The organism is Methylobacterium sp. J-048, assembly GCF_022829515.1.
GTDB lineage: Bacteria > Pseudomonadota > Alphaproteobacteria > Rhizobiales > Beijerinckiaceae > Methylobacterium.
Genome location: NZ_JAKSYL010000113.1, coordinates 1 through 51,182, shown reverse-complemented (window position 1 = coordinate 51,182; position 51,182 = coordinate 1). Strand labels below are relative to the sequence as shown.

General features: G+C 71.0%; 49 protein-coding genes. 16 read left to right on the top strand and 33 right to left on the bottom strand.

Annotation, left to right across the window (positions count from 1 at the left end; all coding sequences use genetic code 11):
• Nucleotides 1–196: 196 nt before the first annotated feature.
• Complete coding sequence (locus MKL09_RS09270) at nucleotides 197–1,099, bottom strand: LysR family transcriptional regulator (protein ID WP_244019695.1); 903 nt, start codon at nucleotides 1,097–1,099, stop codon at nucleotides 197–199.
• A 92-nt stretch (nucleotides 1,100–1,191) separates the two neighbouring features.
• Here MKL09_RS09270 and MKL09_RS09265 point away from each other — a divergent pair, with 92 nt between their 5' ends.
• Complete coding sequence (locus MKL09_RS09265) at nucleotides 1,192–2,061, top strand: aldo/keto reductase family oxidoreductase (protein ID WP_244019694.1); 870 nt, start codon at nucleotides 1,192–1,194, stop codon at nucleotides 2,059–2,061.
• A gap of 6 nt (nucleotides 2,062–2,067) precedes the next feature.
• Here MKL09_RS09265 and MKL09_RS09260 read toward each other — a convergent pair whose 3' ends face one another.
• The 6 genes from MKL09_RS09260 to MKL09_RS09235 form a co-directional block, all read right to left on the bottom strand.
• Nucleotides 2,068–3,297, bottom strand: coding sequence for an ABC transporter substrate-binding protein (locus MKL09_RS09260; protein ID WP_244019693.1), 1,230 nt, complete (start codon nucleotides 3,295–3,297; stop codon nucleotides 2,068–2,070).
• Nucleotides 3,298–3,531: 234 nt separating this feature from the next.
• On the bottom strand, nucleotides 3,532–4,176 hold the full coding sequence (locus MKL09_RS09255) for a TrmH family RNA methyltransferase (protein WP_244019691.1): 645 nt from the start codon (nucleotides 4,174–4,176) through the stop codon (nucleotides 3,532–3,534).
• Between the two features lie 229 nt (nucleotides 4,177–4,405).
• Complete coding sequence (locus tag MKL09_RS09250; RefSeq protein ID WP_244019689.1) at nucleotides 4,406–5,290, bottom strand: 3-keto-5-aminohexanoate cleavage protein; 885 nt, start codon at nucleotides 5,288–5,290, stop codon at nucleotides 4,406–4,408.
• A gap of 242 nt (nucleotides 5,291–5,532) precedes the next feature.
• The gene (locus MKL09_RS09245) at nucleotides 5,533–6,291 is read right to left on the bottom strand and encodes an SDR family NAD(P)-dependent oxidoreductase (RefSeq protein WP_244019688.1); all 759 of its coding nucleotides are present in this window, start codon (nucleotides 6,289–6,291) and stop codon (nucleotides 5,533–5,535) included.
• Entirely contained in the window at nucleotides 6,288–7,238 is a 951-nt protein-coding gene (locus tag MKL09_RS09240) for a 3-hydroxyacyl-CoA dehydrogenase family protein (RefSeq protein ID WP_313901175.1), read from the bottom strand. Before MKL09_RS09240 ends, MKL09_RS09245 begins: the two co-directional genes overlap by 4 nt.
• Before the next feature lie 190 nt (nucleotides 7,239–7,428).
• Entirely contained in the window at nucleotides 7,429–8,454 is a 1,026-nt protein-coding gene (locus MKL09_RS09235) for a cyclase family protein (protein WP_244019686.1), read from the bottom strand.
• 317 nt (nucleotides 8,455–8,771) lie between these two features.
• On the opposite strand from MKL09_RS09235, the gene MKL09_RS09230 reads away from it, so the two are divergent.
• From MKL09_RS09230 to MKL09_RS09190, 9 genes are all read left to right on the top strand, one after another.
• The gene (locus tag MKL09_RS09230; RefSeq protein ID WP_244019685.1) at nucleotides 8,772–10,031 is read left to right on the top strand and encodes an ABC transporter substrate-binding protein; all 1,260 of its coding nucleotides are present in this window, start codon (nucleotides 8,772–8,774) and stop codon (nucleotides 10,029–10,031) included.
• A 24-nt stretch (nucleotides 10,032–10,055) separates the two neighbouring features.
• Entirely contained in the window at nucleotides 10,056–10,931 is an 876-nt protein-coding gene (locus tag MKL09_RS09225; RefSeq protein ID WP_244019683.1) for a branched-chain amino acid ABC transporter permease, read from the top strand.
• 211 nt (nucleotides 10,932–11,142) lie between these two features.
• Nucleotides 11,143–12,063, top strand: a complete 921-nt coding sequence (locus MKL09_RS09220; protein WP_244019682.1) for a branched-chain amino acid ABC transporter permease — start codon at nucleotides 11,143–11,145, stop codon at nucleotides 12,061–12,063.
• Nucleotides 12,060–13,565 (top strand): ATP-binding cassette domain-containing protein, encoded by a 1,506-nt coding sequence (locus MKL09_RS09215; RefSeq protein WP_244019681.1) that lies wholly within the window; start codon nucleotides 12,060–12,062, stop codon nucleotides 13,563–13,565. The genes MKL09_RS09220 and MKL09_RS09215 overlap by 4 nt, the downstream gene beginning before the upstream one ends.
• A gap of 211 nt (nucleotides 13,566–13,776) precedes the next feature.
• Nucleotides 13,777–15,012: an acyl-CoA dehydrogenase family protein gene (locus tag MKL09_RS09210; RefSeq protein WP_244019680.1), complete on the top strand. Its 1,236-nt coding sequence runs from the start codon at nucleotides 13,777–13,779 to the stop codon at nucleotides 15,010–15,012.
• The gene (locus tag MKL09_RS09205; RefSeq protein ID WP_244019679.1) at nucleotides 15,009–16,067 is read left to right on the top strand and encodes a phosphotransferase family protein; all 1,059 of its coding nucleotides are present in this window, start codon (nucleotides 15,009–15,011) and stop codon (nucleotides 16,065–16,067) included. The genes MKL09_RS09210 and MKL09_RS09205 overlap by 4 nt, the downstream gene beginning before the upstream one ends.
• A gap of 1 nt (nucleotide 16,068) precedes the next feature.
• Nucleotides 16,069–16,851 (top strand): SDR family NAD(P)-dependent oxidoreductase, encoded by a 783-nt coding sequence (locus MKL09_RS09200; protein WP_244019678.1) that lies wholly within the window; start codon nucleotides 16,069–16,071, stop codon nucleotides 16,849–16,851.
• Between the two features lie 241 nt (nucleotides 16,852–17,092).
• Nucleotides 17,093–17,863, top strand: coding sequence for an SDR family NAD(P)-dependent oxidoreductase (locus MKL09_RS09195; protein WP_244019677.1), 771 nt, complete (start codon nucleotides 17,093–17,095; stop codon nucleotides 17,861–17,863).
• A complete protein-coding gene (locus MKL09_RS09190; RefSeq protein ID WP_244019675.1) occupies nucleotides 17,860–19,632 on the top strand; it encodes a class I adenylate-forming enzyme family protein in 1,773 nt (590 codons plus the stop codon). Before MKL09_RS09195 ends, MKL09_RS09190 begins: the two co-directional genes overlap by 4 nt.
• Here the strand turns inward: MKL09_RS09190 and MKL09_RS09185 are convergent.
• The 3 genes from MKL09_RS09185 to MKL09_RS09175 all read right to left on the bottom strand — a co-directional run bounded on the left by MKL09_RS09185 (nucleotide 19,599) and on the right by MKL09_RS09175 (nucleotide 21,009).
• Nucleotides 19,599–20,144 carry a hypothetical protein gene (locus MKL09_RS09185; protein WP_244019673.1) on the bottom strand — a complete coding sequence of 182 codons (546 nt, stop codon included), beginning with the start codon at nucleotides 20,142–20,144 and terminating at the stop codon, nucleotides 19,599–19,601. The two genes, MKL09_RS09190 and MKL09_RS09185, sit on opposite strands and share 34 nt — an antisense overlap.
• Before the next feature lie 199 nt (nucleotides 20,145–20,343).
• Nucleotides 20,344–20,667: a helix-turn-helix domain-containing protein gene (locus MKL09_RS09180; protein WP_244019672.1), complete on the bottom strand. Its 324-nt coding sequence runs from the start codon at nucleotides 20,665–20,667 to the stop codon at nucleotides 20,344–20,346.
• A 33-nt stretch (nucleotides 20,668–20,700) separates the two neighbouring features.
• Nucleotides 20,701–21,009: a type II toxin-antitoxin system RelE/ParE family toxin gene (locus MKL09_RS09175; protein ID WP_244019671.1), complete on the bottom strand. Its 309-nt coding sequence runs from the start codon at nucleotides 21,007–21,009 to the stop codon at nucleotides 20,701–20,703.
• A gap of 238 nt (nucleotides 21,010–21,247) precedes the next feature.
• Between MKL09_RS09175 and MKL09_RS09170 the strand changes: the two genes are divergently transcribed.
• From MKL09_RS09170 to MKL09_RS09160, 3 genes are read left to right on the top strand one after another with little or no spacing between them, the layout of a single operon-like run.
• A complete protein-coding gene (locus MKL09_RS09170) occupies nucleotides 21,248–21,493 on the top strand; it encodes a ferredoxin (RefSeq protein ID WP_243943825.1) in 246 nt (81 codons plus the stop codon).
• A 1-nt stretch (nucleotide 21,494) separates the two neighbouring features.
• Nucleotides 21,495–22,775, top strand: coding sequence for an NAD(P)/FAD-dependent oxidoreductase (locus tag MKL09_RS09165; RefSeq protein WP_244019670.1), 1,281 nt, complete (start codon nucleotides 21,495–21,497; stop codon nucleotides 22,773–22,775).
• Between the two features lie 9 nt (nucleotides 22,776–22,784).
• A complete protein-coding gene (locus tag MKL09_RS09160) occupies nucleotides 22,785–24,038 on the top strand; it encodes a cytochrome P450 (protein WP_244019669.1) in 1,254 nt (417 codons plus the stop codon).
• Nucleotides 24,039–24,069: 31 nt separating this feature from the next.
• On the opposite strand, the gene MKL09_RS09155 is transcribed toward MKL09_RS09160, so the two are convergent.
• The 4 genes from MKL09_RS09155 to gntA all read right to left on the bottom strand — a co-directional run bounded on the left by MKL09_RS09155 (nucleotide 24,070) and on the right by gntA (nucleotide 28,025).
• Complete coding sequence (locus MKL09_RS09155) at nucleotides 24,070–24,453, bottom strand: VOC family protein (protein WP_244019668.1); 384 nt, start codon at nucleotides 24,451–24,453, stop codon at nucleotides 24,070–24,072.
• Between the two features lie 109 nt (nucleotides 24,454–24,562).
• Entirely contained in the window at nucleotides 24,563–26,302 is a 1,740-nt protein-coding gene (locus MKL09_RS09150) for a methyl-accepting chemotaxis protein (protein WP_244019667.1), read from the bottom strand.
• Between the two features lie 301 nt (nucleotides 26,303–26,603).
• The gene (locus tag MKL09_RS09145; RefSeq protein ID WP_092037247.1) at nucleotides 26,604–27,200 is read right to left on the bottom strand and encodes a DUF1989 domain-containing protein; all 597 of its coding nucleotides are present in this window, start codon (nucleotides 27,198–27,200) and stop codon (nucleotides 26,604–26,606) included.
• 66 nt (nucleotides 27,201–27,266) lie between these two features.
• Nucleotides 27,267–28,025 carry a guanitoxin biosynthesis heme-dependent pre-guanitoxin N-hydroxylase GntA gene (gntA, locus tag MKL09_RS09140; RefSeq protein WP_244019666.1) on the bottom strand — a complete coding sequence of 253 codons (759 nt, stop codon included), beginning with the start codon at nucleotides 28,023–28,025 and terminating at the stop codon, nucleotides 27,267–27,269.
• Between the two features lie 473 nt (nucleotides 28,026–28,498).
• Here gntA and MKL09_RS09135 point away from each other — a divergent pair, with 473 nt between their 5' ends.
• The gene (locus MKL09_RS09135; RefSeq protein WP_244019664.1) at nucleotides 28,499–28,969 is read left to right on the top strand and encodes a carboxymuconolactone decarboxylase family protein; all 471 of its coding nucleotides are present in this window, start codon (nucleotides 28,499–28,501) and stop codon (nucleotides 28,967–28,969) included.
• A gap of 9 nt (nucleotides 28,970–28,978) precedes the next feature.
• Here MKL09_RS09135 and MKL09_RS09130 read toward each other — a convergent pair whose 3' ends face one another.
• Entirely contained in the window at nucleotides 28,979–29,761 is a 783-nt protein-coding gene (locus MKL09_RS09130; protein ID WP_244019661.1) for a gamma-glutamyl-gamma-aminobutyrate hydrolase family protein, read from the bottom strand.
• A 201-nt stretch (nucleotides 29,762–29,962) separates the two neighbouring features.
• A complete protein-coding gene (bchO, locus tag MKL09_RS09125; protein WP_244019659.1) occupies nucleotides 29,963–30,868 on the bottom strand; it encodes an alpha/beta fold hydrolase BchO in 906 nt (301 codons plus the stop codon).
• 207 nt (nucleotides 30,869–31,075) lie between these two features.
• Between bchO and MKL09_RS09120 the strand changes: the two genes are divergently transcribed.
• A complete protein-coding gene (locus MKL09_RS09120; RefSeq protein WP_244019657.1) occupies nucleotides 31,076–31,222 on the top strand; it encodes a hypothetical protein in 147 nt (48 codons plus the stop codon).
• Between the two features lie 39 nt (nucleotides 31,223–31,261).
• On the opposite strand, the gene MKL09_RS09115 is transcribed toward MKL09_RS09120, so the two are convergent.
• The 15 genes from MKL09_RS09115 to MKL09_RS09045 form a co-directional block, all read right to left on the bottom strand.
• Complete coding sequence (locus tag MKL09_RS09115) at nucleotides 31,262–33,043, bottom strand: magnesium chelatase subunit D (RefSeq protein ID WP_244019656.1); 1,782 nt, start codon at nucleotides 33,041–33,043, stop codon at nucleotides 31,262–31,264.
• Nucleotides 33,044–33,255: 212 nt separating this feature from the next.
• Complete coding sequence (locus MKL09_RS09110) at nucleotides 33,256–35,262, bottom strand: heme lyase CcmF/NrfE family subunit (RefSeq protein ID WP_244019654.1); 2,007 nt, start codon at nucleotides 35,260–35,262, stop codon at nucleotides 33,256–33,258.
• A 10-nt stretch (nucleotides 35,263–35,272) separates the two neighbouring features.
• Nucleotides 35,273–35,776, bottom strand: coding sequence for a cytochrome c maturation protein CcmE (gene ccmE / locus MKL09_RS09105; RefSeq protein WP_244019652.1), 504 nt, complete (start codon nucleotides 35,774–35,776; stop codon nucleotides 35,273–35,275).
• 145 nt (nucleotides 35,777–35,921) lie between these two features.
• Nucleotides 35,922–37,409 (bottom strand): c-type cytochrome biogenesis protein CcmI, encoded by a 1,488-nt coding sequence (gene ccmI / locus MKL09_RS09100; RefSeq protein ID WP_244019650.1) that lies wholly within the window; start codon nucleotides 37,407–37,409, stop codon nucleotides 35,922–35,924.
• A 191-nt stretch (nucleotides 37,410–37,600) separates the two neighbouring features.
• A complete protein-coding gene (locus MKL09_RS09095; RefSeq protein ID WP_244019648.1) occupies nucleotides 37,601–37,774 on the bottom strand; it encodes a hypothetical protein in 174 nt (57 codons plus the stop codon).
• 38 nt (nucleotides 37,775–37,812) lie between these two features.
• A complete protein-coding gene (locus MKL09_RS09090) occupies nucleotides 37,813–38,331 on the bottom strand; it encodes a hypothetical protein (protein ID WP_244019646.1) in 519 nt (172 codons plus the stop codon).
• A gap of 105 nt (nucleotides 38,332–38,436) precedes the next feature.
• Nucleotides 38,437–39,855, bottom strand: a complete 1,419-nt coding sequence (locus MKL09_RS09085) for a sensor histidine kinase (protein ID WP_244019645.1) — start codon at nucleotides 39,853–39,855, stop codon at nucleotides 38,437–38,439.
• Between the two features lie 30 nt (nucleotides 39,856–39,885).
• On the bottom strand, nucleotides 39,886–40,110 hold the full coding sequence (locus MKL09_RS09080) for a hypothetical protein (protein ID WP_244019644.1): 225 nt from the start codon (nucleotides 40,108–40,110) through the stop codon (nucleotides 39,886–39,888).
• A gap of 550 nt (nucleotides 40,111–40,660) precedes the next feature.
• On the bottom strand, nucleotides 40,661–41,881 hold the full coding sequence (locus tag MKL09_RS09075; protein WP_244019643.1) for a 2-methylaconitate cis-trans isomerase PrpF family protein: 1,221 nt from the start codon (nucleotides 41,879–41,881) through the stop codon (nucleotides 40,661–40,663).
• Nucleotides 41,882–41,886: 5 nt separating this feature from the next.
• Nucleotides 41,887–42,564, bottom strand: a complete 678-nt coding sequence (locus MKL09_RS09070; RefSeq protein WP_007565778.1) for a response regulator transcription factor — start codon at nucleotides 42,562–42,564, stop codon at nucleotides 41,887–41,889.
• Nucleotides 42,565–42,599: 35 nt separating this feature from the next.
• Nucleotides 42,600–42,971, bottom strand: a complete 372-nt coding sequence (locus tag MKL09_RS09065; protein ID WP_244019642.1) for a PepSY domain-containing protein — start codon at nucleotides 42,969–42,971, stop codon at nucleotides 42,600–42,602.
• A 209-nt stretch (nucleotides 42,972–43,180) separates the two neighbouring features.
• Nucleotides 43,181–43,381 (bottom strand): hypothetical protein, encoded by a 201-nt coding sequence (locus tag MKL09_RS09060; protein WP_244019641.1) that lies wholly within the window; start codon nucleotides 43,379–43,381, stop codon nucleotides 43,181–43,183.
• Nucleotides 43,378–43,710 (bottom strand): hypothetical protein, encoded by a 333-nt coding sequence (locus MKL09_RS09055; RefSeq protein ID WP_244019640.1) that lies wholly within the window; start codon nucleotides 43,708–43,710, stop codon nucleotides 43,378–43,380. Before MKL09_RS09055 ends, MKL09_RS09060 begins: the two co-directional genes overlap by 4 nt.
• 31 nt (nucleotides 43,711–43,741) lie before the next feature.
• Complete coding sequence (locus MKL09_RS09050; RefSeq protein ID WP_244019638.1) at nucleotides 43,742–44,269, bottom strand: hypothetical protein; 528 nt, start codon at nucleotides 44,267–44,269, stop codon at nucleotides 43,742–43,744.
• Nucleotides 44,266–44,811 carry a phage tail tip lysozyme gene (locus tag MKL09_RS09045; protein ID WP_244019636.1) on the bottom strand — a complete coding sequence of 182 codons (546 nt, stop codon included), beginning with the start codon at nucleotides 44,809–44,811 and terminating at the stop codon, nucleotides 44,266–44,268. The genes MKL09_RS09050 and MKL09_RS09045 overlap by 4 nt, the downstream gene beginning before the upstream one ends.
• A gap of 44 nt (nucleotides 44,812–44,855) precedes the next feature.
• Here MKL09_RS09045 and MKL09_RS09040 point away from each other — a divergent pair, with 44 nt between their 5' ends.
• Nucleotides 44,856–45,419, top strand: a complete 564-nt coding sequence (locus tag MKL09_RS09040) for a GDSL-type esterase/lipase family protein (RefSeq protein ID WP_244019634.1) — start codon at nucleotides 44,856–44,858, stop codon at nucleotides 45,417–45,419.
• 313 nt (nucleotides 45,420–45,732) lie between these two features.
• Here the strand turns inward: MKL09_RS09040 and MKL09_RS09035 are convergent, their stop codons facing one another.
• Both MKL09_RS09035 and MKL09_RS09030 read right to left on the bottom strand, forming a co-directional pair.
• Nucleotides 45,733–46,989: a DUF2793 domain-containing protein gene (locus tag MKL09_RS09035; protein WP_244019633.1), complete on the bottom strand. Its 1,257-nt coding sequence runs from the start codon at nucleotides 46,987–46,989 to the stop codon at nucleotides 45,733–45,735.
• 142 nt (nucleotides 46,990–47,131) lie between these two features.
• Nucleotides 47,132–51,028: a glycoside hydrolase/phage tail family protein gene (locus MKL09_RS09030; protein WP_244019632.1), complete on the bottom strand. Its 3,897-nt coding sequence runs from the start codon at nucleotides 51,026–51,028 to the stop codon at nucleotides 47,132–47,134.
• Between the last annotated feature and the right edge of the window lie 154 nt (nucleotides 51,029–51,182).

Genomic DNA, 51,182 nt, shown 5'->3' with positions numbered 1-51,182 from the left:
GGGCGTGCCGATCGACCGGGACGCCCTGGTGGCGCAGGCCGGCCTCGATCTGCGGGTGGCGCCGAACGCGACGCTCGGCGTGTCCTATACCGGCCAGGTCGGCGCCCGGGCGCAGGACCAGGCGGTCAAGGGCAACCTCACGCTGCGGTTCTGACGGGAGCGAGGGCCGGCCTCCCGGGCCGGCCCATCCGATTTCTCACGGCGTCCGCGCGGCGATGAAATCCACGAACGCCCGCAGCGGCGCCGGGAGGTACCGGCGGCCGGGGAAGTAGAGGAACGGACCGGAAAAGACCTGCCACCAGGGTTCGAGCACCGGCTCCAGGGCGCCGCTGTCGAGGTGCGGGCGCAGCCAATCCTCGAACAGGTGGATGATCCCGGTCCCGGCGACGGCCGCCGCGATGAAGAGGTCGCTGGCGCCGACGCGCACGATCAGCGGCCCGGACGGATCCACGCGGACGATCGCGCCGTCGCGCTCGAACTCCCAGGGCGCCGTCAGGCTGCCGCTCGAGAACCGGCCCAGCAGGCAGGCATGATCCAGGAGATCGCGGGGATGCTCCGGGCGGCCGCGCCGGTCGAGATAGGACGGAGCCGCCGCGGTGGCGAAACGCTGCTGCCGCGGGCCGATCGGCACGGCGATCATGTCCTGCTCCAGCCGCTCGTCGTAGCGGATGCCGGCATCGCAGCCCGCCGCCAGCACGTCGACGAAGCCGTCTTCCACCACGACTTCGAGCCGGATCTCGGGATAGGCGGCCAGGAACGGCGGCACGATCGCCGGCAGGACCAGCCGGGCCGCGCTCAGCGGCACGTTGAGCCGGAGCGGTCCGGCCGGCCGGTCGCGGAACCCGTTCACAACGTCGAGGGCGGCCTCGACCTCGCCCAGCGCCGGCCCGAGCCGTTCGAGCAGGCGCGCACCGGCCTCGGTCGGCGCGACGCTGCGGGTCGTGCGGTTCAGGAGGCGCACGCCGAGGCGCGTCTCCAGCCGGCGCACGGCTTCGCTGAGGCTCGACGCGCTGGCGCCGCTGCCGCGGGCGCCCTCGCGAAACCCGCCGGCCCGCGCCACGGTCACGAAGGCCGCCAGGTCCGCGAGATCCGCCGCCATCGTTCGCCATCCCGAACAGCCCGTGCCGATGATCCCTGCTTATCCGATCAGTCGGGCGGGTCTACATCCGGGGCGGACAACGGAGACACCCCATGACCGACATCGCCAAGGCCGGCACCTTCTCGCTCGGCGACCGCACGGTGAAGCGGCTCGGATACGGCGCCATGCAACTCGCCGGGCCCGGCGTGTTCGGGCCGCCCAAGGACCGGGATGCGGCGATCGCGGTGCTGCGCGAGGCGGTGGCGCAGGGCGTCGACCATATCGACACCAGCGACTTCTACGGGCCGCACGTCACCAATCAGATCATCCGCGCGGCGCTGCATCCCTATCCGGACGACCTCGTGATCGTCACCAAGGTCGGCGCCAGGCGCGGGGCCGACGCCGCGTGGAACCCGGCCTTCTCGGCCGACGAGCTGACGCAGGCGGTGCACGACAACCTGCGCCATCTCGGCGTGGACGCCCTCGACGTGGTCAACCTGCGCCTGATGTTCGACGCGCACGGCCCCGCCGAGGGCGCGATCGAGGCGCCGCTCACGGTTCTGGCGGAGCTGCAGCGTCAGGGCCTGATCCGGCGGATCGGGCTGAGCAACGCGACCCGGCAGCAGGTCGCCGAGGGCCGGCGCATCACCGAGATCGTTTGCGTGCAGAACCAGTACAACCTCGCGCACCGGGCCGACGATGCCCTGATCGACGAGCTGGCCGAGGCCGGGACCGCCTACGTGCCGTTTTTCCCGCTCGGCGGCTTCAGCCCGCTGCAATCCACCGTCCTGTCGGAGGTCGCCGCCAAGCTCGGGGCTACGCCCATGCAGGTGGCGCTCGCCTGGCTGCTGCGCCGGGCGCCCAACATCCTGCTGATCCCGGGCACCGCCTCGCTCGGCCACCTGCGCGAGAACCTCGCGGCGGCCGAACAGGCGTTGCCCGACGACGCCATGGCCGCCCTCGACGGGATCGGGGCGGCCTGACCGGGGCTACTTCGTCGAAAGGCCGGCCACCATCGGGCAGCCGCCCTCGTTCATCGGCCGAAAGGCCTGCTCGCCGGGGATGGTCTCCAGGAGCTTGTACAGGTCCCAGTCGCCCTTCGATTCGCCGGGCGCCTTGGCCTCGAACAGGTACATCGGGTGGATCTTGCGCCCGTCGGGGCGGATGTAGCCCTTGCCGAACAGCGGGTCGTCGGTGGGCAGCTCCTTCATCTTGGCGACCACCGCCGCGCCGTCACGCGCCGATTTCAGGGCCTCCACCGCCTTGAGGTAGTGGAGCAGTCCGGCATACACGCCGGCCTGGTAGGCGGTGGGCTTCTTGCCCGGCATGCGCTGCTCAAACCGGGCGGCGAAGGCGCGGGTGCCGTCGTTCATGTCCCAGTAGAACGGCGCCGTGAATTCCAGCCCCTGCGCCACCTCCAGGCCCAGCGCGTGGATGTCGGTGTCGGCGATGAGCAAGGCCGCGATCTTCTGGCCGCCCTGGCGGATGCCGAATTCGTGGGCCTGCTTGATCGCGGTGGCGGCGTCGAGCCCGGCATCGGCCAGGCCGATCACCTGCGCGCCCGAGCCCTGGGCCTGGAGCAGGAACGAGGAGAAGTCCGGGTTCGGGAACGGCGTGCGCACCCCGCCCACGATCGTGCCGCCGTTCTTCTCCACCACCGCCTTGGTGTCGCGCTCCAGGGCGAGGCCGAAGGCGTAGTCGGCGGTGATGAAGTACCAGGTCTTGCCGCCGCGCTTGAGCAGGGCCTTGCCGGTGCCGTTGGCGAGCGCGGCGGTGTCGTAGGTCCAGTGCACGGTGTTGGGGGTGCAGGCCGGGCCGGTCAGGTCGGCGGTGCCGCCGCCGGAATTCACGAACGCCTTGTTCTTCTCCTTGGTGATCTGCGCGATGGCGAGCGCCACCGAAGAAGTCGGCACGTCGAACACCGCATCGACGCCATCGCGGTCGTACCATTGCCGGGCGACCGAGGCGCCGACATCCGGCTTGTTCTGGTGGTCGGCGGCGACGACCTCGACCTTCAGCCCGTGCGTCTCCGGCTTGAAATCCTCCACGGCCATGCGGGCGGCCACCACCGCGCCCTCGCCGGTGGAATCGAAGTAGACGCCGGAGCGGTCGTTGAGCACGCCGATCTTCACCGGCACGAGGTCGGCGGCCAGGGCCGCGCCGGCCCCGAGCGCGCACAGAATCCCCGTCAGTCCCGCGACGCGGTGGCGGACCGTCATGTCTCACTCCCTGTTTTTTTCACGCGGCGGCGTTGTTCACCGCTCGAATGGCGTTCGAATGCAGTCTAGGCGGACCGGATCGGGGCCGATACAGGCGGGTGAGAGGATGCGGGCGATCCGTCAGGGGCGCGCGGCTCGTCCCCTTCCGCATATGCCCCGGAGCCGCGCGACTGGGTGGCAGGGCCCGCTTCGTCGGGAAACCGGACCTGTCCAGCCAATTGCAGCATGGTCGAATCAGATTTGCGGGAGGATCACTGTTGGTAGGGGCACAGCGCGGTGCCCTCTCTTACCACGCAATCTATATTTGCTTTGATAAATTCGCCGTTGTCGCGCGATCTCGTATAGCACTATGCCCGAACTCGTTCCGAGGTTGAGGCTTTCGATCATGCCAAACATCGGTATGCTGACGCACAGCTCGCTTCTCTCGACGGCAAGCTCGCTGATGCCTATGGCTTCGCTTCCAAACCAGACCGCCAATTTGTGATAGATTGTGTAATCACCTTCGTGAAGAAAAATACTGGTTTTGCCTTTCACGTGCGGCGAGGTGACAATTGACTTGAACCCTTTTCTTTCTAAATAATCAAAGCATTCATTCGTGCTATCGAACCGCTTCACGAAGGTCCATTTCACAGCTGAGACCGACGTTTTTGATACTGATTTTCGGTCGCGCAAATCCTGCCAGTCATCGGGGAGGGACCTGCGAGGATCGACGACGTAAACTTTTTCGACCCCTAGCGCATTCACATTGCGTATAACGGTGCCGATGTTTTTTATGTCGGTCGGATTTTCAATAACTGCGATTAAATGTTTGCAGCGGAATGACTTTATTTCGTTGGCCCGCTTTCGGACTGAATGTCGAACTCTCTTTTCCTCTTCCATGACTACCTCGGGTGACGGCTATCGAAGAACGTCGTCACTCTTAAGCTAAGTCAAATGGATGCACAAAGACGTTGGCTGAATCGGTCTGCCATTCATTTTGTTTGCTCTTTCTGAGCTGCGTCTGACCCTAAGGCCACGCCGATACATTCGGAAAATTTGCATCTTATGCGTGTTCAGATCAGCAAGATTTCAAGTTACGATTTGCGGCGCCTTTAATTCGAGCCTCCCCTCACCCGCGGGGCGCCAGCCCAAACATCGCCCGGGCCTCGTCGGGCGTGGCCGGCTCGCGGTCGAGATGGGCCAGCAGGCTCACGGCCTTCTCCACCAGGGCGGCGTTGCTGGGCGCGAGCACGCCCCGGGACAGGTACAGGTTGTCCTCCAGCCCGACCCGGACGTTGCCGCCCATGCCGGCGGCGACCGCCAGGATCGGGAATTCCTCCCGGCCGATGCCGAAGGCCGACCAGATCGCGTCCTCGGGCAGCCGGGCCCGCATCGCCACCAGGGCCTCCGGGGTCGCGGGCGCACCCCAGGGGATGCCGAGGCAGATCTGGAACAGGGGCGGCCGCGCCAGATGCCCCTCCGCGATCAGGTGCCGGGCCAGCTCGATCTGGCCGAGATCGAACACCTCGATCTCCGGCTTCACCCCGGCCGCGCGGATCTGCGCCGCCATGGCCCGCAGATGCGCCGGGGTGTTGAGGAACAGATGCTCGCCGAAATTCATCGTGGCGATGTCGAGGGTGCAGATCTCGGGGCGCAGGGCCGCGACGTGCCGGGTGCGCGTCTCGGGCGACACGAAGGTGGTGCCGGGGCCGGCCACCGACGGGTCGGGGTCGCCGGGCACGAACCGGCCCCCGGCCCCGGTGGTGAGGTTGAGGATCACAGACTCGTTCTGCTCGCACACCCGCTCGACTACCTCGCGGTAATGGGCGAGCGCCATGCTGGGCGCGGCGGTCTCGGGATCGCGGACATGGATGTGGACCACCGCGGCCCCGGCGGCGGCCGCCTCCAGGGCCGATTGCGCGATGGCCTTCGGGCTCACCGGCACCGCCGGGTTCTTCTTCGGCGTGTCGAACGAGCCCGTGAGGGCGCAGGTGATGACGGTCGTCCGGGACATTCTGTTCTCCCTGATCCTGACGTTGCTTTCCGGAAGCCCTGGGGTTGCCGTCGGGCACTCCCGCAAGCTTCTGATACCGCAGGATTTTCCCCTCCCCCTTGCGGGGAGGGGTCAGGGTTGGGGGTCGTGCAGACGGCACCGGGCCGCTCGATCCTGAACCACCCCCACCTCCGGCTCCTCCCCGCAAGGGGGAGGAGAGCGTGCCTTGACCCACGATGGGCGAGCTCGGGGGCTGAGCGCCGCTAGAGCGCCCCGCCATCCACCGTGATGGTCTCGCCGGTGATGTAGGCGGCGCCCGCGGCCAGGAAGAAAATCGTCTCGGCGATGTCCTCGGGCCGAGCCATGCGGCGCAGCATCGTGTGCTGCACGGTCGCGGCCTTGCGCGCCTCCGGCCAGGGCTCGGTCCACGGGGTGGCGACGAGGCCCGGGGCGACGGCGTTGACGCGCACGTCCGGGGCGAGCGCCCGGGCGAGGCTGCGGGTCAGGTTGATCAGCCCGGCCTTGCTGGCCGAATAGGCGATCGACGAGCCCCGCCGCCCGAGCCCCGCCACCGAGGCGGTGTTGACGATCGCCCCACGGTTTTCTTTCAGACTTGCCGCTGCGGCCCGCGCGCAGCGGTACGGGCCGATCAGGTTCGTCGCCAGGATCGTGGCCCAAAACTCTTCCGTCATCGCGTCGAGATCCTCGAAGGCGATCGGCGCGGTGGTGCCGGAGGTCCCGGCATTGTTGACCAGCACGTCGAGGCCGCCGAGCGCCCCGATCCCGGCCGCCACCATCGCCTCGGCCTCGCCGGGCTGGGACACGTCCCCGGGCAACGCCATCACGGCCAGGCCCTCGCCGGCGAGACGTTCGGCCTCCGCGGGGCCGCGGGGATCGTCGGGCAGGTGGTTCAGGGCCACGCTGGCGCCGTTGCGGGCGAACAGCGTCACCGTGGCCAGCCCGATGCCCGAGGAGGCGCCGGTGACGAGGATGCGCCGTCCGGACAGGTCCGCGCCGATCATGTGCCCTCCATCCGGCCGATCCCGGCCATGGCCCGCTTGAGCGCCAGGAGCTTGCGGTCGCGCTCGCGGAACAGATCCGCGGGCGCCCGGCCGCCCCAGTCGAAATAGCCGCGCCCCGCCATCACCCCGGTCCGGCCCTCGGCGCAGAGGGCGTCCAGGGTCTTGGAGCGCATCGGCGCGCCCTGCGCCGTGTGGCTCGCATTGGCCATGGCGCGCTGCGCCAGGTCGAGCCCGGTGAAGTCGGCCTTGGCGAGATGGCCGAGGATCGGGATGCGCAGGGACAGCCCGTGGATGATCGCGTCGTCGATCTCCCGGGGCGCCGCGATGTCGGCGTCGAGAAGCTCGTAGACCACGGCGCTGATCGCTGACTGGATGCGGTTGGCGACGTAGCCGGGGATGAAGCGCTTGAGCACGATCGGCACCTGCCCGAGGCCGAGCACCAGGTCGCGCATCGCCGCGATCACGGCCGGATCGGTGCCGGGCCCCGGGACCACGTCGACGAGGTCGACAATGTAGGGCGGCGTGTACCAGTGCATCACCAGCGCCCGGGCCTGCCGGGCCTGCGGGATCAGCGGGAAGACGTCGAGATAGCTAGTGTTGCTGGCCAGGATCGCGTCGGCCGGACAGAGCCGGTCGAGATCGGCGAACAGGGCCCGCTTGGCCTCCGGGTTCTCGGTGATCGCCTCGATGACCAAGCCGGCGCCGGTCACCGCGGGCTCCAGTTCGGCCTCGACGCGGACAGCCCGGGCGAGCCGCGCGGAATCCCACCCGTCCGGGGCGGCGCCTTCCTCCTGCAGGGTCGCCAGCGCCGAGGCCATGAGACCCGGCACCCGCGCGCGGGTCTGCGCATCCGTGTCGGTGATCCGCACGCCGTGCCCGTGGAGCGCCAGCACCAGGGCGATGCCGTGCCCCATCAGGCCGCCGCCGACGATCGCGATTTCCATTATGTTGCGCGCTCCGTTCTCTTGATCCGGTCTCCCGCCCACCCCCTCATCCTGAGGTGCTGCGCAGCAGCCTCGAAGGAGCCCTCCAGGGATCGCGCGGCCGGCTGGAGGGCTCCTTCGAGGCCTCCGCTGCGCTCCGGCACCTCAGGATGAGGTCGAGATTGGGGCTGAACCGATCCATCGTATCGTCCCCTCACACCGTCGCGATCGGCGTCGTCGGCGAGCCGACCGCGCCGGGCAGGCGCAGCGGCGGTGCCGTCAGCAGGAACCGGTTGCGGCCGTGCGCGCGCAGCCAGTCGGCGAGCGGCGTCAGGTGCCACAACTCGCCGAGATTGACCCCGAGCTTGAACAGGCAGTGCTCGTGGAGCGGCAGCGTCGCGCAGCAGGCCGGCCCCGCCCCGGCCGGATAGGCCTCGACGGCGTAGTTGTCGGCGATCAGCGCGCACAGGCCCGAGCGGGTGATCCAGTCGAGGAGCCGCGGGTCCCGGCCGTCGAGGCCGGCGCAGAGGTCGTGGACCTGCTTCGGATCCGGCTCCCCGCCCATGGCGATCAGCCGCTCGGCGAAGCCGGTGTGCAGGCAGACCATGTCGCCGGGCTCGATCACGACGCCGTCGGCTTCGAGGATCCGGGCGAGCCAGTCGTAGCCGACCTTGGCCTTGGCGTCGCCGAGATGGGCGCGCAGGTCGATCATCACGGCCCGGCCCTGCATGCCGACCTCGGCCAGGCACTCGATCCCGAGCTTTTTGGCCCGGGACGGCTGGTCCGCCGCCTCGGGGGTGCTCGGCCCGACGATGTCCCGGCCGCCGCGGAAACCGTTGTAGAAGGTCGGGCCTGGGCCGGTGCCGTCGGCATCGAACAGCGAGCCGACATGGGCGAGCGAATCCCACTGCGTCGAGTATTGCAGGTGGATCAGCGCGCGGTCGTCGCAGATCACGTCGGTGGCGCCCTCGACCTCCTCGCAGACCGGGAAGTTCATGTTCGGCCGGCCGTTGGCCCGCCGGGTCGGGGTGATCTGCGGCGGGTGGCGGCGCGGGTTGAGGACGTTGCCGCCGGGCAAATCCAGGGGCAGGCTGAGGCAGAAGGTCAGGCCCTCGCGCACCTCCGCGACGCCCTGGCGGACCTTCTCGGGGGTCAGGAGGTTCAGGCGCCCGCGCTCGTCGTCGGGGCCGAAATCCCCCCAGGTCGAGCCCTCGGGGCGCCGGGTCCAGCGCAGGCTCATGCGCGCGTCTCCCGCGCCGACAGCACGGATCGATCCGCCGGAATCCGGGGCCGCGGTCCGGGGCGAACCCCGGCCGCGGCCGAGCGTGCGTTCCTCACCTGTGCGTCGCCCTTCTTCGAGGCCGTCGGGCTCGCGTTTCGCGAAGCCGCCGGGAGCCTAGGCCCGGGAGGCGCGAGTCGATACCCCGTGCGGAAAACGACTCGGCCGAAACGTCACCGGCCGGTCCCGATGCGGGCCTTGTGATCCGGCTGGGCGCGGATACAGTCCGTCCCAAGCCCGCGAATAAAAAATTCGGGCACTGGGATGAGGAATCGCCGATGTCCGAGACCGTGCGCGCCGTCGCTCGGCATGCCCCGCTTCGGCGCACGATGCCCGTGCTGCTCGCGGCGGGGTTGATCGTCTCGGGACAGGCGCGCGCCGCCGAGCCGATCAAGATCGGCGTGATTGCCGAGGCGCAGTCGGTTGCCGGCGCCTCGATCCCGCAGGCGGTCCAGCTCGCCGCCGACGAGATCAATGCCAAGGGCGGCATCGACGGGCGCCTGATCCAGGTCGTCACCTACGACGACAAGAGTTCGGCCTCCGATGCCGTCCGCGCCTTCCAGCGGGCGGTCAGCGAGGACAAGGTCAACCTCGTCATCGCCAGCTACATCTCCGAGGTGGTGCTGGCCCTGATGCCCTGGGCGGCCCGGCTCAAGACCCCGATGATCACCCCCGGGGCGGCCTCCAACGAGATCAGCGTCGCCGTCCACAAGGACTACGCGCGCAACAAGTACGTCTTCCACGGCTACCTGACCTCGCACGCCCTGGCGCAGGCGGTCTGCGACTCGGCCAAGGACGCCCTGGTCGGGCTGCTGAAGGCCAAGACCGCGGCGATCATGAGCGAGGACGCGGCCTGGACCCGGCCGCTCGATGCGGCCTACGAGGAATGCCTGCCGAAATCCGGCCTGAAGATCGTGGAGCATGTCCGGTTTTCGCCGGATACCGGCGATTTCACCCCGATCTACAACAAGATCGAGGCGGCCAAGCCCGACCTGATCGTCACCGGCATCGCCCATGTCGGCGTGCAGCCGACCGTGCAGTGGCAGAACCAGCAGGTGCCGATCGCCATGACCGGCATCAGCGGCCAGGCGACCTCCTCGACCTTCTGGGCCAACACCAACGGCGGCACGCAGGGCGTGCTGTTCGACAGCGTCGCGCTGCCCGGGGTGGCGCTCACCGACAAGACTACGCCGTTCGCCGAGGCCTTCACCAAGCGCTTCGGCGGCGCGCCGTCCTATGCCGGCTACATGGCCTACGACGCGATGCATTACAGCGCGGAGGCGATCAAGCGGGCCGGGTCCACGGAGGCCGACAAGCTGGTGGACGCCCTGGAGAAGACCGACTGGGTCGGCACCGTCGGGCGCCTGCAGTTCTACGGCAAGGACGAGACCTTCACCCACTCGATCAAGTACGGCCCGGGCCTGATGACCAGCGTCCTCGGCCAGTGGCAGAACGGCAAGCAGGTCGCGATCTGGCCCTCGGAGGTGGCCAACGGCAAGCTGGTCCTGCCGCCCGCGGTCAAGCCGGCGGTCCAGTAATCGCGACGCGAGAGTCCCCAAACAATGATCGGGCTCCAGATCCTCGTCGACGGCTTCGCGATCTCGGCGCTCTACGCGCTCGGCGCGATGGGCTTCACCCTGATCTTCGGCGTCTCCGGAGTGCTGAACCTCTCGCACGGCGCGCTGATGGTGATGGCCGCGGTCGCCGCCTGGGCGGCCTCGTCCCAGTTCGGCCTCGGCTCCTACGCCGGCGCGGGCATCGGCATCCTGTGCGGGCTGGCCGCCGCCCTGGTGACCTACTTCGCGATCGTCGCCCCGATCGAGCGCAGCAAGGCGATCCCGCGCGAGGAAAAAGAGATCTTCGTGCTGACCGGCACCCTGCTCTGGGGGATCATGATCCAGGAGCTGGTCGCCTACTTCTTCACCGACAACCCGAAGACGGTGCTGCCGATCGTCGAGGGCGTGATCGAGATCGCCGGGGTCCGCACCCCGAAGAACGAGATCTTCACCGCGGTGATCTGCTGGATCGTGATCGGCCTGCTGTGGGTGTTCGTGAACAAGGCGCGGGCCGGCAAGGTCCTGCTCGCCGCCTCCATGAACCCCCGCGGGGTCACGCTGCTCGGCCACGACATGGGCCGGATCTACATCGCGGTCTGGGCGATCTACGGGCTGCTCGCCGGGATCGCCGGGGTGCTGCTCGGGATGTTTCTGGGGGTCTCGTCCTACTCGGTGGGGCCGCTCACCGCGAGCGCCTTCTCGATCGTGGTGCTGGGGGGCTTGGGCAGCGTCACCGGCTCGCTGATCGCGGCCTACGTGGTCGGCTATCTCGAGACCGCCACCGCCTACCTGATCTCCCCGGCCTACCGGGTGATCCCGGCGCTGCTGCTGCTCGTGGCCGTGATGTACCTGCGCCCGCAGGGCCTGCTGGGGCGCCGGTGATGGTTTTTTCCACCCCACAGGTCCCCAACCCGCGCCCTCATCCTGAGGTGCCGGAGCGCAGCGGAGGCCTCGAAGGAGCCCTCCAGCCGGCCGCGCGATCCCTGGAGCCCTCCTTCGAGGCCGCTGACGCGGCACCTCAGGATGAGGGGTTGGGATGGGATGGGTCTCGGCGCCGGGTGAGGCCGGTCGTTTCACCGTCGAGGCAAGCCCCATGAAGCTCCTCACCACCCCGGGCTTCTGGGTCGCGCTCCTGGCGCTCGTCCTGGCCGCATTCCTGCCCTGGTGGGTCTCGGGCTACATCCTCGGGCTCCTGACCATCGCGTATTACTTCGGCGTCTTCGCCATGGCCTGGGACCTGCTGTTCGGCTTCGCCGGCGAGGTGAATTTCGGCCCGACCTTCCTGATCGGGCTCGGGGCCTACGGCGCCGGCATCCTCAACAACCGCTTCGAGGTGCCGATCCCCTACTGCCTGGCGGCCGGGACGGTGCTCGCGGTGGTCGGCGGGCTGGCCCTGGCGCTGCCGGCCCTGAAGGTCCGGGGCCCGTATTTCGGCCTGATCACCCTGGTCGCGGTGCTGCTCCTGCAGAACATGATCGTGGTGTTCTCCGGGATCACCGGCGGCGAGATCGGGCTCACGGTGCCCGACGTGATCTCCATCGACGCCGACACCAATTACTGGATCGCGCTCGGCTTCATGGCGTTTGCCGGGCTGGTGCTCACCGCCATCGCCCGCTCGCCGGTCGGGCTGATCCTCCAGGCCGCCGGCCAGGACCCGATCGTCACCGGGGCGCTCGGCTTCAACGTCGCCAAGCACAAGCTGGCGGCCTTCGCGGTCAGCGCCGCCTTCTCGGGCCTCGCGGGCGGGCTGGTGGTGTTCTACATGGGCACCGCCTCGGTCGGCACGCTGATCGACACCGCGGTCGGCGTGCAGGTGATCATCGCGGCGGTGCTCGGTGGACGCCGGACCATCGTGGGCGCCGCGCTGGGCGCGGTGTTCCTGATCGCCGCGGGCGAGCTGCTGCGCCCGCTCGGCCCGCTCTCGACCTTCGTGGTCTCGGCGGTGGCGCTGCTCGTCATCCTGTTCGTGCCCTCGGGGCTGCTCGGCCTCGCATCCGTCCGGAGAGCGCGATGACCGTCGCCGTCAGGCCCACGCCGCCCGGCGCCGTGTCCCTCGCCGAGCCCTGCCTCACCGTGCGCGGCCTGACCAAGCGGTTCGGCGGCCTGGTCGCGGTGAAAGACATCGACCTCGACCTGCGCCCCGGGGAGATTTTGGGGCTGATCGGGCCGAACGGCTCGGGCAAGTCCACCGTGATGAAATTGATCATGGGGCTCGAGCGGCCCACCGCCGGCTCGATCCGCCTCGACGGCGCCGAGATCGGCGGGCTGCCGGCGCACCGGGTCGCCCGCCAGGGCATCGGCCTCGTGTTCCAGCACGCCCGGCCGCTCCAGCGGCAGACCGTGCTGGAGAATATCAGCCTCGCGCTCCTGCCCGACAGCCTGATCCGCCTGGTCGCGGATCCCCACGTGGCACGCCGGGCGAAGGAGATCGCCGAGCGTGTCGGCCTCGGCGCCGTGGCGGACCGGCGGCCCGGCACCCTGCCCTTCGCGGACCTGCGCCGGCTGGAACTCGCCAAGGCCATCGCCCGCGACCCGAAGGTGGTGCTGGTGGACGAGCCCTTCGCGGGGCTCACCGGCGGCGAAGTCGCGGCCTTCTCCGAGCTGATCCGGGGGTTTCGCGACGAGGGCAAGGCCGTGCTCCTCGTCGACCACAACGTGAAGAGCGTCGCGGCCCTCGTGGACCGGGTGTTCGCCATGTATCTCGGCGAGCGCATCGCCGAGGGCTCGGCCGACTCCGTGATGGCTGACCCGACCGTGCGCCGGGTCTATCTCGGCGGCAGCATCGAGACCGCGGCCCGGCCCGAGGCCGCGTTCAAGCCGGATTCGCTGCTGACCGTCGAGAACGTCGACGTGCTCTACGGCAAGGCGCAAGCGCTGCGCAGCGCCGCGATCCACGTCCATGAGGGCGAGTTCGTCTCGGTGGTGGGCCTCAACGGCGCCGGCAAGACCACCCTGTTCAACGCCATCTCGGGGCTGGTCCCGCATACCGGCACGATCCGGTTCGATGGCCGGGACCTCTCACGGATGAAGCCCGCCGCGATCGCCCGGGCCGGGATCGTCCAGGTGCCCGAGACCCGGGAGCTGTTCGGCGATCTCAACGTGCGCGAGAATCTCGATCTCGGCGGCCAGCATTTCCCGAAGGCCGAAAGCGCCAAGCAGCGCGACTGGCTCTACGAGCTGTTCCCGATCCTCAAGGCCCGCGAAGGCCAGACCGCCCGCACGCTGTCCGGCGGCGAGCAGCAGATGCTGACCATCGCCCGCGCCCTGATGATGCGCCCGCGCCTCCTGATCCTCGACGAGCCGACGCTCGGCCTCGCCCCGGTGATCCTGGAATTGCTGTCGAAGGCCCTGGAGCGCCTGCGCCAGACCACGCCGATCACCGTCCTGCTCGGCGAGCAGAACGTCACCTTCGCGCTCCCCCATGCCGACCGGGTCTACGTGCTGGAACAGGCCCGCATCGTCTGGGAAGGCCCGCCGGACCGCTTCGCCGGCGAGATGGGGGCGAAGTATTTGTGAGCGATCCCGCGCATCCCACTCAACCCCTCATCCTGAGGCGGCGAAGCGCAGCGTAGCCCTCGAAGGAGCCCTCCAGGGATCGCGAGCGGGCTGGAGGGCTCCTTCGAGGCCCGGCGATCTTCGATCGCCGAGCACCTCAGGATGAGGGGGGTGGACGGATGAGGTCATCGAGGCGGCGCATCCGGCGCTGGGCCAGAGCGGAGCGGATAGCGTGGATTTCAACCTCTCCCAGTCCCAGACCCAGTGGCTGACCCGGGTCCGCGCCTTCATCGCCGACGCGATCCTGCCGGCCGCCGCTGCGGTGGCGGCCGAGCGGGCGGCGAGCCGCGAACCCGCGCCCACGATGGAGCGCCTCAAGGACAAGGCCCGCGGCGAGGGCCTGTGGAACCTGTTCCTGCCGCCCTCCCCCGAGCACGACACGGATGACTATCGCGGTGCCGGCCTGACCAACCTCGATTACGCGCTCTGCGCCGAGGCGATGGGCAAGGTCGGGAATGCCTCGGAGGTCTTCAACTGCGCCGCGCCAGACACCGGCAACATGGAGGTGCTGCACCGCTACGGCAGCCCGGCCCAGAAGGCGGCGTGGCTGCGGCCGCTGATGGACGGCGCGATCCGCTCCGCCTTCCTGATGACCGAGCCGGACGTCGCCTCCTCGGACGCCACCAACATCGAGACCGCGATCCGCCGGGACGGCGACCATTACGTCATCGACGGGCGCAAATGGTGGTCCACCGGGGTCGGCGATCCGCGCTGCAGGATCGCGATCCTGATGGGCAAGACCGACCCGGACGCGCCCCGGCACCGGCAGCAATCCCAGATCCTCGTGCCCATGGACACGCCCGGCCTGCGGGTCGAGCGGCTGCTGCCGGTCTTCGGCTACGAGGACGCGCCCAAGGGCCACGGCGAGGTGTTGCTGGAGAACGTCCGCGTCCCGGCCGAGAACCTGATCCTCGGCGAGGGGCGCGGCTTCGAGATCGCACAGGGGCGGCTCGGGCCGGGGCGTATCCACCATTGCATGCGCACCATCGGGGTCGCCGAGGCGGCGCTCGAGGCCATGGCCCGGCGCCTGGTCGCGCGGGTCGCCTTCGGCAAGCGGATCAGCGAGCAGTCGGTCTGGGAGCAGCGGGTCGCGGAGGCGCGGATCGACATCGAGATGACCCGGCTGCTCTGCCTGAAGGCCGCCGACATGATGGACAAGGTCGGCGCCAAGGGCGCCAAGCTCGAGATCGCGATGATCAAGGTCGCCGCCCCGCGGATCGCCCTCAAGGTGATCGACGACGCGATCCAAGCCCATGGCGGCGCCGGCGTGTCCGAGGATTTCGGACTGGCCAAGATGTACGCCCATATCCGCACCCTGCGGCTGGCCGACGGGCCGGACGAGGTGCACAACCGCTCCATCGCCCGGCTCGAATTCGGGCGCTACACCAATGCCCGGGAGGGTGCATGAGCGGCCCCGACGCCTTTTCCGGCGTGAAGCCGGTCGAGCCGCGCCATCGGATCGACGAGGCCCGGCTGGCCGCCTGGCTGGCCGAGCACGTGCGCGACTATGCCGGGCCGCTCACTGTGCAGCAGTTCCGCGGCGGCCAGTCGAACCCGACCTACCGGCTGGAGACGCCCGGCCAGGCCTACGTGCTGCGGCGCAAGCCGTTCGGGCCGCTGCTGCCCTCCGCGCACGCGGTGGACCGCGAGTTCCGGGTGATCGGCGCGCTCTACGGTGAGGGGTTTCCCGTCCCGAGGCCCTTCGCGCTCTGCGAAGACGAAACCATCATCGGCGCGGCCTTCTACGTGATGGAGGCGGTGGGCGGCACCGTGCAGTGGGACGGCACCCTACCGGGCCTCGATCCGCATGCCCGGCACCGGCACTACGCCACGATGATCGCGACGCTGGCCCGCCTCCACGCGATCGACCCGGAGGCGGCGGGCCTCGCCGATTACGGCAAGCCCGGCAACTACTTCGCCCGGCAGGTCGATCGCTGGACCCGCCAGTACCGCGCCGCCGAGGAGGGCCGGCTTGAGGATGTCGAGCGCCTGATCGCGTGGCTGCCCCGCACCGTGCCCGAGCAGCAGGGCGCGGCCATCGTCCACGGCGATTACCGCCTCGACAACCTGATCTTTTCCCCCGATGGCGGCGTCAGCGCGGTGCTCGATTGGGAGCTGTCGACGCTGGGCGATCCGCTCGCCGATTTCAGCTACCTGCTGATGCACTGGGCGCTGCCGGCCGATGGGCGCAGCGCGCTCGGCGGGCTCGACCTGCCGGCGCTGGGCATCCCGACCCGGGACGAGGCGGTGGCGCTCTACTGCCGGGCCGCCGGCCGGACGGCGCTGCCCGACCTCGATTGGTACTTCGCCTACAACCTGTTCCGGTTGGTCGGCATCCTCCAGGGCGTGGCCGCCCGCGCCAAGGCCGGCAATGCCGCGAGCGAGAACGCCGCCGCCATGGCGGCGCGGGTACCGACGCTGGCCGCCTCGGCCTGGGCGTTCGCCGAGCGGGCGGGAGCCTGAGATGGATTTGGCCGGCCGCGTCGTCGCCGTTACCGGAGCCGCGAGGGGCATCGGCCGGGCGCTCGCCGAGGCTGCGCAGGCGCGGGGCGCGATCGTCGTCGCCCTCGACCGGGACGGCGCCGGGGCGGAGGCCGTCGCCGCCCGGCTCGGCGGCCGGGCCTACGCGCTCGACGTGGCGGATGCCGATGCGGTCTCCGACACTCTCGCCCGGATCGAGGCCGAGATCGGGCCGATCGCGCTGTACGGCTCCAATGCCGGCATCCTGGAACGCGACCCCGATCCGGGGCTCGCGACCTCGGCGGATCCCGCGAGCTGGGAGCGCGCCTGGTCGGTGAACGTGATGGGCCATGTCCACGCGGCCCGGGTGCTGGTCCCGCTCTGGCTCGCCCGCGGCGGCGGCACCTTCCTCGGCACAGTCTCGGCGGCCGGCCTGCTGAGCCAGATCGGCAGCGCCACCTATTCGGCCACCAAGCACGCCGCCCTCGCCTTCCTGGAACACCTCGCCATCGCGCATGCCGCGGACGGCATCCGGGTCGCCGCCCTGTGCCCGCAGGGGGTCGACACCGCCATGCTCGGCGGGGCCAGCGCCGCCGCCCGCGACGGCGTGCTCTCGCCCGCCTCCGTAGCCGAGGCCGCCTTCGACGGGCTGGCGGTGGGCAAGTTCCTGATCCTGCCGCATCCGCAAGTCGCGGACTACGCCCGCCGCCGGGCCGACGACCCCGAACGCTGGCTCGCCGGCATGGCGCGCCTGCGCCGGTCGATGCTGGCGGAGTCGGAGGCGTGACGATGGCCAGCGTCGAACAATCGGACCGTCGGCGAAGCGTGGCGCAGGTCCCCTCGCCCGTGCGGGAGAGGGACAGGGTGAGGGACCAGGGTCTTCCGGATCGGGCGTATCCCTCACCCCAACCCTCTCCCGCACGGGAGAGGGGGCGCGTCGTGGCCTTCAAAGGCCGAGGCGTGACGATCGGAGCCCACGGAATAAGGACGGCGGGGGCGTGCCGCCCCGTCCGGAGCAGAGCCGACCCATGCCCCTGTTCGATCTGACCGACAAGGTCGCGCTGATCACCGGCTCGTCCCGGGGCATCGGCCGGGCGATTGCCCTGCGGATGGCCGAGCATGGCGCCCGGGTGGTGATCTCGTCGCGCAAGCGCGAGGCCTGCGATGCCGTGGTGGCCGAGATCGAGGCCGCCCACGGCCCGGGCCGCGCGGTGGCGATCCCGGCCAGCATCTCCGTGAAAGCGAAGCTGGAGGATCTGGTCGCCCGGACCGAGGCCCGGCTCGGGCCGGTGGACGTGCTCGTCTGCAACGCCGCCAGCAACCCGTATTACGGGCCGCTCGCCGGCATCGCGGACGCCCAGTTCAGAAAAATCCTGGAGAACAACGTCCTGTCGAACCACTGGCTGATCCAGATGGTCGCCCCCGGCATGGTCGCGCGCCGGGACGGGGCGATCGTGATCGTCTCCTCGATCGGCGCGCTGAAGGGATCGCCGGTGATCGGCGCCTACAACGTCTCCAAGGCCGCCGACCTTCAGCTCGCCCGCAACTACGCGGTGGAATACGGCCCGGCCAACGTCCGGGTGAACTGCCTCTGCCCGGGGCTGATCCGCACCGATTTCGCCCGGGCCCTGTGGGAGGATCCCGAGATGCTGGCCTCCACCACCGAGGCCGCGCCGCTCCGCCGGATCGGCGAGCCCGACGAGATCGCGGGGGCGGCCGTGTTCCTGGCCTCCCCGGCCGGCCGGTTCGTCACCGGCCAAGCGCTGGTGATCGACGGCGGCGTGACGATCGCCCGATGAGCCCCGATCCCCGCCTCCCCGCCGGCTGGCCGGCTCTCCCCTTCCGCGAGGCGGAAGCCCGGCTCACCGCGCCGGGCGGCGCCTTCGCGATCAAGACGGTTCCGATCCGCGGCGTGCCGACTCGGATCTGGACGACCGCGCCGCCGACCCTGCGCGATCTGTTCCGCATCGCCCGGGGGCATGGGGACAGGACCTTCGTGGTCTACCGGGACGAGCGCGTCACCTTCACGGGCTTTGCCCGCGCCGCGACCGCCCTGGCCCACGCCCTGGCGGCGGCCGGGATCGGCAAGGGCGACCGGGTCGCGATCGCCCTGCGCAACCTGCCGGAATGGCCGGTCAGCTATTACGGCGCCCTGCTGGCCGGGGCGATCGCGACGCCGCTCAACGCTTGGTGGACTGGGCCGGAACTGGCTTACGCGCTCCAGCATTCCGGCGCACGGGTGCTGATCGCCGATGGCGCGCGGTTCGAGCGCATCGCGCCGCACCGGGCCGAATGCCCGGCCCTGGAGCGGATTCTTGTCACGCGGATGGAGCCCGACGACCGGGCGACCCCGCTCTCCGCGGTGATCGGCCCGGTGGCGGATTGGGCCGCCCTGCCCGACCGAGCCCCGCCCGACATCGCCCTCGATCCGGAGGACGATGCGACCCTGTTCTACACCTCCGGCACCACCGGCCGGCCGAAGGGCGCGGTCGGCACCCACCGGGCGGCGGCGACCACGGTGATGGCCTATCCCTATTCCGCCTCGCGCAGCGCCCTGCGCCGGGGCGAGACGCCGCCCAAGCCCGACCCGTCCGCGCCGCAGCGGGCCTCGCTGCTGGTGATCCCGCTGTTCCACGTCACCGGCTGCCACGCGAGCCTCGGGGCGGCGCTCTACGGCGGCCATCGCCTGGTGATGATGCATCGCTGGGACGCCCACGAAGCCCTCGACCTGATCGACCGGGAGGGCTGCACCGGCGCCGGCGGCGTCCCGACCATCGCGTGGCAACTCGCCACCGCCGCCCGGGAGGCGGGACGGCCGCTGCTGAGCCTCGAAGCGGTGACCTATGGCGGCGCCCCCGCGGCCGGCGACCTCGTGCGCGCGCTGGGCGAGGCCTTCCCGAAGGCCGTCCCCGCCACCGGCTGGGGCATGACCGAGACCTCGGCGACCTTCACCCACCATCAGGCCGAGGATTACCTGGCCCATCCCGAATCCTGCGGCCCGCCCCTGCCGGTCTGCGAGGTGCGGATCCTCGATCCGCTCGGGCAGGACCTACCCCCCGGCAGCGTCGGCGAGCTGTGCGTGAAGGGCCCGAACGTGGTCCGGGGCTACTGGGACGACCCGGCGGCCACCGCCGAAGTGCTCTCGGAGGGCTGGCTGCGCACTGGCGACCTCGCCCGCGCCGACGAAGACGGCTTTCTGACCATCGTCGACCGGATCAAGGACATGCTGATCCGCGGCGGCGAGAACATCTATTGCTGCGAGGTCGAGAACGCCCTCTACGCGCATCCGGACGTGATCGACGCCGTGGTGCTGGCCGTGCCCCACCCGACGCTCGGCGAGGAGCCCGGCGCGATCGTGGCGCTCGCCGAGGGCGCCCGGACCGGGCCCGAGGAGATCCGGGCCTTCGCGGCCGAGCGGCTGGCGGCGTTCAAGGTGCCGGTGCGCGTGGTGGTCTGGGACGGGCTCCTGCCCCGAAACCCCGCCGGAAAGATCCTGCGGGCGCCGCTGCGGGCCGTGTTCGCCGAGGACTCGTCTCAGAACGGCTCGCCCTCGTCGTCCGGGCGGTAGACCCGCAGCGACCGTCCGTCCGGGAACTCGACGGTGCGGCGTCGCACGACCAGGTAGCCGGCGGCCTCCGCGGCGCGCAGGCGTTCCAGCCGCTCGTCGGCGTAGCCCGGGCCGTAATTGTAGGCCCGGTAGCGCGGGTAGGCGTCCGGTGGCGGTGGCGGCGGCGCGACCGCGACCATCCGGTGCGGGCGGACGGTCCGGACCGGGGCTGCGGCGACGCGCGGCCGATGCGCGGTCGTGGCGACCCGCTTGGCCTCCGGAGCGGGGCGGTGGGTCGCGACCCGCTTCTGGACGGGCCGCGCGGCGACCGCCTTACGGGCCGGTGCTGCGGCGGCGGGGCTCGATGCGGGTGGCGGGACGGCTTTCTGAGCCTCGGCCGGACTCGCCGCCGGGGCCGGCTTGCGGGCCGGCGGATCGGTCCAGCCCGAGGCCTGCTCGGCTCGCGCGCCGGTCGCGCCCAGGGCGAGGGACAGGATGAGGGCGGCGAGACTCGTTCGTGCACCGTACGGCATGGTGCCCTCCTGAGATCGCGGCGTTTCGGGTCGGTCCGCGGGGCGACGCGACAATAGAGCGAACCGTCACGCAGGGGAATTCCGCCGGTTCATTTCGACGGCGATCCCCCAGGACATTTTTAGATCAGTGAATCGCCTTCAATGCCCCCGCCGCGACGCCGAAGATTCGCCGGCCTGGAGGTAGCGTATCCCCCTCGCTTCAAACCGTTGCCCGGTTCGGCTGAGCGGGCTTGCTGCGGCGCGGGCGCTTGAAGCGAACCACGAGTTCCATGCCCGTCGCGTCGGCCATACGCCGCAGCGTCTCCACGGTCGGGCTCGCGGCCCCCGATTCCCATCGGGAGATCCTGGCCTGATCCGTTCCCATCTTTTCCGCGAGCTGCGTCTGCGACAGGCGCGCCCGTGTCCGCGCCAGGATCATCTCCTTCGCCAGCGCGAATTCATGGTCGAGAGCGTCATAGGCGGCCACGTATTCGGGGTCCTGCCGCCAGGTTTCTGTCAGACGGTCTACAGTTCGGTCTTTCATCGTCCTTCTCCCGGTTGCCTCGATGCTGCGCGCTCATTGTCCGACGAGTGATTTGGCGCGCTGCCTGGCCAATCTGATCTCGGATGGCGGCGTCTTCTGAGTTTTCTTCACGAAAGCCCGCAGGATGACGATCCGCCGGCCGATCTGGGTGATGTAAATCGCGCGGGAAATTCCGGCTCTGCCGGACATCCGCATTTCCCAGAGCTTGTCGCCCAATGGTTTGACGTAAGGCTCGCCGACATGGGTCAGGCCGACGCTCCTGATGAGATCGCAGATCCGCTCGAATTTCGCGCGCATGTCGATGGGCAGCGCATCCAGCTCGGCATCGACGGTGTCGTTCAAGATCTCGATCGACCACATGCTGTAAACATGTCGAAATCGACATATCGGGTCAAGGGCGCAAGGGGTCGGAGTGGCTCTGCGGCGCGTCGCTGACGGCTCGCGCGTATCGGCCAAATCGAGGACGCTCTCCGACAAGTGTTGCGCGGTCAGGCGCGCAATCGTGGCAATCCGGATCGCCTGCGACGGTCGATACGACGCCCCGCGCGGAACTCACCGCTCCCGCCGTGGTTGCACCGCCATGTCCACCCCTGCCGATGCGTCCTCCGGCTCACCACCCGGCCTGCGGGTGTGCGTCGATCTCAATCTCTGCCAGGCCTATGCCCAGTGCTGCTACGCGGCGCCGCGGCACTTCCGCATCGAGGGCCATGAGGCCCTGTTCTACGACCCCGCTCCCGCCGCGCAGGACCGGGCCGACATCGAGCGCGCGCGCGTCGCTTGCCCGGTCCAGGCGATCCGGGTCGAGGATCCGGGGCAGGCGTCCTGAGATGGCGCAGGGATCGACCACCGAGCGTGCGGTCGTCGTCGGCGCCGGCCTGGCGGCCTTGCGTGGTGCCGAGGCCATGCGGGCAGCCGGGTTCACCGGCCCGCTCACCCTCGTCGGCGCCGAGCCGTACCGGCCCTATGACCGCCCGCCCCTCTCGAAGCATGTCCTGGCCGGTGAGATCCGGGCCGATGCGACCACCCTGCCGAGCAGCCTCGGCGCGGATGTGGAGTGGCAGCTCGGCCGCTCGGTCACGCGCCTCGACCGCGAATCCCGCACACTGCATCGCGCGGATGGGGGGACCGTGCCCTACGATCGCCTGCTGATCGCCACCGGCACCCGCGCCCGGCCCTGGCCGAACCCACACGAGGGGCGGCTTTCCGGCGTGTTCACCCTGCGCGGGCGGGACGACGCCGCCGCCTTGCGGGCCGCCCTCGCCGCCGGCCCCCGGAGGGTGCTGGTGATCGGCGCCGGCTTCATCGGCTGCGAGGTCGCGAGCCTGTGCCGGCAGCTCGGCCTGCCCGCGACCCTGGTCGAGCCCGGCCCGACGCCGTTGGGAAGGGTCCTCGGCAGCACGGTCGGGGCGTTCATCGGCGCGATCCTCGAGGGCCGGGGCGTCGATCTGCGCCACGGCAGCGAGGTCGAGTGGCTGGAGGACGAGGGCGGCCGGTTCGTGCGCGCCCACCTGACTGACGGCACCCGCATCGACGCGGATGTGGCGGTGATCGCCCTCGGGGCCGTCCGCAACACCGAATGGCTCGACGGGTCCGGCCTCTCGGCGGATCCCGGCGGCGTCGATTGCGACGCGGCCGGCTTCGTCCTCGATACCGACGGGCAGCCCGATCCGCGCATCGCGGCGGCGGGCGACGTGGCGCGCTTCCCCCACCCGCTCTATGGCGGCCGGCGGGTGGCATTGGAGCATTGGAGCCACGCCGTGATGCAGGGCATCCACGCCGGACAGCTTCTGGCCGGGGCGAAGCCCGAGGGTCCCTACGCGGGGCTGCCGACCTTCTGGTCGACGCAGGGCGATGTCGTGATCAAGTCCGCCGGGTTGACCGAGGGCGCCGATGCCGTGGCGTTCACCCAGGGCGAGCCGGGCTCCGGGCGCTTCATCGCCGTCTACGGTCGCGCTGGACGTTGCATCGCGGCCGTGTCGGTGGATTCGGCCCGCTGGCTGCCTGCCTATGCCGAGTTGGTCGCCGCCGGCGCGCCGTTCCCGCCGCAGGGGGCGGCCGCCGACCGCCCATCGAAGGGGATCATGGTTCTCGCCCCGGGCTTTCCCTGAGGTCACCGCATGCCCGACGCCACCCTCCTCGACCAGGTCAAGGATTTCGCCAACCGCGCGGACCCCTATCCCGTCTACGCCAAGCTGCGGCAGCATCCGGTCTCCCGTCAGGACGACGGGACCGAAGCCGGGACCTGGGTGGCTTCGACCCACGGCACCATCGCGAGCCTGCTGCAGGATCCGCGGGTCAGCTCGGAGACCCTGCCCCCGGCCGACCGGCCGCGCACCGGCAATCCCCTAACCGACCTGATCGTCAAGCCGCTCAAGGACTGGATGATGGACCGGCACCGGGTCTTCATCTTCCGCGACCCGCCTGACCACGACGTCCTGCGCGCCTCCGTGATGCACCAGTTCTCGCGCGAACGGATCCAGGCGATGCGGGTGCGCTCCGAGCGGCTGGTGGCCGACCTGCTCGACGAGAAGCGCGATGCTCGGGAGATCGACGCCGTCGACGACCTCGCCTACCCGCTCCCCGTGACGGTGATCTGCGAGCTGTTCGGCGTGCCCCGGGAGGACGAGCCGAAGTTCCACGGCTGGGCGACCCAGCTCGCCACGGCCCTCGAGCCCGACAGCCTGTCCGACACCGAGATCCGCGCCGCGAACAGCCGGACCTTCGACGCGATCGGCGGCTACATGGCCGACCTGATCAAGGACAAGCGCCGGCACCCGCAGGACGACATGCTCTCAGGCCTCGCCAACGAGTCGACGCCCACGGGGGCGAAGATGGGCGATTACGACCTGATCGCCACCTCGATCCTAATGCTGGTGGCCGGCCACGAGACCACGGTCAACCTGATCACCAACGGGCTGCTCACCCTGCTGCGCCACCCCGACGAGCTGGAGCGCCTGCGCCGGGATCCCGGCCGCGCGCCACGCCTGATCGAGGAACTGCTGCGCTACGAGCCGCCGGTCCAGTTCCGGACCCGCAAGACCCTGTCGGCCATCGACATCGCCGGCGTCACCATCCCCGAGGGCGCCGACCTCGTCCTGCTGCTGGCCTCCGGCAACCGCGACGCCGCCGTGTTCCCGGATCCCGACCGCTTCGATCCCGACCGCGCCGGCATCCGCCATCTCGGCTTCGGCGGCAGCCTGCATTACTGCGTCGGGGCGCCGCTGGCCCGGTTCGAAGCCGAGGCGGCGCTCACCGCTCTCGCCGGCCGGCTCAAGGCACCCCGGCTGATCGAGGACCCGCCGCCCTACCGGTCCGGCGCCGCCCTGCGCGGGCCGGAGCACCTGCGGGTGGCGATCGACGGGATTGCCTGACGGAATCTCGTGCGCGCGCTTCCGCTGCGGCTCAGACGGTGATCTCGATCGGCGTTCCGTCCGGCATGGCGATCACCGCCTCGTAGAAGCCATCGCCGGTGCGGCGCGGCGGCGACGTGAGGCAGCCATCCGTGGCGCAGCGGGCGGCGAGAGCGTCGACGGCCTCGATACTGCCGAGGGCGATCGCGACATGCGTCCAGCCCACGCGCTCGTCGTGTGCCCCGTCCGCGACCCAGGGCGCCGTCATCAGTTCGATTTGCGCGCCGTCCCCGGGCAGGGTGACGAACCGGGACACGAACCCTTTCTGCCGCTGGCTGTGGTACGGCGCGCCGATCTCGGCATCGAAATACCGCCGCCAGAACGCCGCGGCCGTATCGAGGTCGTGGGTCCACAGGGCGACATGGGCGAAGCGCATCGGGCCGGTCCCTTGCGAGCGTGAGCGTTCCGGACCCCGCACGGTCGCCGACTGGCCCCGGTGCCGTCTACCACCCCAGGGTTGATGTGCCCCGCGCGGTCCGCCGCCTTCAGGCGGCTTTGACCGCAGCCAAGAACGTGGTCACCTCCTGGCCCAATCCCGAGGCGTAGCGCGCCAGATCCTGCGCGGCGCTCAGCACCTGGCCGGCGGCGGCGCCGGTCTCGACGGCGGCTTGGCGGACCTCGGCGATGTCCACGCTGACCGCCTGGGTCCCCTGGGCGGCCTGGGTGACGTTCCGGACGATCTCGCTCGTGGCCGCGCCCTGTTCTTCCATGGCCGCAGCGACGCTCAGCGCCACCGTGCGCATCGTGTCGATCGTGCCGCCGATGGTCTGGATCGAATCGACGGCGTTCCGGGTCTCGCTCTGGATGGCGGCGATCTGGCCGGCGATCGTGTCGGTGGCCTTGGCGGTCTGGGCCGCCAGGGCCTTCACCTCGCCGGCGACCACGGCAAAACCCCTGCCGGCCTCGCCGGCCCGAGCGGCCTCGATGGTCGCGTTGAGGGCCAAGAGGTTGGTCTGCCCGGCGATGCCGGCGATCAGGTCCATCACCTCGCTGATCTGGTTCGTGCCCCGGGACAGGACCTGCATCAGTTCGTTGGTACGAGCCGCATCGACGCTCGCCCGGTCGGCCATCGTCGAGGATTGGGCGACGCGGGACGCGATTTCCTGGATCGAGGCGGACATCTCCTCGCTGGCGGCGGCCACGGTCTGGACGTTGGCCGAGGTCTGCTCAGAGGTGGCGGCGACCCGCCCGGACTGGTCGGTGGTGTGCGCGGCGGTGCGCGTCATCTCCCGGGCGGTGGCTTCCATCTCCACGGCGGACGCGGACAGGCTCTGCGTCAGCGCGCCGACATGTGCGTCGAACCGGCCGGTGAGTTCGTCCAGCGCCTGGGCCCTGCGCGTCTTGGCGGCGTTCTCGGCGGCGGCAGCCGCCTCGGCCTCCCGCTTGGCGATCAGCGCGTCCTTGAACACCTGCACGGCCCGCGCCATCGCGCCGACCTCGTCGCCGCGCTGCTGATCGGCGACCGGCACCGCGAGGTCGCCGCCTGCGAGCGCCCGCATCGCCGCGGTCAGGCGCACGATCGGCCGCGACAGGCCGTTGCCGATGAGCAGGAGCAGGGCCAGGACCGGGATCACGAGGCCCGCGGACCAGAGCGCGTTGGTGAGGGTCCGGCTGCGCACCGCCGCGTGGACGTCGTCCCGGTAGAGGCCGGCGGCCAGGATCCAGCCCCAGGGCTTGAACAGCTGCACGCTCACGACCTTCTCGACCGGCTCGGTCCCGCCCGCGCGCGGCTTCCTGTAGTCAACGAAGCCGGACCCGTCGCGCTTGGCCACCTCGACCATTTCGGCGAAGTAGCGCTTCCCGCCCGGCACGTCGGTCTGGTCCAGAACCACCTTGCCGACATTCTTGGCGTTGAACGCGTTCGCGATCAGCCGGCCCTGCGTATCGAGGACGAAGAAGTAATCCGCCTCGCCGAAGCGCAGCGCGCTGACGGCCTCAAGGGCAGCCTTCTGGGCCTGATCGACCGGCATCCGCCCCGAGGACGCCAGCGCCTCGTAATGGGCCACCAGGCTCCGCGCGACGTCGCCGAGGTTCTTCGTCATCAGCGCGCGGTCTTCGAGCGCGGAGGACCGTGTATCGACGTAGTTCAGGCCGCTGAGGGCGCCGACCGCCACCAGCACCAGGGCCATCACCGCCGCCAGCTTGTGGCCCAGTCTTACGTTCGAGAGGCTGTGCAACGGCGCGAAGTCGCCCCCGGTCGAGCGGTTGGTCTGCGAGCGTGTCATCGAGATACCGGGAAGGAGACGGAACCAGGCCGTCAGGAGCTTTCGGCGTCGGGGACGCCCCCGCACGCGGCGACTCATATTCCCCGGCGCTGTTCCGCGGCGAAGGTTAGACACAGAACTGGTAAACACAAGCTCAACACCGGTCGCCGGCGACGATTTTTTAACCGTCGCTCGGCATGAGCAAGTGTTATTCGGTATTTTGCAAGACTATGGTCTCGAGAAAATCGGGTCACATCCGGATTTTTCAGGAAAAATACAAAATGCACTTCTGAATGTTTCGGCTTAACGGCGGAGTCGCGCGTTATGCCTCGATCCGATAATGTATCGGCTTGAAGCTGCCGTTGTTCGATTGCAGCGCCGAGCAGGCCGTCAGCCCGATGATCAGGTCGGTCTCGGCGGTGAACACGATCCGGTCGCCGGCCCGGCTCAGCGGCGGCTCGACCGTAAGAGCGCCGGTCGTCCCGTCGATCGGCACGTTCATGAAGCAGTTGAACGCCACCGGGATCGCGTCCGGGGCGATGCCGTAGGGGGCGAGCGCCGCGGCGAGGTTCCCGAAGCAGCCCCGGTGCGGGTCGGTGTCGCCGTAGATGATCCGGAACGTGTCGGCCGAGCACGGCGTCAGCAGGAAATCGTGGCGCCCGACCGTGTCCTCGACGATGCGCAACAGCACGTTCGAGCGGTTGGAGTAGAGCGGATCACCGGTGGTCAGGTAGATCCGGCTCGCATAGTCGAGGGTCCGCCCGGACGAGATCACCTCGCCGGTATCGTGGCGGTTGTAGGCGACGAGGTCGGCCACCTGCTCGCCGCGCGGGTCGATCACCGTGAGGCGCTGGCCCCGGTCGAGGGTGAAGGCGACGCCTGAGCGCGGCTCGATCTGCTGCACATCCGCCCGGTCCATGATGTCTCCGCTTCCGTTTCGATCCGGCCGGAAACGCGGCAGATGCCGCCGCGATCCGGCAGCGCCTCAGGCGCCGCTGCTCGGGAAGCTGATGTCGAGCGGCGAGGCCAGCGGATGCCAATCGTCGGCGGCCGGGGTGGCCGGCGCCGCCGGTCGACCCTGCATCGGGCAGCGCCACTCGTCGCCGACCACGCGGCCGCTGTACTGGCGGGCCTCGGAGGTCTCGCCGTGGCGCGCCAGCATCGGGTTGAGGCTGCCGGCCAGGGCCTCGTCGCGCTCCAGGATCGAGGCGCGCAACTTCTCGTAGCGGCCCTCGGCCCGCAGCCGCTCGAACTGGGCGTGCAGGTTGAACACCAGCACCGGCGAGGAGAATTGCCGCGCCGGGCGGCTGGCATTCGGGTGCAGCCCGACCACGAAGAAGGCCTCGCCGCCGAAGCTCAGGGAGAAGTGGGGGTTGTCGGGATCGTCCGCCACCCGGGCGTCGTGGGGCTGCCCGAGCCAGGCATCCTTGTCGGTGAGCGATTGCGCCCGCGCCCAGAGATTCTGCTCGAACGCCTCTTCCGAGAGGTCGCCGGGCCCCTCGAATACGACCGCGAAGCTCTGGAACAGGTCGGGGGTCTCGCGGTAGCGCGCCACGAAGGCGAGCAGGGCCGGGTAGATCCGCATGTCGTCCCAGCCCGAGGTGATGTCCCGGGCCACGACGATCTTCATGCGCCCGCGCGACAGGGCCGACTTTGCGCCGACGCAGGGAAAGGGGGGATTCCGGATGAAGTCGCGGAAGGCCTGGGCACGCGGATGCTCTTCGTCGTCGCGGGGAAACTGCATGCGGTCGATGGCTCGAGATCTGCGCAGGTGTGCCTCGGGAGGAGGCAACCGCTGTTCGGGACTCGGGCAACCCCGGTTTCAGGTCGCTGTTCCCCCCTGCGACAGGTCGTCCGGGGAGAAGGTGAATCTTGCTTCCTCCCGAGAAGAATCGGCGCTGCGTCCGGAAGACCTGCACCAATGTTCATTGTCCGCCCGAACATAGATTAAGGTGGGTAAGACTCGGCCCGCGCGCTTGCGAATGCTGCGAGACCGGATGCGTGACTTCGCCGGACGACGCACCGCCGCAATCCAGTTCAGTGGGGGCCGCCGGAGCGCGCGCCTCCGCGGCGGCCGGAAATGCATTGAAGTCTGACGCTGAGAATCGCTGATCTCAACGCTTATGATCGGTGGGATCAGGACGACCGGCAGCCAGCGTAGAGGCGTAGCGTCGTCGATCGCCCTGGATTGAGGGTGCATCGGGCGGGAGAAATTCCATGACGCAGAGATTGGATTATCAGGTCATCTCACCGGCGGGTATCAAATCGCTGGGCGGCGTCTATGCTTACGTGGCACTATGCGGTCTGCCGGCATCGTTGATTGAATTGGTCTATCTGCGTATTTCGCAAATAAACAACTGTGCCTATTGTCTCGACATGCACACCCGTGCCCTCATCGAGAAGGGCGAGACGCCGCAAAAGCTGGCGCTCGCTCAGGCTTGGGCGGAAGCCGGGGCCGTCTTCTCCGCGCGGGAGCGCGCGGCGCTGGCCTGGGCCGAGACGGTGACGCGCGTCGCCCAGACCAACGTGCCGGACAGCGACTACGAGGCCGCCCGGTCCGCGTTCGACGAAAAAGAGCTGGTCGATCTGACGATCGCGATCAGCCTGATGAACGCCTACAATCGCATGGCGATCAGTTTTCGCAATCCGCCCCAGGAAAGCAGGGTACGCCAAGCCTCCGGTGGGTGATGGTCTGGATCAGCGCCGGCTGCCCGCCTCGGCCCGCTGCCGGGCCGCCGCGGCCCCGAACGCCTCGAACAGCGCCCGGTTGATCGGGTTCGTGGTGGCGTCGTGCTCCGGGTGCCATTGCACGCCCAGGGCGAAGCCCGGCGCATCGGCGATGCGGATCGCCTCGATCGTGTCGTCCTCGGCGATGCCCTCGATCACGACGCGGGCGCCCGGCTGCAGGATGCCCTGGCCGTGCAGGGAGTTCACCCGGATCGTCTCGCACCCGAGCAGCCGCGCGAAGGCGCCGCCCGGGGTCAGGCTGACCTCGTGGCGCTCGGCGAATACCACTTCCAGGTCCGGGTGGATCTCGCCGTTCTCGAGCCGCGGCATCCGGTGATTGAGGCGGCCGGGTATGTCGCGGATCTCCGGGTGCAGGCTGCCGCCGAAGGCGACGTTCATCTCCTGGAAGCCGCGGCAGATGCCGAACAGCGGCACGCCCCGCGCCACGCAGGCCTCGATCAGCGGCAGCGCCACCGCGTCGCGGGCCTCGTCGTAGGGCTCGTGTGCCGGGTGCGGCTCGGTTCCGAAGTGGGTCGGATGGACGTTGGCGCGCCCACCCGTGAGCAGCACGCCGTCCACCGTATCGAGCAGACCGCCGAGATCGGTGACCGCCGGACAGCCGGCGAACATCAGCGGCAGGGCTCCGGCCACCTCGGCCAGAGCCCGGAAATTGTTCTCGCCGACGATCTGGGCCGTGAACCGGTTGTCGAGCAGGCGCGCGTTTCCGATGACGCCGATCACGGGTCTCGCCATCGTCCCGACACCTCCTCGCTCCGGCTTTGTCACAGGTCCTGCACCTTGCGGTTGGCTCTAGAGCCGTTCCCGATCGCGTTGCAATCGGGCTGCGACTCGCAGTCCTTGATGTAACGCGCGGGCTTACGCCGAACCGGTATCCGCTTCGGTGGCGAGCGCTCTACGACCCAGGCAAAGCCGGCGCCAGTCCCGCCGGGCGCGTCAGGCTTCGAGGATTCCGACGGCCCGGGCCTCCTCGAACAGCACGTCTGCGACGCGCTCAGGCGCTTCCTCATGCGCGAGATGGCCGAGCCCCCGGATCAGGGCGACCCGGGCGTCGGGCAGGTGCTCGCGCAGGGTGAAGGCGGTGTCGGGCAGGATCGCCCGGTCGTCGCCGCCGACGATCAGCAGCGTGCGAGTCGTCAGACACGGCAGAGTCCGGTGCAGCCCGGCGAGGTCCCAGTTCGCCATCATGCCGAGCGCCCCGCGCACGTGGCCGGCCCGGGCGAAGAGCCGCCGGTACAGATCGACGCCCTGCGGGTCGAGGCGCGAGCCGGTGCCCTCGATCAGCCGCTTGGCTGCCGACCGGTCCGCCGTCCAAGCGAAGATCCTCGGGGTGAATGGGTTGAGGAACAGCAGCCGGGCCATGCCGGGGAACAGCAGGCTCGCCGCCCCCGGCAGCGGCGCCAGCGCGCCGTTGAACGCCGCCAGCAGACGCGGCGCGATGACGCCGTCCAGACACATCCGCGCCAGCACCGCGGCGCCGGCCGAGTGACCGGCCGCCACGACGGGCCTGCATCCGAGCGATGTCACGAGGCCCGCCACGGCCCGAGCCATGCCGGGCAGCGACAGGTCGGCATCCGGCAGGGGATCGGTGAAGCCGTGGCCCGGCAGGTCCGGGGCCACCACGAAGAAATCTTGGGCCAGGAGCGGCGCCAGCCCGCGCCAGGAATGGGTGGCGGCTCCGGTCCCGTGCAGGAGCAGCAGCACTGGCGCCTCGGGCCGGCCGAATTCCTGGACATGCCAGCGCAGGCCCGCCGCCTCGACGAAGCGGCTCGCTGCCCGGTGCGGCCAATCCCGGCCCTCGACCGCCCAATCGGGCCGGTCCGCGTCGCGCGGGCTCAGCACCGGCTTGTATCCCGCGGTGCACCAAACCCGAACGCGCACCCAGCGCTTGCGCTATCGTGCTGGGTTGGAAGTATTTCGTAAGGCATTGGAAACGCATGCGGAAACCGCATGCCACCGCTGCCGGAGACTGGATTGCTGCGACGCAGCAAGGGGCGCATCAAAGAGGCGCTCCCAGGCACCGCGCATCTCCTACCGACGGAACCGGCCATGATCGTCTTCACCTCCTCGACCCACCATTTCGCCGCCTCGACCTCCGGTCGCTGGAGCTTCCGCGGCCTGTTCCGCGAGATGCTGGACGCCTGGATGTCCCACAACCAGCGCGTCGCCGATCTCGGCGTCGGCATCCACCTCTGATCCGAACTGGGCCGGTCCAGCCCGGCCCGCGACGACGCTCTACAGCGTGGCCCGCACCGCCGCGCTGAGCAGCCCGGCATCGGCACGGGGCAGCATGAGGTAGCGGGCGGCCATCGCGTCTGCGACCGCGCGTGCGCCTTCGCCACGGGCACCGGTATCGATCACCAGGGCCGGCAAGCCGGCCGCGCGGAGCGCGCGGGCCGCCTGCAGGGCCTCCGCGCCGGCCCGGGCCCGGCCGCCCTCCCCCGAACGCGCGACATTGGCGCGTCCATCCGTCAGCAGCACGATCACCGGCCGGCTGCCGCTCCGGCGCACGCCGAGCGCGACATTCAGCGCCGCGTCGATCCCCGCCGCCAGCGGCGTCCCGCCCCCGCCCGGCAGGCCCGAGAGGCCGCGCTTCGCCCGGGTCAGCGAGCGGGTCGGCGGCAGGACCAGCTCCGCACCCGCGCCGCGGAACGCCACCAGCGCCACCCGGTCGCGCCGGACATAGGCCTCGGCCAGCAGCAGCTCCACCGCGCCCTTGGCTTCCGCCAGCCGCTCCAGGGCGGCCGAGCCCGAGGCGTCGACACAGAACACCGTCGTGGTCTCGGTCCGCTGCCGCAGGATCCGGATCCGCAGATCGTCCCGCCGGACCACGATCGGGCGGGTTTCGCCGGCCGCGCGCCGCACGCCCTGCCACGGCGCCGCCGCCCGCAGGGTCGCCAGCAGGTCGAGGCGCCCGCGCCGCGGATCGCCCCGCCGGCTGCCGATCGGGCGCCCGGTGCGTGCCGCCGCCGGTTGGCCAACCCGTCCGGCCTTGGCGGCCGAGAGGCGCACGCCGCCTGCCAGCAACTGATCCAGAAGGTTGGCCGGGATCGCCGCCCGCACCGCTTCGAGCACGCGATCCTCGGCCGCATCGGCCGGGGCCGGATCCGCCGCGTCCTCCGCGGGGCCATCCTCCGCGGGCGGCGGGGGCGGCGCCTCGGCCGCCTCCGGGGGCGCGTCGTCCGGTGCTCCGGGCAGGCGCGTGGCGCGGGGGGCCAGGACCAGGCGGGCGGCCGCCGTGATCGCGTCGGTGCCGATCGGCCCCTCTGCGGCGAGCGCGTGCGCCGCCCGGGCTGCCAGGATTGGCCCGCGCAAGGACGCGACGCCGAGCGCCTCCGCGAGCCGGCACAGCGTGCCGAGCGGGTCGGTCTCCGGGTCGCCTGGATCGGTGTCCTCGGCGACGGCAGGCGCGTCGCCATCCGCGATCCCGACGCTGCTCAGGTCGATCCGGAAGGCCAGGCGGTCGGCCAGGGCCTCCGTCACGGTCTCGTCGCCCTCGCCCTCGTCGAGTAGCACAAGGCCGAAGCGCGCCGGGCGCTCCGAGGCGGTGCCGGTGTCGAGGGCGGCCGTGAGCCGCGCCGCGATGCCGGGGGCCAGCCGCTCGGCCATCGGCACGACGATCAACCCGCCATCGGCCTCCGCGAGCAGGCCGGCCCGCGCCACCGGCCGGCCGGCCGCCAGGGTCGCGGCGAGGTCGAGGCCACCGAGCAGGCTGTCGTCGCCGATCCCCGGCGGCAGCCGTCGCCAGGGCGTGCCCTGCGGAAGCGCCGCCCGCAGGGTATCGAGCCAGCGCTCACGCACCGGCCCGGGCCCCGCCCGCACGACCGCACCGCCGAAACCGTGCGGGTCGGTGGCGAGGAGGCGGGCGGCGAGCAGGGCGTCGGGCCAGATTTTTTGAAGCGCCTCCGCATTCCCTCTCCCCTCTGCGGGGGAGGGTGGCCCTCTCGTCAGCGAGGGTCGGGAGATGGGCGGCGCGACGGCAGCTGGTTTCGCACCCGACGCGCCTCGCCCGGCCATGGACACGCCCCTTCCCCCCCTGCCGCGAGTGGTCCCCTCTGCCGCATGGGGTGGGGGGGTGAGGGGGGATGCACGGCGAGCAGCGAGCAGCGGGGGTGCGAAGCCCGCTGCACTGGGCCACCGCGGCTCCCGACCCTCGGGGACGCAAGGCCCACCCTCCCCCGCGGAGGGGGGAGGGAGAGCGTCGGCGCCAGATGCGAGAACCCCGGCCATCACTCGGCCGGAACCGCGGCCGCGCTGGGCATCGGCCGGACCCGCGCCTTGGCCGGGACGCCGACGCGCATCCGGCGGTCGGTGAGCGACAGCCCGCCACCCAGTGCCATGACCACGGCGCCGAGCCAGATCATCAGCACCAGCGGCTTGTAATAGAGGCGCACGCCGATGCCACCGTCCTGGCCGATCTCGCCGAGGCTGGCATAGACCTGGCTCGCCCCGATGGTCAGCAAGCCGGATTCCGTCACCGACATCTTGCGGCTCGGGTAGAAGCGCTTGCCGGTCTCGACCTGGCCGACCTCGTCGCCGGCGCGCGTCCGGATCGTCAGGAAGGCCGCCGCCTCCTCGTAGTTCGGGCCGGCCCGGGGCGCGACCCGGTCGAGGGTCGCGGTGTAGGGGCCGGACGTGAGATTCTGGCCGGGCTTGAGCGTCGCCAGCCCCTCGGTGGCCCAGCCTTGTGCGGCGATGCCGATCACCACCACGCCGACGCCGGCATGGGCGAGCGCGGTGCCCCAGGCCGAGCGCGGCAGGCCGATGGCCCGGCGCCCGATCTGGCCGAGGTCGCGCGTGCGGCCGGAGCCGAAGCCCCGGGCCCGGGAGACGATCTCCAGGGCCGAGCCGATCAGCAGGTAGGCGCCGAGCCCGATCCCCACCGGCGCCATCACCGGGCCGCCCCAGGTCAGGGCCAGGACCGCGAAGCCGACCACCAGGGCGACGGCGAGCGCCGCGAACAGGCGCTGCGAGGCGGCGAGCACGTCGCCCCGCTTCCAGGCGAGCGCCTGGCCGAACGGGACGATCAGCAGGAGCGGGATCGCCAGGGGGATGAAGGTCGCGTTGAAGAAGGGCGGGCCGACCGTGATTTTTTCCCCGGTCAGCATCTCCAGGAGGAGCGGGTAGAGCGTGCCGACCAGCACCGTCGCGCAGGCGGCCACGAGGAACAGGTTGTTGAGGACGAGGGCGCCCTCCCGGGAGATCGGCGCGAACAGGCCGCCCTGGCGCAGCAGCGGCGCCCGCCAGGCGAACAGCGTCAGCGAACCGCCGATGAACAGCACCAGGATCGCCAGGATGAAGACGCCGCGGGTCGGGTCGGTGGCGAAGGAATGTACCGAGGTGATCACCCCGGAGCGGACCAGGAAGGTGCCGATCAGCGACAGCGAGAAGGTCAGGATCGCGAGCAGGACCGTCCAGACCTTCAGCGCGTCGCGCTTCTCCATCACCACGGTGGAGTGCAGCAAAGCCGTTCCGGCGATCCAGGGCATCAGCGAGGCGTTCTCCACCGGATCCCAGAACCACCAGCCGCCCCAGCCGAGCTCGTAATAGGCCCAGTACGAGCCCATCGCGATGCCCAGCGTCAGGAACGACCAGGCGGCCAGCGTCCAGGGCCGCACGGCCCGCGCCCAGACCGCGTCGATGCGCCCGTCGATCAGGGCGGCGACCGCGAAGGCGAAGCTGATCGAGAATCCGACATAGCCGATGTAGAGGAGCGGCGGGTGGATCGCGAGGCCGACATCCTGCAGCAGCGGGTTGAGGTCGTTGCCCTCCAGCGGGGCCGGGACCACGCGGCTGAACGGGTTCGAGGTCGTGATGATGAACAGCACGAACACGAAGGTGATCAGGCCCTGCACGCCGAGCGTGTTGGCGCGCAGCCGCGGCGGCACGGAGTTTTTGGCCGCCGCCACGCAGGCGCCGAACAGGGTCAGGATCAGGACCCAGAGGAGCATCGAGCCCTCGTGGTTACCCCAGACGCCGGAGACCTTGTAGATCAGCGGCTTCTGGGTGTGCGAGTTCTCGACGACGTTCTGGACCGAGAAGTCCGAGGTGACGTGCGCCCAGGTCAGGGCCGCGAACGCGAACAGCACGCAGGCGAAGGCGCCCAGAGCCGCTTGCGAGGCGGCCTGGCGCAGGGCCGGGTCGCCAGAGCGCGCGGCCCAGACCGGCATCACCATCTGGACGAGGGAGATCGCCAGCGCGAGCGCGAGCGCGAAATGGCCGGTCTCGACGATCATGCCGGGTTCCTTACCGCTCGCTGCGGGGGCCGAGGGTCCCGCCGTTCGAGGCGGTGACGGGCTTCGGGCCGCCTTTGTCGCCACCCTCCTGCCAGCGTCCCTGCGCCTTCAGGGCGTCGGCGACCTCGCGGGGCATGTACGATTCGTCGTGCTTGGCGAGCACGGTATCGGCGCGGAACCGGCCGCCCGGCTCCAGCATGCCCTCGGCCACGACGCCCTGGCCCTCGCGGAACAGGTCGGGCAGCAGGCCCTTGTACTGGACCTCGACGGTGGCGTTCGTGTCGGTCACGGCGAAATCCACCGTCTGGTCTGGCCCGCGCCGGAGCGAGCCGTCCTTCACCAGGCCACCGAGCCGCAGGCGGGTGCCGGGGGCGATGCCCTGCTGGGCGATGTCGCTGGGCGAGCGGAAGAACACGATCGAGCCGCTCATCGCGAACAGGATCAAGCCCACGGCGAGGGCCAGGACGCTGCCGCAGGCGGCGATCAGGATCAGGCGGCGGCTCTTGCGCGTCACGTCTCTTCCACCCCGGGATCCGGCGGCCTGGGCCCGAGCAGACCTAAACCGTTCTCATTCTAGCCTTGAGGGTGTCGGCCGGGTAGCCGCGCCGGTCAAGGGCGTCGGGCAGGACCGATTGTCGTACGAACAGCCGCCGCGATCGTCAGGGATTGGATCTTGGGGCCAGGTCGAGTTCCCGGGCGAGCCCATCGAGCCGGCCCGCCGCCTCGCCGTTGGCAGCGAGCGCCATCCGGGCGCGGTCGAGGGCCTTGATCGCCTGATCGCGCTCGCCGAGTGCGCTGTAGGAACGCACGAGCCGCAGCCACTCGTCGGGCGTGCCGCCCCGCGCCGCCAGGCGCCGGTCTAGGCCGTCGACCATGCCGCGGATCGCGACGTCGCGCTCGGCCGGCGACATCGCCTGCATGGCCGCGGCGGCCGATTCGGTGTCGGAGCGGGGCGCGGGCCCCGCCATGGGACCGGGCGCCGCCGGTTGGGCCGAGGCGCCGGGATCAAGACCCAGGATGCGGGCGCCGGCCTCGACCTGCGCGAGCCCCTGCGGGTCACCGGCGAGCGCCACCCGAGCCCGGGCCAGCGCGGCGATCGCCTGATCGCGCTCGCCGAGCACCGCCCTCGAGCGGGTCAGCCGCAGCCACTCGTCCGGCGTGCCGCCGGACGCCTTGAGCCGGGCATCCAGCCCATCGACCATGCCGCGGATCGCCGCCTGCTGCTCGGCCGGAATCGTCTGGGGTGCCGGTGGGACGGCGGCCGGCGCCGGCTCGCCCTTGAGCCGGGCGAGGTTCTGCCGGACCAGCCCGAGCCAGGGCGCGTCGGCGGGGCTCGCGGCCTCCAGGGCGGCGAGCTGGCGGATCGCCTCGCCGGTGTCGCCGGCCTGCTCGGCCGCGCGGGCGAGATAGAAGCGGGCCTTCGGCGCGTTCGCATCTTTGGCCTGGGCCTTCTCGAACAGCGCCTTGGCCTCGGGCGAGACGGTCCCTTCCCCGGCCGCCGCCAGGGCCTCGCCCCAATCGGACAGGATGTCGGCGGTCTCGCCTTTCAGGCGGGCGATGTTGGCGAAGGCGCGGGCCGCGTCGTCGAACCGGCCTGTGCGCATGTAGACCGGGGCGAGCACGGCCCAGCCGCGGGCGTCGTTCGGGTCGCGGGCCAGCCGCGCCTCGATCTGGCCGACCGCCTTCATCAGGTCCTCGGTACCGCCCCGGGCGGCCTGCCGGTCGGCATCGGTCTGCGCGGGCAGTTCCGGCGAGCCGTAGAGCCCGTAGGCGATCAGCGCGACCAGCGGGATCGTGGACAGGGCGAACGCGGAGGCGGCCCGGCGCCGGCGCAGCCGCGGCTCGGCCGGGCGCGCGGCCTCGTCCGCGACGGCATCCGACGCGTCGCGCCGGGCGTCGCGGCTCGCCCGCAGCAGCCGGCGGGCCGCCTCGGCCCGCGCGGTCTCGGCCTCGTCCGGCGCGATCAGGCCACGCTCCAAATCACGCCCGATCTCGGCGATCTGGTCCTCGTAGAACGCCGTCTCGGTATCGACGCCGGAGCCGCCGCCCTCGCCGGCCGGAACGGCCGTACGCCGCGACATCGGCCAAAGCAGGCCGAGCACGGCCGCCGCGGTCATGCCCGCCAGAATGAACCAGATCGCCGTCATCGAAACTCGGAAACTCTGCCGTGGCCCAGTCGGGAAAGGCCTAACACGATAGGCCGCAGGACGGATTGATTGCTTCGGCGCTCATCCCAGCCAGCGCAAAACTTCGCTTGCGGGCCCGGTCCCGCAAAAGCAATAAAAAACCCCGCTGAAGCGGGGTCTTCGAACGTCGCAGCTCCAAAACATCGCCGTGATCAGGCGCGCTTATCGCCATCGGCCCGGCGCCCCGCGCGGAGACGGTCCAGTTGCTTCACGCCCCGCTCGCGATCCCGGGCCGACGTGTCGGCATCGCGTGTCCGGACACCATCGAAGACACGGTCGCTAATGTAATGATCGTCGCTGCGCGGATGCCGCAGGGTGGTGGTCATGGCATCCTCCTAAGCGATCGATATTCTTCACACGGATCTCAGACTGTCAACGCGCGGCTCACGACCCAAAACCTTCGGCCCCACAGATCCGTTCCAGTGTCTATCACCGCATAGCCCTCACCTTCCAGCGTCCGTGTCAGCAAGACATCTTCCCGCAGCGCCTTCTCGGGCGGATTGCGAGACTTTGTGACGCGGTAGATCACCGTCGGCCGGACATGAGCGACGAGCGCTCTCAAACAAGCCGAGACGATCGGCATGATCAGGGGCCGACACGCATCGGGCAGGTAGGGCCGTGCGTAGGTCCGATCCTGTGTTTCATAGGTCGGCGCGTCGTCCGACAGGCTGACGACCAAGATCGTGAAGGAAAATTCGTGGAATGAAGCGATGTGCAGGCGCGGCAAGGGTGCCTGCGTGTATGTCAGCCGCGATTCGACCTGAACCAGCCTGTCGGTGACATCGCAATAGGCGACCGGCACAAGAACCACGTGCGCCATGTCGCCGTCGGCTCCGACGCTGAGCGAAGACGGTATCCCCGAGATGAGGGAGACGAACGCCAAGATCTGATTCCGCTAGGTAGCCGACGCGGCAAGCTTTGCGGCACTGTCAGACCCGAAGATCGCCGGCGTCAACACGGCAGCCTTCGCCGCGTGACTTGAATCCCATCAATGGCTGGCCGCCCCGACGGGTGCGTCGCCGGGTACTTCCAAAACCGCCCGCAGGCCGCCGAGCGTCGCCTGTTCGAGGGTGAAGCGCCCCCGGTACAGGGTGGCGAGATCCGCCACGATGGAGAGGCCGAGCCCGGAGCCGGGCTTCGACTCGTCCAGGCGCCGGCCCCGGCCGAGCACGGCCTGGCGGGCCTCCGGGGGCAGGCCCGGGCCGTCATCCTCGATGGCGACCACGAGGTGGGGATAATCGTTCTGGGCCACCGCCTCGGCGCGGATCGCCACCCGGCCATGGGCCCATTTCGAGGCGTTGTCGACGAGGTTGCCGACCATCTCCTCGAAATCCTGGCGCTCGCCCCGGAAGCGCAGGCCGGGGGGAACATGGACGTCGTAGGCGATGTCCTTGTCCCGGTAGATCTTGCCGAACGTGCGCACGAGGCCCGCCAGGGCCGGCTCGACCTCGGTCGAGGTGCCGAGGGTTCCGGCCAAAGCGGCAGCGCGGGCGCGGTCGAGATGGTAGTTCACCTGATCGCGCATCACCGCGGCCTGCTCGCGGATTTTTTGGGACAGCTCCTCGGGGGCGTCCGAGGCGCCGACCTCGTTGACGATGATCGAGAGCGGCGTCTTCAGCGCGTGGGCGAGGTTGCCGACCTGGGTGCGGGCGCGCTCCAGGATCTCCCGGTTGGTCTCGATCAGGAGGTTCACCTCGCCGGTGAGCGGGGCGATGTCGCGCGGGTAGGTGCCGGTGATGCGGTCGGCCTCGCCCCGGCGGACGGCGCCGAGCGCGGCGCGCATCTTCTTCAGGGGCGCCAGGCCGAACCGGATCTGCAGCAGGGTGGTGATCGCCAGCGACAGGCCGAGCAGCCCGAACGTGATGGTCAGCGAGTTCCGGAAGCGGTCGACGTCGTTGACGATCTCGTCGGCCGGCCCGGCCACCCGCACGGTGTAGCGGCCCTCCTCGCCGAGATCGACGTCGCGCTCCATGATGCGCAGCAGCCGCCCATCCTGGCCCTTGCCGTAGCCCTGGCGGATCTGCCCGACCCCGACCTTGCCGTCGGAATCGGTGGCCGGCCCCAGCGGCACGCCGACCAGCGAGCGGGAGGTGCGCAGGTCCCGGGGCTTCGCGTCGGGCTTGCCGACCTGCCAGTACCAGCCGGACAGGGGCAGGTCGAAGCGCGGATCGCCCAGCGCGAAGCTGCGGCTCTCGGGGTCGTTGGGCGAGACGAGATCGGTGGCGAGGTTGTTGGTGAAGACCAGGAGCCGGCTGTCGAAGGCGCGCTCGGTGTTCTCCCGGTACAGGGTGGTGAGGATCCAGGCCGCGATCAGCAGGATCGCCGAGCTCGACAGGAACGCCGACACGGCCAGCCGCACCGCGATGGAGCGGCGGCGCAGGGAGAAGAGACCGATCAGGGTTTTCATCGGCCCAATGCTGGCTGGGGAAGTGATGGCCTAGTCCCGCTTGATCGGTTCACGCACCGCCTCGCGTGCGATTACGCCGCGCAGATCGTCGCCGATGCGGCGAACGTCACCCCGCAGGGCCTCGGCCTCGTCGCGATGCGGATACCGGATTGGGTCGTATCCGAAGGACCAGAAGGACGCCAAGGCATCCAGGCCCGTCCACGACTTGAACCGGCGTGCCCGCGACGCCGGACCGGGTCTGTCGGCAGGTGTCATGGCGGGAGGCAGATCCGTGAGGCGCAGACTGGCCTCATGTAGAACGATTGACGACAGCGCGACAACAACCGCACGCTTGGAGTCCGTTCGACCGCCCGATGCCGGTCGAAGGATGGGTCCGACCACGGAGATCCCAATCTCCCACCTCATCCTGAGGTGCGAGCGAAGCGAGCCTCGAAGGAGCCCTCCAGGGATCACGCGGCCGGCTGGAGGGCTCCTTCGAGGCCTCCGCTGCGCTTCGGCACCTCAGGATGAGGGAGTGGATTGGAAAGACCGGTCGACTGGCGCTCAAACAGGACTGCGGTGGCGCGTTCTGCTTGGGCCTAGCATCGCCATGAGCGCGCGCGCGCAACAGCCTGCCTGGGCCCCCTCTGAAGGTGCCGGCGGCGTATCAAGGGCGTCCGTGAGGGCATCAAAAGCCGTGCTCGATAGCAGCACGAGATGCGGATCATTCACCGCCTGACGATGACCGCCGACAGGCGCAGGCATGGCCTTTCCACCGCCGACGCGGCCGCTGACGAACGGCTTCACGGGTAGCGGCCGATTGGTTCTATCTTTGACCGGTCGCTTGTTCATGGGACTCACGGCCCAAGAGTGTAGCGCGTGTCCCATCCGTTTGCACCTGAGTGCGAGGTTCATAGAACACCTCGCCCCGCATCAGCGGCCGCGCGGTGCGGAAGAACGAGCCGCGTTCCGCCCGCCATCCGTCGCCGTCCCGCGCCACGGTGGCGTCGGCGGTGAGGATGCCCGAGGGCATGCCGACCCGGAGCGCCGCGTCGCCGGTGGCGCGGGCGGCCTCGTGGACCAGACTGCCCGCGATCCGGGCGGCCACCGCGAGGCACAGGGTGGCGGTGAGCGGCAGCGCCTGGTGCGGCACGCCGTTCGAGATCACCCGGGCGGTCAGGTCGATGTCCGCGGCGCGGATCGCCGCCCCGGACAGGCTTGAGGAATCCTGCGGTGGCGCGACCAGGCCGACGAAGGGCACGTGGACGATCCGTGCGGCGGCATCGGGATCGGGGGCGATGCCCATCGCCACGGAGGCGGCCAGGCGGATCCGCGACAGCCGGTCGAGGAGGCCGGGCACCGCCTCCAGGGCGGCGGGCAGTTCGGTGCCGGTGAGGCCCAGATCGGCGGCGAGGACGAACACGCAGGCATTGGCCGCGTCCACCAGCGAGGCCTCGACCGGGCCGAGGCCCGGCACGTCGAGGGTCTGCCGGACGGCGCCGGTGGGCAGCAGATTTCCGGTGGTGGCGCCGCCCGGATCGACGAAATCGAGGCGGATCGGCGCACCCGTGCCGGTGACGCCGGGGATCGCCAGGTCGCCGCGATAGATGGCACGGCCGCCCCGGACCTCGAAGCCGGCCTCGATCCGCTTGCGCGTATTGGTGTTGAAGATCCGTAAGCACACCGGGCCGTCGGCGACCTCCACCAGCCCCTCGTCCACCGCGAACGGCCCAACCGCCGAGAGCATGTTGCCGCAATTGCCCGACAGGTCGATCCGCCCGTCGCGGACCACCACCTGCACGAAGGTGTAGTCGATGTCGGCGTCCGGCCGGGTCGAGGGCTCGACGATGCAGATCTTCGAGACCGAGGAGACGCCCCCGCCCATGCCATTGAGCTGGCGCCCGAACGGGTCGGGGCTGTCCATCGCGGAGAGGAAGGCCGGCTCCCAGGCGGCGATGTCCCCCGGCACGTCCCGGCGATGCAGCATCAGCGCCTTGCTGGTGCCCCCGCGCATGAACACGGCCGGCAGCGTGCCGGGGGTCGGCACCCCGGTCACACCCGGGCCGGCGGCTGGTTCGGGTCCACCAGGTAACCCAGCCCGCGCACGGTCTGGATCAGGTCGACTGCGAGCTTCTTGCGCAGCCGCCCGACGAACACCTCGATGGTGTTCGAATCCCGGTCGAAATCCTGGTCGTAGAGGTGCTCGGTCAGCTCGGCCCGGGAGACCACCCGGCCGGTATGGTGCATCAGGTAGGAGAGCAGCCGGTATTCGTGGCTGGTGAGCTTCACCTGGGCGCCGTCGACGAACACCTTGCCGGAGCGGGTGTCGAGGGTGACGGGGCCGCAGGCGATCTGGCTGGAGGCGTGGCCGGCCGCCCGGCGCAGGAGCGCCCGGACCCGGGCCATCAGCTCTTCCATGTGGAACGGCTTGGTCACGTAATCGTCGGCGCCGGCATCGAAGCCATCGACCTTGTCGGACCAGCGGTCCCGGGCGGTGAGGATGATCACCGGCGTCTTCACCCCGGCCCGGCGCCATTTCTGCAGCACCGAGACGCCGTCGGCCTTGGGCAGGCCCATATCGAGGATGATCGCGTCGTAGGGCTCGCTCTCGCCGAGATAGCCGCCCTCCTCGCCGTCATAGGCCTTGTCGGCGACGTAGCCGGCCTCCTCCAGCGCAGCGACCACCTGCCGGTTGATGTCTCGGTCATCCTCCACGACGAGCAGTCGCACGGCTCACTCCATTCCGCTGCGGGTGTGAAGCCCGGTCAGTATTGGCCCGCCACCTTGCCGGTGCGGGCATCCACGATCACGTGCACGAAATGCCCGTCCCGGCGCAAGGCGGTGAGCATGTACACGAGGCCGTCCTCGTGGCGACAGAGGCTCGCGCGCTGGATCTCGGCCCGGGGGATCACCGTGCGGGCCGCCCGGATCGCCGCCACCGGGGCGATCACCCGGCGCTCGCCGACCTCCTCGCGCATGTCGGCCGGCGACAGGCAGGTCTCGATCCGCAGGGGCGTCGGATCCGCCACCGGGGCGGCCTGCGCGGCCGGCCCGTCATCGGCCATGGAGCCGAGGCCGCTGGCGGCGAGGGCCGCGGCGGTCAGGCTGATTGCAACGAGGGCGATGGCGTAGCGCATTGCCAGAAGATTGGCGCCGAGGGCACTGAATGCGCCCTGAATATGGAGCTGCAGGCCCGACGACGCGCGATCGGCGGACTGTCGGCTTCGTGGACATGGGAACGGTTTGATCGCGGACGGCATGGTGCCGGCACTACGGCCGACGGGCTTTTCGGGTTCCACCGTCCGGGCCGTGCCGCACAGGCGAATGTGGCGGCCGGCCCGAGGGCCTAGCGCGCGTCCCGGCATCCGGCCGGCGCGGCCGAGCGGAACAGGGCTGCCGGCGCGGCTGCGTGCGCGGCCAGGACGGCGTCGATCGACCAGGGCCGGTCCCCGAGCTGCGCGCCCATCTGAAGCATGATCGCGATCGAGACCGCCCCGGACAGGGCCAGCCAGATCCGGTCGAGGATCCGGTCCCACCGTCGGCTCATCGCGAACCTCCCGTGATCAGGGCCCAGAACGCCCGCAGGGCGGGCATGCGCTCGGTGAGCCAGGCGATCTGGTCCGAGAACCAGTGCGCGGCCGCCGCCGCGGTGACGAAGGCGAACAGGGTCGCGTGCTTGAGGCGCCGGAGGTAGCGGCGCAGCACCCGCCGCTCGACATGGGCGTCCACGAGTTCGTCGAGCACGGCCAGGCGCGGCTCGGTCTGGCGCGCGACATAGGCGTGCCAGAAGTGCGGAAACCGGATCGTCCGCGCGCGGCCACCGGGGTCGAACGCGCGCTCGGGCGGGTGGCGTGGGGCCTGACGGACGGCGTTCATGGCTTCCTCCTTCCCCACGCCTGGAGTGACCTCAGGCCCGATGCGCCGCGTCCCGCTCCCTCAGTTCCTTCAGCGACGGCGTGAGGACGTTGCCGACGCTGGCCTGCGGGTCGAGCGGCAGGGCCCGGAAGATCCGGGCGGCGACCCCTTCGGCTCCGCCCGCCTTCCGGACGACATGGGCCGGCGCGGTCGCCAGGACGTGCCGGGCGCCGGCCGTCACCACCGCCGAGCCGAGATCGACGCTCACGGTCCGGCCCCGCGCGGCACCGGCCACGGCGTTCTGGCCGTACTCGGCCCCGGCGCGGATCGCCGCCTCGACCCGCTCCCGGGTCAGCAGCGAGGCCGCCCAGGGCGCGACCCGGGCGATGCCGGCCGTCACGGCCGCGGCGGCGATGGGCACCAGCACCGCCGAGACCGGCTGCAGCAGGCCGACCAGCCAGTCGCCCCAGGGGATCGCCACGCCGCCCGTCGGGGCACCGGCCAGTGCCGGGGAAACGAGGGCCACGAACGGGATCGCGGCGCCGGCGAGCGCCAGCCCGGCACGGAAGAGGTGCGTCATGATCGATCTCCGGTGTTGCGCGCACGGCGGACCCGGCCGGCTCGGGATTCGGATGGCGGCGACGCGGCATCGCGCAGGACGGCGAGGGCCCGGCGGGCCCAGTCCAGCCGGCTCGCCAGCGCGACCACCCCCGGCCGCTCGAAGAGACGGCACACGATCTCGGTGGCGGCCTCGAGGGTCGGGGCCTGCCGCAGCGCGGCGAGCGCCGCCGCCTCGGTGGTGCGCAGCTCGGCGCAGAGGTAGCGGTACTGCGCATCGAGGGATGCGGGATCGAGTGCGTGCGCCCGGCACCAGGCCTCCATGGCCACGCGCCGGGGGCCCGTCCATTGCGCCAGACCCCAGCCGCCCCGGGACCCGGCCACCGAAGGGGCGACCTCCTGGAGATGGCGGAACCCGCCGCTCTCGTGGCCGAGATTGCCCAGGAGGCCCGCGGCCTGGAGGTCGGTGAGCCCGAGATCGCGCATCAGGCGCGGCCCGAGGCTCCGGCATCCGGCCGCGAAGGCGTCGCCCGGCCCCCGGGCCGGAAAGGTGGTTGCAGGCATGGGGGCTCTCCGGGCAGGGTCCGCGCGGCGCGGACGGGGGACACGTGGGACACGGACAGGACCGGCCGCTGGTGTTCATCGGCGATTCGATCACCGCCGGCTGGGGCGTCGCCCGGGCCGAGACGTTTGCGCGGCACGGGTTCACCGCCCGGGGCGTGCCGGGCCAGACGAGCGGGCAGATCCGCGCCCGGTTCCTGCGGGACGCGGCCGGCGCCCGGGGAATCCACCTGCTGTGCGGGATCAACGACATCGCCGAGATCGGCGGCCCGGTCCCGGACGGGGCGATCCGGGACAACATCGCCGCCATGGCGCGGCTCGCCTTCGAGGCCGGGCTGCCGCTCTGGATCGGCACCGTGATGCCAAGCGATTTCTGGGGGTGGCGCCCGGAGCTGCGGCCAGTGGCGCGCATCCACGCCCTGAACCGCTGGATCCGGGCGCATTGCGCCTCCAGCGCCGCGGCGCTGATCGACTACCACCCGCCGCTCGCGACCCCGTCAGGGGCGCTGCGGCCGGATCTCACCGAGGACGGCATCCACCTCAACGCCGCCGGCTACGCCGCAATCGAGCCGACGCTGCTGGCGGCTTTGGCGCCGGGAAATGATGGGTGAGGCAGGGCTCACGGACCCACAGGCCTATCGCGACGGCGACGTTTCGTCTCTCACGCCCCCTACGACATTCATAAATCAGCATGCACCGGACGCGGCGCGCCCCCTCTCCCGGGCGGGAGAGGGTTGGGGTGAGGGATACGCGCGATCCGGAAAGATCTCGCCCCTCACCCTGTCCCTCTCCCGCACGGGAGAGGGGACCGGAGCCCCATCCGGAAAACTGGGGATCCGGCAGTTCGGCATGCTGGAAGCGCGGACGATGCCGGAGCGGCGGTGATGGGGCGGCTCAGCGAGGGGCGCGCGCCCGGAATCGCCCTCACGACCCCAATCCCAACCAATACGCTGAGACATTGCCGGCGCCCGTGACCGTGCCGCCGGTCGTGCGGCGGTTGCGGAGGGTGAAGCCGGTGGCGGTCACGTCGCTGACTTGGCTGGCGTAGAGCGTGCCGGCATCCCGGGCGACCGGCTGCGTCCAGACGCCCAGGCAGGCGCTGGGGAAGGCCAACGCGAACGACAGCGAGACCTCCGCGTCCGTGCTCGTCGCGAGCCCCCATTGCAGGATCAGCCCGTTGGCGAGCCGGGCGTAGCCGTTCTGGGTCAGCGCCTGCGTGCCGAGCGCCAGCGGGGTGCCGTCGGCGCGCTGGTAGTGCCGCACGCACCATCGGCCGGCGCCGTCCGAGGTGGCGAGACAGGTGTCGTCGGCGGCCGTGACGATGTCGGCCCGGGTCGGCAGCGCCAGTTGCTCGGGATCGTGGACCAGGGTGGGGGCGCCGGAAAAGCGCACGAGCCGCTCCCGGTCGGCGCCGGTGCCGAAACGGGTGATCCGGGCCGTGCCGGTCACCAGCACCCGCCGCGTGCCGGCGCCGCCGAGATCCGTGGTCGCCGCCGAGGCCAGCACGGTCTCGGTGGAGGCGAAATCGATCCCGCCCTTCGCCGCGGAGGCGGTGAGCGCGGTGGCGAAGGCGGACCCGTCCGGAGAGACCTTCAGGGAGAAGTCGTCGCTGCCCAAAAGGCCCAGCAGGGCGCGGGCGGAATAGCCGGTCTGGAGGATCAGACCGGCATCCCGGGACGCGGCCTGCTTGTTCACCGACATCCGCATGTCGCCAGAACCCGGCGTCGCGTCGTCCCAGGTGAGCAGAGCCGCGTCGGACTTGACCGCGAGGCGGTTGGTGGCGTCCGCCCCGGTGTTGATGCCGAGCCGGCTGACGCTCTGGATCGCCGTGAGCGTCCGGCGGAAGCTGCCCCAGGCGGTCCCGTCGAACACGTAGAGGTCGGCCTCGTCGATCAGGTAGGCGAACCAGCCGGCCCGGGGCACGGCGCCGATCCAGACGCCGTCGGCGTAGCGCACCACCTGGCCGGCGAGCCCGGCCCAGGCGCCCCCCGGGTTCGATGCGACCACGAGGTAGCGGTCGCCCTCCGCGGGGTTCTGGGGCGGTGCGGTGAGGTCCTTGTCCAGGCAGGCGAGCTGGACCAGGGCGTCGAGGAGGCCGAGCGCCTCGTTGTGGGTGACGTGCTTCTGGGCCTGGCTCGCCGCGATCAGCGGCAGGCCGAGGCGGGGCGTGGCGTCGGTCATGGGGGCTCCGGGGGGGGTGCAATGCCGTCATCGCGAGCGCAGCGAAGCGACCCAGTGCAGCGCGCGATGACGATGCGTGGCGCGTCCCTAGGTTGCTTCGCTACGCTCGCAATGACGGTCAGGGCTTCGGTCCGAGCGGGGATCAGGCCGAGCGGACGGGAATGCGCGCGCGGGAGGCCGGCCCGGGGCCGGCCACGGCGCCGATCTGGGCCACGGCCACGTCGAGGCTGGTCTGCTTGCCGCCGAAATCGGCCGCCTCGTCGGCGTAGAGGACCTGCTGCGCCTCGGCCCGGACCCGGCGCAAGGGCGTGCCGGCGCCGGAGAAGACCGTGACCGCGTAGGCCTCCGGCTCGTCGAGGGGGATCTCGGCGGGCTCCCAGGCGTCGCCGTCCCGGCGCGCCCGGCGGATCCAGGTGAGCCGCACCCCCGACGCCTCCCGGCGCGCCCGCAGATGGACCAGCCGCAGGGGTCGCAAAGCCGCGAGCCCAGCCGTGGCGGCGAATTCCGAGAAGGCCGGATCGCCCAGGTCTCGCGCGGCCGGGCCGACCCGGTAGCGGAATCCGCGGCCGACCTCGTCCAGGCGCTCGACCAGGGGCACCACGGCGCCGTCGTTGAGCCGCACGATCAGGCTGCCCGCCGGGGTCGCCCGGACGGCCTGGGCCTCACTTCCGGCGAGCCCGCGCAGGAGCCCGGAGAGCCGGTAGGTGTCGGCACCGGTCAGCACCGCGTTGGCGGCGGACACCAGCTCCACGGCGCCGTCCGGCCCGACCAGCGCGAACAGGTTACCGCCCGCGAGCATCGCGGCCTCGCCGATGGCGCCGAGCGCCCCGCCCCGGCGCAGGGTGACGTCGAGCGGTACGCCCCGCTGCAGCCGCCAGAGCGGCCCGGCTGGCAGCGCCGTGAGGGTCCGGCCGAGACAGGCCGGGTAATCGACGAGGCCGTGGAGGGCGAGCGGCCCGGATCCTTCCGCCCGCCAGACGGCGGTCTCCTCAGGCCAGGGCTCGGCCGCCACCGCCAGGTATTGCAGCACCGTCGGGCTGCCGCGGTCCACCGGCAGGTCGAGCACCACGGCGAAGGGCGGCCCCGGAAAGGCCGGCGTCGGGCCGACCGGCAGGGCCGGGCTGCGGGGCAGGCCGCGCGCGGGCCCGCCCCGGGGCGGCACGCCGCTCGCCTCGATCCGCCGGCCGGTGGGCGCGTCGTCGATCCGGTCGATCCTGCACAAAACCGTCCCGCCCGGCACGTCGGCCGGCACCGCCAGCAGGTCGCCGGGCTCCAGTTCGACGCGGCGCGGGCTCAGGGTGAAGACCGCGCTGTCCCGGGCGGCGATCACCCGGTCGAGCATCGCCTCGGCGAGGCCGTCGCCGGTCTCCCGGCGGGTGACGATCGCCGCCTCGATCCGGGTCTCGCGCCGCCGCTCGCCCACCGGGCGGATCGCGGCGGCCGAGGCGCGGCGATAATCCGGGCTCTCGGATTCGGTCAGCCCGAGCTCGACCGAGCGCGGCAGGGCGCTCTCCTCGGCCCGGACCTGGCGCAGGATCGGCTTGTCCTCCGACAGCCGAACCAGATCGGCTTCGGCGAGCACCACCGGCCTGTCGCGACGGGGCCCGCGCAGGTGCAGGGTGCCGGCCACCGCTGAGACGTCGAGCCCGTAGATCTGCGCCAGGGTCTCTAACGCGGCGCGCGCCGAGAGCGGCCGGTCGATGACGTAGCCGTCGAGGAAGGCGGCGGCCTCCACGGCGACCGGTGCGTCGAAGCCGAAATCGGCCAGGATCTTCAGGACCAGCCGGTCGAGGTCGCAGCCCTCGATCCGTCCCGTGATCCAGTGGCCGACCCGCCAGTTGGCGGTGTCGGCCCAGACCGCCTGCACGGTCGGGAAGGCCGGGTAGGGCCGCGCATCCCAGGACCAGACGAAGATCGATCCCGGATCGACCATCCGGCCGCCATAGACCGGCGAGACCGGGTTGTCGGCCTCCGAAAACCCCACTGCGGCCGGATCGAACCGGGCGATCACCGCCTCGACGCCCCGCAGCTGGATCAGCTCGTCGCGCAGAGCCCGGGAATGCGGCGGGTAGGCGCCCTCGGCGGATTTCGGATCGGGGAAGACGTTGGGGCCGTTCGTACCCTTGTCCACCGCCGGCACCCCGACCTCGGTGAGCCAGATCGGCTTACCCTTGGGCACCCAGGCGGTAGCGCGGGTCTCGAGCCCGCCGTCGCGCTCGACATGCGGGTTCGACCACCAGCCGACCAGGTCCTTGGGCCGGTAGATCCACGGCTTGCCGGAGGCGCCATCCTGGATCGGCAGGCGCGCCTGGGCGTCGCGCCCGGCCGCGTCGGCATAGTACCAGTCGTAGGCCTCGCCGGAGGCACCCCGGGCCTTCAGGTAGGCGCGGTCGGCGATGTCGCCCGAGACCGCGAGGTCGGCATGGTCCGGCGTGTCGTGCCAGTCGGAGATCGGCGGATACCAGTCGATCCCGACGGCGCCGATATTCGGGTCGGCGAACAGGTCATCCAAGGGGAACCGGATCGTGGCGCCGCCGTCGCGGACATGGGCGCCGTACTCGGTCCAGTCCGCCCCGTAGACGAGCGTGACGCCGGTGCCCAAGCGGGACCGCAACTCCGCGGCGAGGCTTTTGAACGCCTGCACGGCCGGGTAGCCGGAGGCGCCGCGCACCTGGGTGAGGCCGACGAACTCGCTGCCGATCACGAAGCCGGCGATCCGCACGCCCCGCGCCGCCCATTGCGCCGCGAGGCCGGCGTAATGCAGCACCTCCGCGCGGTAGCCGTTGGCGAAAAAGTCCTGGACCTGCGCCTCCGCGGCGGCGGTGCCGTCCGGGCTGCCGGAGACGTCCGGGGCCGGGTCGCAGGTGATGCGCCCGCGCCAGGGATAGGCCGGCTGGGTCGCGCCAGGCACGCGCGGATCGGGCAGGCCGTTGCCTGCGGCCACGTCCATCATCACGAACGGGTAGAGCAGCACCTCGAGGCCGCGGGCCGCGAGATCGGCGACCAGCCGGGTCAGCCCGGCATCCGACGGGGTGCCGCCATAGGCGGGGGTGCCGTCCGGCAGGGTCGAGACCATTTCGGCCTTGTCGCGCGTGATCCCGGCGACGCTCCAGGCCTCCGGCATGGTGCGCTTGGCCCGGGTCTCGACCTTCGGCACCACCCGGCAGGAGCCGGCGCGCAGGTCGGTGCCGAACCACGTCGCCACCACGGCGACCCGGCGCAGGTTCGGGCACAGGGCCTGAAGAGCGTCGAGGGAGGCGGTGACGTCGGTGGCGCGCTGGAGCTGGTGCCGGTTGACCGCCTGCGTCCGGCCGAGACCGAGATCGACGGTGACGAGGTTCGGATCGAGGGCGAACTCGCCCGCCCCCGGGATCAGGTCGACGGCGCGGATCCGGTGGAACAGGCCGTTGACCGGGCGCACCACCTCGAAGGCGAATTGCGGGACGCGGTTGCCGAAATCGGCGAGCGGCAGGTTCTCGAACACCACGTAGGCGAGGCCGCGATAGGCCGGGGCGTTCTCGGTGCCTTCCTTCGCGACGATCAGCGGGTCCGGCGCCTGGTCCGGGCCGCCGGTATGGACCCGCAGGGTGATCCCGATCTGGTCGATCTCCTTGCCGTCCGCCCAGATCCGGCGGACCATGGCGATCTCGCCCTCGCACAGGCCCACCGCCAGGTTGGCGAAATAGGCGTAGCGGGTGCGTACGGTCTTCTGCCCGCCCGCGCCCTTGGAGGCGGACGCCGCGCGCTCCACCGTGGTGTTGGCGACCTCCCGGGCGCGCGTCGCCCAGATCAGGCTGCCGCCGATCTTCGCCCGCCCGTAGACCCGCGGGATGGGGTCGCCCTCCGTGGAGGACAGGCCGGCGACATCGGCGAGCCGCGGCCCCTCGACGAAGCGCGTGTGCCGCCCGAAGCCCGACAGCATCCCGTCGAGCCCCGCCCCCGCGGCCGCCCCGAGCACGCCCCCCACCACGGCCCCGATCGGCCCGCCCAGAGCGGTCCCGACCGCCGCGCCCGCCGTCGACAGGATCAGGGTGGCCATGGCGGGCTCCGGGGTGGGGGCGGGCGAGTTGTGGTGCGGCAGGCCAGATGGCGTTGCGTCGGCCGCATTCAGGCCGTTCGACACGCTGATCGCGACACGCGCCAAGACTTGATACGGTTGTCGATCAATTGCTCTGCGACTCGTCCCACGCCGT

Bases quoted from the DNA above. Each gene is read 5' to 3' on its own strand.
- MKL09_RS09235 (WP_244019686.1), bottom strand. From the start codon at position 8,454: ATGAGCCTGCGCTGGACCCGGCGCCCCGAGGGCTCGACCTGGGGGGAT.
- MKL09_RS09195 (WP_244019677.1), top strand. From the start codon at position 17,093: ATGCCCCTGTTCGATCTGACCGACAAGGTCGCGCTGATCACCGGCTCG.
- MKL09_RS09110 (WP_244019654.1), bottom strand. From the start codon at position 35,262: ATGATCGTCGAGACCGGCCATTTCGCGCTCGCGCTCGCGCTGGCGATC.
- MKL09_RS09055 (WP_244019640.1), bottom strand. From the start codon at position 43,710: ATGAACGCCGTCCGTCAGGCCCCACGCCACCCGCCCGAGCGCGCGTTC.
- MKL09_RS09080 (WP_244019644.1), bottom strand. From the start codon at position 40,110: ATGACACCTGCCGACAGACCCGGTCCGGCGTCGCGGGCACGCCGGTTC.
- MKL09_RS09250 (WP_244019689.1), bottom strand. From the start codon at position 5,290: ATGTCCCGGACGACCGTCATCACCTGCGCCCTCACGGGCTCGTTCGAC.
- MKL09_RS09215 (WP_244019681.1), top strand. From the start codon at position 12,060: ATGACCGTCGCCGTCAGGCCCACGCCGCCCGGCGCCGTGTCCCTCGCC.
- MKL09_RS09050 (WP_244019638.1), bottom strand. From the start codon at position 44,269: ATGACGCACCTCTTCCGTGCCGGGCTGGCGCTCGCCGGCGCCGCGATC.
- MKL09_RS09180 (WP_244019672.1), bottom strand. From the start codon at position 20,667: ATGAAAGACCGAACTGTAGACCGTCTGACAGAAACCTGGCGGCAGGAC.
- MKL09_RS09065 (WP_244019642.1), bottom strand. From the start codon at position 42,971: ATGCGCTACGCCATCGCCCTCGTTGCAATCAGCCTGACCGCCGCGGCC.
- MKL09_RS09085 (WP_244019645.1), bottom strand. From the start codon at position 39,855: ATGAAAACCCTGATCGGTCTCTTCTCCCTGCGCCGCCGCTCCATCGCG.
- MKL09_RS09060 (WP_244019641.1), bottom strand. From the start codon at position 43,381: ATGAGCCGACGGTGGGACCGGATCCTCGACCGGATCTGGCTGGCCCTG.
- MKL09_RS09120 (WP_244019657.1), top strand. From the start codon at position 31,076: ATGATCGTCTTCACCTCCTCGACCCACCATTTCGCCGCCTCGACCTCC.
- MKL09_RS09035 (WP_244019633.1), bottom strand. From the start codon at position 46,989: ATGACCGACGCCACGCCCCGCCTCGGCCTGCCGCTGATCGCGGCGAGC.
- MKL09_RS09135 (WP_244019664.1), top strand. From the start codon at position 28,499: ATGACGCAGAGATTGGATTATCAGGTCATCTCACCGGCGGGTATCAAA.
- MKL09_RS09225 (WP_244019683.1), top strand. From the start codon at position 10,056: ATGATCGGGCTCCAGATCCTCGTCGACGGCTTCGCGATCTCGGCGCTC.
- ccmI (WP_244019650.1), bottom strand. From the start codon at position 37,409: ATGACGGCGATCTGGTTCATTCTGGCGGGCATGACCGCGGCGGCCGTG.
- MKL09_RS09160 (WP_244019669.1), top strand. From the start codon at position 22,785: ATGCCCGACGCCACCCTCCTCGACCAGGTCAAGGATTTCGCCAACCGC.
- MKL09_RS09145 (WP_092037247.1), bottom strand. From the start codon at position 27,200: ATGGACCGGGCGGATGTGCAGCAGATCGAGCCGCGCTCAGGCGTCGCC.
- MKL09_RS09150 (WP_244019667.1), bottom strand. From the start codon at position 26,302: ATGACACGCTCGCAGACCAACCGCTCGACCGGGGGCGACTTCGCGCCG.
- MKL09_RS09095 (WP_244019648.1), bottom strand. From the start codon at position 37,774: ATGACCACCACCCTGCGGCATCCGCGCAGCGACGATCATTACATTAGC.
- MKL09_RS09230 (WP_244019685.1), top strand. From the start codon at position 8,772: ATGTCCGAGACCGTGCGCGCCGTCGCTCGGCATGCCCCGCTTCGGCGC.
- MKL09_RS09155 (WP_244019668.1), bottom strand. From the start codon at position 24,453: ATGCGCTTCGCCCATGTCGCCCTGTGGACCCACGACCTCGATACGGCC.
- MKL09_RS09030 (WP_244019632.1), bottom strand. From the start codon at position 51,028: ATGGCCACCCTGATCCTGTCGACGGCGGGCGCGGCGGTCGGGACCGCT.
- MKL09_RS09115 (WP_244019656.1), bottom strand. From the start codon at position 33,043: ATGGCCGGGCGAGGCGCGTCGGGTGCGAAACCAGCTGCCGTCGCGCCG.
- MKL09_RS09130 (WP_244019661.1), bottom strand. From the start codon at position 29,761: ATGGCGAGACCCGTGATCGGCGTCATCGGAAACGCGCGCCTGCTCGAC.
- MKL09_RS09165 (WP_244019670.1), top strand. From the start codon at position 21,495: ATGGCGCAGGGATCGACCACCGAGCGTGCGGTCGTCGTCGGCGCCGGC.
- MKL09_RS09200 (WP_244019678.1), top strand. From the start codon at position 16,069: ATGGATTTGGCCGGCCGCGTCGTCGCCGTTACCGGAGCCGCGAGGGGC.
- MKL09_RS09220 (WP_244019682.1), top strand. From the start codon at position 11,143: ATGAAGCTCCTCACCACCCCGGGCTTCTGGGTCGCGCTCCTGGCGCTC.
- MKL09_RS09205 (WP_244019679.1), top strand. From the start codon at position 15,009: ATGAGCGGCCCCGACGCCTTTTCCGGCGTGAAGCCGGTCGAGCCGCGC.
- MKL09_RS09260 (WP_244019693.1), bottom strand. From the start codon at position 3,297: ATGACGGTCCGCCACCGCGTCGCGGGACTGACGGGGATTCTGTGCGCG.
- MKL09_RS09185 (WP_244019673.1), bottom strand. From the start codon at position 20,144: ATGCCGTACGGTGCACGAACGAGTCTCGCCGCCCTCATCCTGTCCCTC.
- MKL09_RS09265 (WP_244019694.1), top strand. From the start codon at position 1,192: ATGACCGACATCGCCAAGGCCGGCACCTTCTCGCTCGGCGACCGCACG.
- MKL09_RS09245 (WP_244019688.1), bottom strand. From the start codon at position 6,291: ATGATCGGCGCGGACCTGTCCGGACGGCGCATCCTCGTCACCGGCGCC.
- MKL09_RS09255 (WP_244019691.1), bottom strand. From the start codon at position 4,176: ATGGAAGAGGAAAAGAGAGTTCGACATTCAGTCCGAAAGCGGGCCAAC.
- MKL09_RS09190 (WP_244019675.1), top strand. From the start codon at position 17,860: ATGAGCCCCGATCCCCGCCTCCCCGCCGGCTGGCCGGCTCTCCCCTTC.
- gntA (WP_244019666.1), bottom strand. From the start codon at position 28,025: ATGCAGTTTCCCCGCGACGACGAAGAGCATCCGCGTGCCCAGGCCTTC.
- MKL09_RS09270 (WP_244019695.1), bottom strand. From the start codon at position 1,099: ATGGCGGCGGATCTCGCGGACCTGGCGGCCTTCGTGACCGTGGCGCGG.
- MKL09_RS09170 (WP_243943825.1), top strand. From the start codon at position 21,248: ATGTCCACCCCTGCCGATGCGTCCTCCGGCTCACCACCCGGCCTGCGG.
- MKL09_RS09045 (WP_244019636.1), bottom strand. From the start codon at position 44,811: ATGCCTGCAACCACCTTTCCGGCCCGGGGGCCGGGCGACGCCTTCGCG.